Here is a 57,671-nt window from a genome sequence, read left to right as displayed (position 1 = left end):
ATTGAAGTCTTTTTATACTTGAGTAAGAAGTTTGCTTACTACTTTTCTTTATCGTGTACCGAACATTCAGTTATTTAATTTTGTTCAACTTTCTGAAAAATAAATTAAACAAAACTTCAAACGAAGAGGCCATTGAAAAAATCAGATGTCCTAATTATCGGTACTGGCATGGGGGCTTTAACCTCAGCCGTATTACTTGCAAATAAAGGATTAAAAGTTCGGATTATCGAGCAAAATTGGCAACCAGGTGGTTGTACCACTTCATATTGGCGAAAAGGCTATGTTTTTGAGGCTGGAGCAACCACTTTAGTAGGGTTAGGAGAGGGCATGCCCCTACAATATGTACTAGATACGATAGGCCTAAATATTCCGGCTAGGAAGCTAGAGTTACCCATGCAGGTCCACTTAAAGTCGGGAGAAGCAGTAAACAGGTATGAAGATTTAAATCGTTGGGTAGATGAGGCCGAGCGAGTTTTTGGTTATAAAGGGCAGCGGCAGTTTTGGAATGAGTGTTTTGCCATAAGTGATTTTGTTTGGAAGAATTCTTTAGCTCAATTGGCATTTCCGCCCTCTAAGCCAAAAGATTTAATTCAGGCTATCAAGTCAGTTTCATGGAGTCAAGTAGCAAACTTGAAGTATTCCTTTATTTCTGTCGAAGCCTTACTAAGGAAGTACAATCTTCACAAGAATGAATCTTTTGTTCAGTTTGTGAACGAGCAGCTTTTAATTACAGCACAAAATCATATGGAGGAGGTGAATGCTCTTTTTGGTGCCACTGCATTATGCTATACCTGCTATCCTAATTATTATATCGATGGAGGACTACTAAATCTAGTTACTCCACTTGTAGAATATTTGGAGAGCAAGGAAGGGGAGGTAGTTTATCGGCAAGCCGTTACAAGCATTCGAAAGTCTAATAATAAATACTTGATAAGCACTTCTAAAGAGGAATATGAATCCGAATATTTAATTTCTGGAATTCCTATTAATAATACAATAGACCTTTTTGAAGATGAAAAGGTCATAAAGTTGTCATCTAAATTAATGCAATCTAAGGAGTTGAATAGTGCATTTCAGATGGGGATAGGGTTCGTTCCACATAAAAACTTCGACTGTCTACATCATCAAATTCATTTGCCTGATTTACTTCCAGAAACGGGGTCAGCATCTTTTTTTATAAGTCTAAGCCATGCAGAAGATAATTCGAGAGCGGACGAGCCAGGCCATATGGTTATGTCAATAAGTACTCATTCACCAGACCCTGAAAATCACATTATTGATAACCAAAAAGTAGAAGAGGCAATAATTAAGGAACTGGTTAAAAACGACTTTCTTTTAGAGGAGAATATTCGCTTTATGCATTCTTCAAGTCCAAAGTCTTGGGTAAAATGGACAGGCAGAAAATGGGGATTTGTTGGTGGGTATCCACAGTATCTTAAAATTAAGCCGTGGCAAATGCTAGATGCTCGATTAGATGGTCATAAGGCTTACCAAGTAGGAGATACCGTTTACCCTGGTCAAGGAATTCCGGGGGTAACGCTGTCAGGAATTATTGCCGTTGAGAAGATGATGTTGGATTGGGAGAGTAACCTTAGGTAAAAAATCTTTACGAATTGTAGTATGTCTAGTATATTTAACGATGTTTGGAAATAAAGTAACTTTTAAGAGTTTAAGCGCATATCCTATGAAGGTTCAAGTAACTCGTATTTTTTTGGCTTTGATCTGTATTACTATATTCTCATGTAGTAGTGATAATGGGGTTAATCCTCCCGGAGGAGGAAATAGTATAGATCGCATATTTATAGCAGATATAAATGGAGAATCTTTTGCTCCAAACTCTATAACGACTTCTGTTTCAGGGGGATTTATAACAATCTTAGGAGTTATGAATTCGGTTCAAAGTAATATTGAGTTTGAACTGAAGATACCAGAAGATGTAACACCAAATGTTTACAGATATGATGGTACAACTTGGGATGCTTTTTTAGATGTAAACAATTCAAGCTTAGGACAGAATACGTATGTTCCGTTAGAAGCTGAAGGAGATTTAAATATTGTTGTGCACAATAAAACAGACAAGTACATAGAAGCTACATTTGAGTTTAGTGCGAAAAACACAGCAGACGAGACTCTACCTTTAGCAGAAGTAGCAAACGGAACCTTAAAGCTATTCTATTAAGATTAGTTAAAATATTGTAATAGTGAAGAGGGTGTCATTTTGTGACACCTTTTTTTATGGCTGTAGATATTGATCCAGCATTACCTTAATCTAAGGTTTTGGTTTCATTACACTCTACTTTATGAACTGCTGCTCTTTCCTTCTCTCTCAAATCGGCTCCACTTATTGTTCAAATCTAGATTAAAAGGAGGGAAAACCATTAGGTTTAGGTTTAATGAGCCTTGAAGCTACTTCTGCCATCTGAAAAGTATTTGATTGCTGTTTTTAGAAGCAATAGCTGGCTCTGTTTTGGTTTTCTGACAACTCCTCTATGAGTTATGACATCTTGTGACATTCGTTTACTGCACCATGACAAACACACATCTAATTCCACGTTCATTTGAGTAAGAATTCGCTGAAAGGTCAAAACCAGTGAATTTGAAAATAGATCAAAACTCAATCCGATGAGAATCGGAATAAAACAACAAACATGAAAAATCAAATTACAAAAGTACTTGTTGGCCTAATACTATTGGCTAGCGGATTCTTAGCTACTGCAAATGAAAAGGAAAGAGAAATTACACTAAAGACTGCTAAGTCTAAGTCTGTAGTACTTCAAATGAACAATGTAAAAATTGGGACGGAAGTCACATTATGGAACCAAAGTGGAAAGCTGCTTTTTAAGGATCAGGTAGATAATGATACCTACTCTAAAATTTTCAATCTAGACCTGCTTGAAAAAGGAGAGCTAGTGCTAGAAGTAGATAACTCTGAGACTTTAGAGGTTCGCTCTATTAATGTTTCAGAAGGCAGCGCAGAGTTTATTTCATCTAGCGAAAAGGTCTATGCAAAGCCCGTTGTGAGGGTTTCTGAAAATATGATGAAAATTTTCTTACGAGATGATCACAGCGGTTATAAAATGAATATGAAAGATCAGTTTGGTAAGTCGGTGTACAGACAAAGTATTGATAAGTCTAATAGGGGACTGCAACGATACGATGTTTCCAAGTTATCGAAAGGCAAATATGAGATTCAGTTTACTGCAGACGGCAGGAGCTTTTTTCATACAATCATAATTGAGTAAAAGTGCAATCTTACTTAATTGGAGGAATGGCCCCGGTTCTGAAAAGAATCGGGGTTTATTTTTTTTGAGTGACGATTGTTCAATCAAAATGTTTCATTGTATTGATTATGTGACAGTTGTGTTCGGATTTGTACAAATTGAGAAGTTAACGAGTGTTAACGAATTAGTTAAGTTTTTGGTAATGAGTGTTTTATTAATTTCGGCATGCTGATTGGCTATTAAATGGCACAATCGGTTTGGTCACCGGTTAATACAAAACTCGAAATTTAAACAACAAGGTCATGAACTCAATAGTATTAAACAAATGGAACAGCATCAGGACAAAAGTCATATTAACGATTGGTGTTTTGGTAGCTATAGGTGCAACGGCTTTTGCCCATGAAATTGATGGCGCAAAATTGACAAAAGAAGAGGCTCGTCAGCTGATAGATTTAGTTAAGGAAGAGCTAGATGTAAAAGAAGGTACTAAGTCCTTCCTTTTAGATGAAGATGGTTTGCTCGAAGAGGTTTCAACGCTTTCAATCATTAAAATTTACGATGCTAATGATGAGCTATTATTAGAGGCTCCAATTACAAAACTTCGTCAGTATAAAAACAAACATCTACGAAGATTACTAAATGCAAGTGATTTTCTTACTGCATATGGAAATTCTAAATACTATCGATTAGATATTTAAAGTAAAGGTTAGAAATGGAAATCTTAGGGCTGCTGAAAGGTAGCCCTTTTTATTTCTTCTATATGAGCGTACCGAGAAGGAATAAAAAAAGCGAATTCCAAAAAAGGAATTCGCTTTAGCTCTGAGTGCTTTTAAGTACTTCAGATGTTTAGGTTATTCAATGATAAACAACTTTGTGGAACATAACAATACCCTAATTAGAGGTCTTGTAGCAATTATTCTCATTTAAGAGATGGTAATCTTTAAAGTGTATTTGAATAACTATTTTCTGTATGTATAAAAAGATAATATTTTTTAGCAGTGCTCTTCGAACACATCTGCTAAGTGATTACCTATTACTTCAGCAGTTCTGCCTTCAATATGATGTCTCTCTACCATGTGAACTAATTCACCATCCTTGAAAAGAACAACAGAAGGAGAAGAAGGAGGGTAAGGCAAATGATACTCTCTCACTTTTGCAGTGGCCTCTACATCTCCACCAGCGAAAACAGTCATTAAGTTATCAGGTTTTTTATCGGCTAGTTTTAAGCCCATTTTAACACCTGGTCTTGCAGTTCCTGCTGCACAGCCGCATACTGAATTGATCACAATAAGGGTTGTGCCTTTATGGTCTTTAAAATGTTGGTCTACTGCGTCAGCTGTTTTTAACTCGCTAAAACCCGCTTCAGTTAGTTCCTGTCTAAATGGAACTAGTAAATGCTCTGGATACATATTTTATAAGTTTTATGTTTTAAGTTCTAAAGTCTTGGTTCTGCGCTTTAAGTTCTCATGATTGCTGAACATAAAACGTTGAACCTTAAACTAATCTACATGAAGCCAAGCTCTAGTTTAGCCTCTTCAGACATCATGTCCATAGTAAACGGTGGGTCGAAGGTAAGTTCTAACTCTACTTCATTTACTCCATCAATTGCCTTTACTTTTTCCTTCACTTCATCTGGAAGTACTTCTGCTGCTGGGCAAGAAGGAGAGGTGAGGGTCATTAGAATGTAAACATTATTTACTGGGTATACATTGATTTCATAAATCAATCCAAGCTCATATACGTCTACAGGAATTTCAGGGTCATAAACAGTCTTAATTGCTGCTACAACCTCTTCTCTAAGTCCTTCTTTTACACCGTTTTCCATTTTCTATTCATTCAAGTTACAAATTGAAACTCCAGCCGCTGAAATTACAAATTAGCGAGAGCATTTTTTATTGGAGTATCTCCGCTTCTCATAGGAATTACTTCTTTGAAAGAAGACTTTAGGTCTAAAAGACCGAACAGAACCTCGGCAACGTCTTCTATAGGATTCTCCCCATGCTCTTGGACTTTTAATTCTACTTCTCCAGTACCCGCATTTTCAGTGAGCGAACCCGGTTGAAGAATGGTATAGTCTAAGTCCGTATTCTTAATCAGCCATTGGTCAGCATAATGCTTGGCTATCATATAATCATATAAGTCTGCCGAAGTATCCCAGGCAGTTGGCTGAAGAGAATAAATTGTACTTAACATCACATATCTCTTAATTCCAGCCATTTCTGCCGCTTGCATAGATTTAATGGCTCCGTGCAAGTCTACATTCAGAAGATCTTTTCCTCTAGATCCAGATACGAAATAAACCGCTTCTACATCCGATGGTATTTCATTAGATAAATCTTCAGCACTTTTTTCAAGATCTAATGCTATCTGAGAGTAGTTGTTGGCCTCAAAGAGTTTCTCGTCTTTTCTAGTGGTACCAACTACTTGGTGATCAGCCTCGAGTAATTTTGAAGTTAATTTTTGTCCAACTCTTCCTGATGCACCTATTACTAATACTTTCATGTTCTATTTTTTATGGTTCTAGGAATAGATGAAAGATTATGTGGGCCTTGCTTAGTTTGCTTTTGCAGTGTAAGCTAAGCCGTAAATCTTCATCTGTTTAATCATAGCTCCAAGACCATTTGAACGCTGAGTACCAATAAACCTATTCAAACCTACTTTATCGATAAAGAATAGGTCTGCATCAACAATTTCCTGAGGGGTACGGTCAGAAAGAATTCTAACCAATATACTTACTAAGCCCTTTGTGATGGCTGTATTGCTGTCTGCCTTAAAATGGATTTTATCTCCATTGGGTTTGGCGTCTAGCCAAACTTTAGACTGACAGCCTTTAACTATATTATCGTCTGTTTTTTGCTCTTCTTCTAGAGGCTCTAGGGTTTCTCCTAGTTCCATCACATAACCAATAGTCATTTCCATGTCTCCATCGAGCATGGAAAACTCTTCAATTATTTCATTCTGAACTTCTTGAATACTTTGACTCATGGTTTCAGTTTCTTGATGATGTCTTTTAATGCCTCAACGAAAATGTCTATCTCCGCTATGGTGTTATAAACAGAAAAAGAGGCCCTAGTAGTTCCTTCAATGCTGAATCTATCCATTAGAGGTTGTGTGCAGTGGTGTCCTGTTCTTACGGCAACTCCTTTAGCATCCATCCACATCCCTAAATCGAAATGATGAATGCCGTCTACCACAAAGGAGATTACACTTACCTTATTTTGCGCTTGACCTATAATTCTTACTCCCTCAATTTCATTCAATTGAGCAGTAGCATAGGAGAGAAGCTCTTCCTCATAGGCTGCAATGTTCTCTTTTCCTAGGTCATTTATGAAGTCAATAGCTGCTTTAAAAGCCACAACATCGGCTATGTTGGGGGTTCCAGCTTCAAACTTATAAGGGATGTCATTGAAGGTGGTCTTATCAAAAGAAACATCTTTGATCATTTCTCCACCACCTTGGTATGGAGGCATCTTTTCTAGCAGTGAACGCTTACCGTAAAGAATACCAACTCCTGTTGGGCCGTACATTTTATGAGCCGATAGTGCATAGAAGTCTGCATCTAAAGCCTGAACATCTATTGTAAGATGTGATGAGGCTTGTGCCCCATCTATCAATACTTTCGCACCTGCTTCATGAGACATCTTTATAATTTCATGGACAGGGTTGATTGTACCTAGAGAATTAGAAGCATGGTTTACAGCTACCAGTTTGGTTTTATTGGAGAGCATATTACTGAACTCTGCAATATCTAGGTCTCCATTATCTAACACTGGGATAGCTCTAACTCTTGCCCCTTTTTCTTCAGCAATTAACTGCCAAGGAACAATGTTAGAATGATGCTCTAACCCAGAAACGATGATTTCATCGCCTTCATTTAGATATTTTCTTCCCCAAGAAGAGGCTACCAGATTTATAGACTCCGTAGTTCCTTTAGTGAAGATAATCTCTTCAACCTCGTTGGAATTGATGAAAGCCTGTACTGCTTTCCGAGTATCCTCAAAAGCGGTAGTAGACCTTTCTGCCAAAGTATGGATGCCTCGGTGTATATTAGCATTATCTGCAGCATAGTGATGCTCCAAAGCGTTAATTACACTTTGCGGCTTCTGATTGGTTGCGGCATTATCCAAATAAACCAATTGCTTACCATTCACCTTTTGGTGAAGGATAGGGAATTGGCTTCTTATGGCTTCTATATCTAGTGTGTTTGATACTACTGAAGTATCGGACATATTATTTCTCTAATCTGCTAGTAATAATCGCCTCGACATAGGCTTGAATAGGCTCTAACTCGAGGTTTTCGATAACATCGCTGGCAAAAGCATGAAGCAACATTGCCATAGCTCTGTCTTTTTTAATACCTCTGGCCATTAGGTAGAAGAGTGCATCTTTATCTAATTGGCCTGTGGTACATCCGTGTGAACACTTCACATCATCAGCCCAAATTTCTAGCTGAGGTTTGGTGTTTACCGTTGCATCATCTGTTAAAAGAATGTTTTTGTTCGACTGGAAAGCATTTGTTTTCTGGGCGTCTTTACGAACGAAAATCTTTCCGTTAAATACTCCTCTAGACTTATCGTCCATAATGCCTTTGTAAAGCTCATTTGAATAAGCATTTGGCATCATGTGGTCTACAATAGTGTGGTTGTCTACATGAGTTTTACCGTTAAGAAGGTAAAGTCCATTCATATAGGCCTCACAGCCCTCAGCCTCAAGTTTTATATCCAGATTATTTCTAACCATTGCACCGTTTAGGGCCACAGTGTTAGAAGTGAATGTACTGTCTTTGTCTTGAGAAACGTGAATATTGGAAATGTGATAAGATGTATCCGTATCGTTTTCAATCTTGTAGAATTTGGCATTTGCACCAGTAGCTACGCTGATCTCATTTACAATATTGCTAAAGCCTGGTTCGGCACCTAAAGTGTCAACTTTTTCAATTACCGTAACCTTGGCATTCGCCCCAACCTCAATGAGGTTTTTGGCATGAATGTCTGAAGATTTTGTATTGATGTATTGAACGAAAACAGGCTTTGAAACTTCACTATTTGCGGAAATCTCTAAAACAGTTCCTTCATTAGCTAAAAGGCTATTCATAGCTACGAAGGCATCTTCTGTACTCTTTGAAAGCTTATCGAAAAGCTTGCCAGCAAGCTGATTGTTTTCTTGAATAGCTGCAGAAAGAGGGGAGAAGCTAATTCCGCTTTCTGTTACTTCGTCAGAAAATTCTGAGTTGAACTCTCCGTTAATGAAAGTCAGGTAGTAAGCGTCTAATCCTTCAATTCTTAATTTCTCAACATCTTCTTTCGAAACTGAAACACGCTCAGTGTTCATTTCGAAGCTTATGTTTTTCTCTAAGGCTTTTGTAAGGTTGGTGAATTTGTACTCCTCTGCTTTTGCATGAGGTAGTCCGTTTTCTACCAAGTGATTCAGTGCCTTCTGACGAACATCTGCAATAGTAGAATTGCTGGTTAGTTCTTGCTTAGAGGCCTCAAATCGCTCAGAGAGTTTGTCTATGATTGATTGTCCTGCGAATTTCTTCATCTTAAACTGCCGCTTCAGCTTCTTCTTTAATCCAGTCGTAACCTTTTTCTTCTAGCTCTAGTGCCAACTCTTTGCCGCCAGACTTTACAATTCTTCCTTTATAAAGAACATGTACATAGTCTGGAACTATATAGTCTAGCAATCTTTGATAGTGAGTTACTACAATGGTGGCATTGTCTTTAGATTTCAATGCATTTACACCGTTAGAAACAATTCTTAAAGCGTCAATATCAAGTCCTGAGTCGGTTTCATCTAGAATAGCCAACTTTGGTTCCAACATTGCCATTTGGAAGATCTCATTTCTTTTCTTCTCACCACCAGAGAAGCCTTCATTAAGAGATCTGCTTAAAAGAGATTGGTCAATTTCTACGAGCTTCATTTTCTCTTTCATCAACTTTAAGAAAGAAACCGCATCAAGGGCTTTTTCGCCTTTGTGCTCTCTTACCTGATTGATAGCCGTTTTCATGAAATTGGTAGTGCTTACTCCTGGAATTTCAACAGGGTACTGAAAAGCCAAGAAAACACCTTCTCTTGCTCTTTCGTCAGCATCCATGTCTAAAAGATCTTTACCATCGAAGTTCACTTCTCCTCCAGTTACTTCGTAGTCTTCTCTTCCTGCTAAAACTGAGGCTAATGTACTTTTACCAGAGCCGTTTGGCCCCATAATGGCGTGTACTTCACCTGGTTTAACTTCAAGGTTGATACCTCTAAGGATTTCCTTCTCCTCAATTCTAGCTTGTAGGTTTTTTATTGATAACATATATCAGTTCTACGTTTAAGGTTCAAAGTTCAAAGTTTTCTAGTCCGTAAAATTCGGCTTCTTCTTCTACTTTATACTTAGCTCCTGTTAACTCTGTTTTATTCAAATATTTAATTAACCCATTAATCATTTTTGAAATGTTTTCTACCCTTTTCAAAAATTGATCAAGTTGGTTTTTAGTTATATAGTTACGATCGAAAGATCTGTATAACTGCGACTTTGTTTCTCCATTTGAGCCATGCGCCACAGTTAAAAACTGTCTGAACTCTTTATTTCCTTTTCTATCAAAGCCTTCAGCAATATTGTCCATTACTGAGCCCGATGACCTGTTCAATTGATCTTTTAAAGGATAGTCTCGAATGGAGTCGTTTGAAAGAATTGATTTGTAAACATCATTGGCCAGCATTCTTGCTTCCTGCCAAACATTTAAATCTTCAAACCTTTCAACTTTTGCCATTCTCAACATTAAACTTTAAACATTGAACTTTGAACAAGTTGTTTCTAATTATCCAACTGAACCTTCAAGGGTCAGGGCAAGAAGCTTTTGGGCTTCTACGGCAAACTCCATAGGTAGCTTATTCAATACTTCTTTAGCGTATCCATTTACGATTAACGCTACAGCAGATTCTTCATCTATTCCTCTTTGTTGGCAATAGAAGATTTGATCTTCTCCAATTTTGGAGGTGGTGGCCTCATGTTCAACTTGTGCTGAACTATTCTCAATGTCTATATAAGGGAAGGTATGAGCTCCACACTTATCACCCATTAATAATGAGTCGCACTGTGAGAAGTTTCTAGCGTTAGTTGCACGCTTCATCACTTGAACCTGTCCACGGTAACTATTTTGCGAGTACCCTGCTGAGATTCCTTTAGAAACGATTCTAGACTTGGTGTTTTTGCCAATATGAATCATTTTGGTTCCTGTATCTGCTTGCTGATAATTGTTAGTTACCGCCACAGAGTAGAATTCTCCTTGTGAGTTATCTCCTTTAAGAATACATGAAGGATACTTCCAGGTAACTGCAGAACCGGTTTCAACCTGAGTCCATGAAATTTTGGAGTTATCACCTTCGCAAATACCTCTTTTGGTTACGAAGTTGTAGATTCCGCCTTTACCATTCTTATCACCAGGGTACCAGTTTTGAACGGTAGAATATTTTACTTCCGCGTCTTTGGCGGCCTTAATTTCAACTACGGCAGCGTGAAGCTGATTCTCATCTCTTTGAGGTGCTGTACACCCTTCAAGATAACTTACATATGAGCCTTCTTCCGCAACTATCAAAGTTCTTTCGAACTGGCCTGTGTTGGCGGCATTAATTCTAAAGTATGTAGATAGTTCCATCGGGCATCTAACTCCTTTAGGAATGTAGCAGAAAGATCCATCTGAGAATACCGCAGAGTTCAGCGCAGCAAAGTAATTGTCACTTTGAGGAACCACAGTTCCTAAATGCTTTTTAATCAACTCTGGGTGCTCTTGAACTGCCTCAGAGAACGAACAGAATATAATGCCTAGCTCTGAAAGGGTTTCTTTAAAGGTAGTAGCAACCGATACAGAATCTATAACAGCATCAACAGCAACTCCAGTGAGTCTTTTTTGCTCTGTTAAAGAAATTCCTAGCCTTTCGAATGTAGCCAGTAATTCTGGGTCTACCTCATCTAAAGACTTTGGTTTCTTTTTCTGCTTTGGAGCAGAATAGTATATAAGGTCTTGGTAGTCTACCTTGGGGTAATTCACATTAGCCCACTCGGGCTCTTCCATTTTCTGCCACATTCTGAAGGCCTTTAGCCTCCATTCAAGTAGCCATTGTGGCTCCTCTTTTTTGGCGGAAATAAAGTGAATAATATCTTCATTTAACCCTTTTGGAGCTTCATCGGCCTCTAAGTCTACGGTCCATCCGAACTCGTACTCTTTTGAGGTAAACTCTTCAAGAATTTGATTATCGTCACTCATACAATCTTATTTAGACTGGTTTTAGCTGCAAAGGTACAACCTATTGATAGAAGTAATGGTTTCATGACAGAGAAATTTCAATCCTTTATGGATACTGTCAATAGTTCAAACCTCTAATCTCCTAACTCTATACTTCTGCTAAGTGTTTCCTCTAGGATAACAAAGGTTTCAGTTCTTTCAATACCATCAACTTTTTGAATTTTATCGTGAAGGATGTCCTTAAGATGATCTGTGCTTTTGGCATAAATTCTAACCAACATACTATAGTTGCCGGTGGTGTAGTGTATAGAAGTAATCTCCTTAATCTTTTTAAGCTGGTTAGCCACTTTTTCGTACAAGGAGCTTTTAGCTAAGAAGACTCCAAGAAAACTGCTTACCGAATAGCCTAGCTTATTGAGGTTAATGTCTAGCGAAGCACCTTTTACTACTCCCATTTTCTCTAGTTTATTCATCCGAACATGGACTGTTCCACTAGAAACGAATGCCTGTTTGGCTATTTCTGTATAGGGTTTTTTAGCGTTATGCTGAAGCAGAGACAGTATTTTAAGGTCTACGTTATCGATTTCGTAATTATCAGCCATTTGAAGTTGTCTAAATTATTGAATTATCAAATATAGGTTGTATTTATTAATTATTATGTAAATAATGATTCTAATTATTAATGATATTTCAATAATAATCAAAAACGCTATACATTTGTAACATATCCAAACGGAATAAATGAGAGCTGGAAAAGCTTTTACACTGTAGGGTGACGAAACAGGCAGCCGTGCCCTCCTTTCTCGAGGGTGGAGATTCTGAAATAAAGCCAATCGGCCTAATCACTCCGTGGAGGTTCGAATCCTTCTCCTACAGCTTTAGGTTCTTGATATGAGAATTCGGTTAATAGAGTTTAGGGTTGAAGATTATAAGATGCTCGATTAAAGACCTTAAGTCTAGAATTTCTGCAGGTAGCAGACGAGCATCTTTACACTGTAGGGTGACGAAACAGGCTCCCGATAGCAATCGGGAGTGCCCTCCTTTCTCGAGGGTGGAGATTCTGAAACAAAGCCAATCGGCCTAATCACTCCGTGGAGGTTCGAATCCTTCTCCTACAGCATTTAAAGGATTCCAGAAATGGAGTCCTTTTTTTATGATCATCGTTTCTGAATTTTGTCCTCTTAGAGTCTTTGACATCCCTATAGGACGCAGTTGTATGGCGGCCTGATCTTAATATTGAAGCATTTAGCACAACATGTACTTTGGAAGATAGGTACTCACCACAGACAAGCCCCCTTACTTCGGTAGACAAGTGAAGACTAGTGGGTAGAAAAAGAGTGAGCAGAGTATATGGATGCCTAAATTGACTTTTAAGAGTCGGTCATTTGTTTTCTAGTCCTTTGTGTTTTTCTTTATTCCATCAATTTTTTTGCCTCATGAAGAAGTCCAGTCTATTATTCTACTTGTTGATAAGCCTTTGTTTCGTTTCGTGTAAAACTGAAAATTCAGTAAGCAATGAAGTTTGGTTAAAAGGTAAACTGATTAACTGGGGAAATGCCTCCAAGGTGCTTAGTGCCCAGAATCTTGAAGCTGACTTTGGTTTAGGGAAGGATATCATCATAAAAACCAATCAGGATAATGAGTTTGACATAAGGTTCGAATTGAATGAGCCTACTTATTACTCTTTAGGTAGGAATAAACTCTACCTCAGTCCTGGAGATGAGCTTCAACTGGAGGTAGATTATAAAGATCCAGAAGTAGCAGTATTTAATGGAACCAATGCTGCTTGGCAGGTTTATTTGGCAGGTGTGGCATTCCCTAAAAGTGGCTCTTATTTGGAAGGAGGGAGGAACCTCAAGAGTGAAGATGTAGCAGAGACTGTAGCTCTTGCCCAATCCAAAACAGAGGAAAGAAAAGAACAACTCCAAGCATTACAGACTTCAAGTGAATTTAAGGCACTTGAAGAAATGCGATTGAAGCTCGACTATCTTAATACTTTGCTTTCAATGCCAGTTTACGGTTCGTTTAAAGACTATTGGGAGTACTCTGAAGTGAAGAAAGCCGAGATCTTAGCTCGAATAAAAGATGATTTGAATGTGATGAGCCAAGGTCTTATGAAAAATGAGTATATGAAGCACCCAAACTTCAGAGACATGCTTCATGAATTGGTTGCTGCCAACTTGAAGGAAGTCGGAATTTTCACCCATTTAGAGTTTACACCCTTTATGGCGGAGTATGACGAGATGGGAGCTTTTGTGACTCAATTGGAGCTAAATGGCCTGACGAATGAAATGCAGGTTCAGGCCAAAGAGTTTCTTGCGGCTGATCACGCTCTTGACTATAAGGAAATGGTTAATGCTAAACTTAAAGAGTATGCCGCTTTAAAAGCAGGTGAGCCAGCTTTCGATGTATTATTCAAAAATGCTTTGGGTGAAGAAAAGCCACTTTCCGACTTTAAAGGTCAGCTCACTTATGTAGACCTTTGGGCTACTTGGTGCGGGCCGTGCATTGCAGAACTTCCAGCATTTGAGCAGTTAAAAGAAGATTATAAAGACAAGCCTGTGCACTTTGTTCCTGTATCTATAGATACTGATTTGGAGGCATGGCAAAAGTATTTGGAGAAGCACGATTTACCGAAAGACAAAGAATATTTAATCAACAGATTGGACTTGTCTGATTATAAGGTAATTACCATTCCTCGTTATTTGTTGCTAGACAAAGACTTTAATATTGTAACTGTTTTTGCTACTGTTCCTTCAGACCCAGAGACACGAAAAATAATAGATCAATACCTTGAAATTTCCGAGTAATTACCTGCTTAGGAATCGTTTGCCATTGCAATTCTTTTATATTTGGCTTTAGCCAATTTTAGAATAAGATGAGTGAACGCGTTTGGGTGAAAAGATATCCGGAAGGTATACCTGCGGAGATGTCTTCGGAAAGACCTGAAAACCTGGTTAAACTTTACCAAGAATCCTTTAAGAGTTTCGGCAGTAAAGAGGCATTTGAAAATATGGGTAAGTCCATTACTTACCATGAACTAGATCAGATGTCCGACTTTTTTGCTGCTTACTTGCAAAATAAGCTAGGTATGAAGAAGGGCGATAGAATCGCTATTCAAATGCCCAACTGTTTACAATATCCGATTGTATTGATAGGAGCGCTCAAAGCTGGCTGTATAGTAGTAAACACAAATCCATTATATACTCACCGAGAAATGGAGCATCAATACCATGATGCTGAAGTAAAGGCTGTAGTGATAGTGGCTAATTTTGCTCATAGTTTAGAAGAGGCCTTAAAAAAGGTTAAGGTAGAGCATGTAATTGTGACCGAACTAGGAGATATGCTTGGAGGTCTCAAGGGTACTTTGGTCAACTTTGTGGTGAAGTATGTAAAAAAGATGGTACCATCTTTCAATATTCCTCAAGCCATTAAATTTAAAACGGTATTGAAAGAAGGAGCCAGAATGAAGTACACTAAGGTGGATATTTCTGGTGAAGACACTGCATTTTTACAGTATACCGGAGGAACTACTGGGGTGTCTAAAGGAGCTATTTTATCTCACAATAATGTAGTGGCTCACACTTTTATCACTAAAGAATGGTTTAAGCCTTTTATGAACCCAAAAGAAGGCGATATCATGATTACTGCGATTCCACTATACCACATATTTGCCCTTAATGTGAATGGCACGCTCATGATGCACACAGGTGCAAAAAATGTGCTTATTACCAACCCAAGAGATATGCCGGGCTTTATTAAGGAGCTCAAAAAACATCCTTTTACACTTTTTACAGGGGTTAATACGCTTTTCAATGGCTTGCTCAATCAACCGAATATCAATGAGGTAGACTGGAGTCATCTAAAAGGGGCCATTGGTGGCGGAATGGCGGTTCAGGATTTTGTAGCTAAGAAATGGAAGGAAGTAACTCAATCTCCTTTAGTGGAGGGCTATGGTCTGAGTGAAACATCGCCTGTTGTTAGCTGTAATCCGCTTGATGGAACACATAAAATAGGAACAATAGGTTTGCCGGTGCCATCTACCGAATTGGCTATTTTCGATGAGTCGGGCAATAAGTTGCCTCAAGGCGAAGTCGGAGAAATTTGTGTGAAGGGTCCTCAGGTAATGAGTGGCTATTGGAATCAATCAAATGAAGGCGTTTTCTTTGATGGAGACTGGTTCCGAACTGGTGATATTGGCTTGATGGATGAAGAAGGGTTCTTTAAAATTGTTGATCGTAAGAAAGATATGATCAACGTATCTGGCTTCAATGTTTATCCAAACGAGGTTGAAAATGTGATTGTTGAGCACCCAAAAGTGCTCGAGGTTGCCGTTATTGGTATTCCTGACCCTCGTTCAACAGAATGTGTTAAAGCCTTTATTGTAAAGAAAGATAAGAGCTTAACAGAAGAAGAGATTGATGGATTCTGCCATGAAGAATTGACAGGTTATAAGAGACCAAAGCACTACGAATTCGTTGATGAATTACCGAAGTCTAATGTTGGTAAAATTATCAGAAGGGCACTGAGAGAAAGAGAAGAAACTAAAACTAATTGATCACAGATCAACCCCTCCGTAAAAAGGAGGGGAGTGATCAGGTTACCCAATAAATCTTACTTTTTAGAATGCAGGCCCATTCGGTTTCCCTCTGAATCTAGAAATAGAGCGAAGTATCCGTTCTCTTCATCAATTAGGGTTTTTGAGAGCAAGATTTCGCCCCCAAATTGTTCCACTTTTTTCAATATTGGCTCTAGGTCTTCACCTCCATTGAGGTGAACTAGAACTCCACTGGAAGCTGGTTCGTAGCCTTCGCCTTTCGTTAATACTACCGATGCTGACTGGCCATCGCTTGGGAAGATTCCCATTTCCGTTCCCTGCATATCTATGGATTGGATTTCAATATCTAAAATGGATTCGTAGAACTTTACTGCTCGGTTATTATTAGTTACAGGTATTTCTACAATTGAGACTAGATTGTTCATTGTTTCTGAATTTGCGGTTTTCGGATTAGAGATAGTGGTACTATTGATCAAGCAGAAAAGGCTGCTAATGGTTACTAAGAGGATAGATTCTCTCCAAAGGTTTTTCATAGCTTTATCGATGTAAATATGAGGCATAGTTACACTGAATAGAATATCCGCAATTGTAAAAATGCGACAGACTCAGTCTTTTGAGTACAATACTGAGGAAAGCATCATTTGATCATCAGAAAGATACTCTTTGGGGTTTACGCCAGTGAAATCTTTAAAGTCTTTAATAAAGTGTGCCTGATCGTAATACTCACTTTCATAAGCTATTTGGGTAAGTGTTTGGCCTTTCGGGTTTAGCATTAATTTGAGTGCTGCTTGCAGGCGTATAACCCTTCCCAATTGCTTTGGACTAATTCCGACAGATTTAGAGAAGCTTCGTTCTAGCTTTCTTCTTTTGCTGAGCTCTTCCTTCAAAATGGAGTGAATAGATGCTTTTCCCTGAGTATTATAAAGGGCGTCTGTGGTAGATTTGAGAATTTCATCCTGAATACTTGAAGAGGCCAGCAAGTCTAATAGAAACTTCTCCACAGCCGCTATTCTTTCTTGGATAGATGAAGCATTTTCAACTTCTTTTATAAGTATTGACACCACATCGGACTGAAATATTTGAGAAAGAGGGGTGTCTTTATCCGCTAAATCTTTAATGGGAGTTTGAATGAAGTTAGCAAAGCCATAGGGGTAAAACCGGACTGCAAATGAATTGACATAGCCCGTAGGCTGAACAAAGTATGGCGCTGTTATTTGCCCAATAATAAAGGCTTTTGGTTGAAGGGTAAACTCTGTTTCTGAAGTAAATCGCTTGATGTCGTCTCCTAGAATAAAACACATTTCAATACAGCCATCGGGAAGAATGCGCTGTTTTGGAGCTTGTGATCCATCAGGAACCTCTAGTGTCCAGTAACATTTTACTATGGATTCTAAATCGGGGTGAGGATCATAGGTCTGGTGGTTCATTTCAGCTTGTTTAAAAAATAGGTGGCTAGGTTCCTAATTCTTAAAGCTAATTAATGGATTTGAACATAGAACAACTAATAGAGTCTAATGGCAAGAATTAATTCTAGGCTTTACCTTTTAGTGTGAATACAATACGGATGTTGCTTGAAGAATTTACATCTTCTCCGTTTCGGGTTCCTGGGTTCCATTTACCCGAATTAAGTAGTACTCTAACAGCTTCCTCATCGCAACCATATCCGAGTCCTCTTATGACTCTCACATTTTTAATTTCTCCAGTGTGTTTAACATTGAATGAAAGGAAAACGGATCCTTGAATTCCTTCGCTGTATGCCTCGTGTGGATATTTTAAGTTGTTTTTAAGATGTTGATTCCAGCGTGTTGCTCCACCCGGGTAGCTAGGAGAGGCATTATAAACCAAGTCTAAATCTTCAGGTTCATAGAGTTTCTTTTCAGATTGGTCGTAGCTAACCAATTTGTAAGGTTTGTGCCAAGTGGATACCGTATTTCTACAACTCACTGTAAAAACAAAAGCAAGCCCGAAAATCAGACTTGCTTTAACCTTGAATGTTTTTTGACCTAAGAGGCTCAACGTGAAATCTTGATTTTTTTAGTTCGACTGATTGTCCAAGGTTTCTATAATAACTTCCGTTGTTTCATGGCTTAAAGTTGCCGGGCCTGAGCTTCCTTCAGGTAGTTTAAATACAATGCGTAGTTGCATTCTAGAATTTACAGCTCGTCCTCTTTGCTTACCTGGGTTCCATTTATCAGACTCTAAAAGTACTCTCAATGCTTCTTCATCGCACCCATGGCCAATTCCTCTCACTACTTGCATATCGCGTAGTTCACCAGTTTTGTCTACTACAAAGGAAAGGAAGACTGCTCCCTCAACTCCTTCAGCTTTCGCTTTTTCTGGGTACTTTAAGGTTTTGCTCAGATGTTTATACCACTCTGTCATTCCGCCTGGATAGGTAGGTTGCTCTTCCACACGGATAAAAACCTCATCTAAGGAGCTAACTTCAGAGACTTCTACAATTGCTTCAGATATCTCTTGGTTTGGCTCAATGAATAATTCTGACTTATCGCACGCATATAGGGCTATGCAAAGCAATAAGAGTAAAGGTAGTTTTTTCATAAGGGTTGATTTAACTATTGGTTTAATTTTAAAACTAATGTATTAGTTTGTTTCGTAAAATCAAAATGATGGAGCCACAAGCTAGAGGGCCTTTGTTGTAAGTGTGGTTTTCCAGTAAGCGACTTGTAGAATATCTTTATGATAGGCCATCCACGTACTATAATCACTCCTTTATTCTTTCATAGCTCTCACAACTTGTTAATTGTCAGTGGTGTCTAATGTGGTATGGGAATGGAATTGAAAATAGCTATAGGGAGAATACTGATTATACTCTTTTCAATTGGTGTTCTAGTGTTCTCTTGCGAAGAACAGAGGCCAGAGATTATTGGCTGCTGGACCAATGTTTATGAGGAAGGTCAAGACGTGTATAAGCCATGTAACATGCAAGCTTTTGCGCCCGGCCATTTCAGGCAGGTTTATGACTTTCGGTCAGATGGCACTGTCAATTATTTAGTCTTACACCCTGCAGACGCCCATTTTATGAGAGAAGCAAAGTGGGTTTATAAAAAGGGAGACAGTCAGGTCTATATCATTGATTCTACAACGGATCAATTGTTACTTAAACTCAGCATTTCTATACATAGTGACGATGCAATAAGCATAACAGAAATGTCTCAATGATTCCTTATTAGGCTTATAAATAAACCCAAGTTTTGATGAATTTTCTACTTCCTCTTACCTTTTCTGAACGGTTTTCTGCCACCTCTTGGATTGCTGCCCCGCGACTTGGGATTATACTCTGGCCCTGGGCCTAGATCTGCCGGAGGTTGAATTTTACGCACTTCTTGTTCCATCATCTGCTCAATGCGGGAGAACTTATACATGTCTTCTTCATTAATGAAGGTAACAGCTTCTCCTTCAGTGGCTGCTCTGGCAGTTCTACCAATTCTGTGGATATAATCTTCAGGGTCGTTTGGTGCATCATAGTTGATCACCATGTCAATATTGTCTACATCAATACCTCTAGAGATTACATCGGTTGCCACTAGTATTGGCAGCTTCTTGTTCTTAAACTCTCTTAGAATTTCTTCCCTAGTGTTTTGCTCAAGGTCACTGGAAATATCTTTGGCGTTCATTCCTTCTCTCTGAAGAGCCTTAGCTATTTCACGTACTTTGATTTTTCTAGAAGCAAAAATGATGAGGCTTGGAACATCATTATATCGAAGAAGGTGTTTGATAGTCTCAATTTTCTGATGGTCATGCGCTAAGACAGCTACTTGAGTAACTCGCTCCGCAGGCTTAGAAATTGAGATGTTTACTTCAATCGGATCTTTAAGAATCTCCTTGGCCAGATTTCTGATCTTAGGTGGCATTGTTGCTGAGAAGAGTAAATTCTGCCTTTCCTTGGGGAGGAAAGAAATGATCTTCTTAATGTCGTCCATAAAGCCCATGTCCAACATTCTATCGGCTTCATCTAAAACTAGATTCTTTAAGCTTTTTACATTTACATAGCCCAGGTTGAGGTGAGAGATAAGCTTACCTGGAGTTCCCACAATAATATGTGCTCCTTCAGAAAGTGCTTTCTTTTCTTGGGTGAATGTATCACCGCTTCCTCCACCATATATGGCTATTGAACTTACACCTGTAAAGTAGCTCAAGCCTTGAAGTTGCTGGTCTATCTGAATAGCCAGTTCTCGCGTAGGGCAGATGATGATTGAATTAACATGATCGTCTTCCACACCTTCTGCACATATTTTATGCATTAGCGGAAGTAGAAACGCTGCTGTTTTTCCTGTCCCTGTTTGGGCGCAGCCTATAATGTCTTTTCCTTCAATAATTGAAGGAATTGCTTGCTCCTGAATTGGAGTTGGGTTTTCGAAACCGATGGCCTCTAGGCCGGCTAAAACATCAGGATGTAATTGAAGTTCTGAAAAGGTCAAAGCTGTGAACTATATTCGTGAAAGTCTTGTATAGCTTATTGTTAAGCGAAATATACGAAGCTCTAATAGCTAATCAATATAAGAATACAAAAATGAAAAAGGCTGTTTTTAAAACCAATATTAATTGTGGGGGCTGCGTAGCTACGGTAACACCCTTTTTAGAAAAGGCAAATACAGTAAAAAACTGGGAAGTTGATACTGATTCGAAAGAAAAGAAACTCACTGTTGCTGGCGAAAATCTTGACAAATCTGAAGTTATTAGCCTTGTGAAGGAAGCCGGATTCGAAATTAAAGAGAAGAAGAGCCTATTTGGTTTTTAACCATCTACCATTTAAGGTAGACGGATTTACCTTTTCTTCCAGAAATAAGGGGAGAGTAACATCAGAACCGTAAAGAGTTCCAGTCGGCCTAAAAGCATTAAGAAGCCCAATAACCACTTGCCGCCCATAGGCATTGCTGAGAAGTTATCTACTGGCCCAACATCGCCAATACCTGGTCCAACATTTCCTAATGAAGTAGCTACAGCACCAAAAGCGGTATCGAAGTCAACATTCATTGATGAGAGCAGGGTAACACCTACAAGAAATACCAAGATATAGATCATAATAAAGGCGAGAACATTGTATACGATGTTTTGCTCCATGGCCTTTCCGCTGATTCTTACCGGAATTACCGCAGACGGATGTAGCTGCCTTTTAAGTTCTAAGAAAGAGTTTTTGAATAATACCACATGGCGAATAACCTTTACACCTCCTGCGGTAGACCCGGCAGAGCCTCCAACAAATAACAGAATAAAGAAGAGTACAGAAAGGAATGGAGCCCAGCTGGTATAGTCAGCTGAAACAAATCCGGTTGTGGTGATTATGGAGACTACTTGGAACAACGCATCTCTGAACGAAGCCTCAAAACTACTCTCCGTTACCACCAATAGTGTAATAGTAACAATGAGGGTAATTACTAGAGTGAAAAGTGTGTATACCACGAATTCTTCGTTTCGAATTACCTTGGTAAAATTCCTCTTTAGGGCGAAATAGGTTAGGGTAAAGCTAGTTCCGGCAAGGAACATAAAGACAATTACAATGTATTGAATAGCAGGTGATTGACCTGCTAAGCTGGCGTTCATGGTTGAGAACCCACCAGTAGCCATAGTAGTTAAACTATGGTTCATGGCATCGTAAGGCGTCATTCCAGCAAAATAGAGCAGTATGGCTTCCGTAACCGTAAGGCCAAAGTAGATGAACCAGAGTCTTTTGGCTGTTTCTTGGATTCTAGGCTGCAGCTTATCAGGAGTAATTCCTGGTGCTTCTGCCACAAATAACTGCATGCCACCAATTCCTAAGAATGGTAGAATAGCCAGAGCAAGCACTATGATACCCATTCCTCCAATCCATTGGGTAAGGCTGCGCCAAAAGAGTATGCCTTTAGAAACGGCTTCTATATCTGTTAATATAGAGGCACCTGTAGTGGTATAACCCGATACAGTTTCGAAAAAGGCATTAGTAAAAGATGGAATGGCTCCGCTAATAAGATAGGGGAGTGCTCCAAAGAATGACATGAAGATCCAGCCAGCGGTAACAATCAGGTAACCGTCTTTCTTTTTTAGGTCTTTGTTCTTGTTGTTTCTGGTGAGGAATCTGAGCAGAAAGCCAACAGATACCGTTATTCCACTAGAAATAGCAATAGAGAGCCACTCGGTTTCCCAGAAGTACAGAGAAACAGGTAGGCAGAGTAGCATAAAACCTCCGTTGATCAGAAGTAGAATGCCGAGTATGTTACCGATTACCTTGTAGTTAAACATTCAGGCTGCAAGTTACTAGGTAAAGTAAGATTCTACCTTTTTAATACATTCTGGTTTAGACAAAACTACCACTCTATCTTTTGCCTGAAACCTGAAGTTGCCCGGAGTTGTGAGCCCTTTGCCATCTCTAATTACCCCACCAATAATAGCCGATTTAGGGAATTGAAGGTTGCGCAACTGATGCTGAGTAATTTTTGAGTTTTCTTGTACTTCAAATTCAAGTATTTCTGCGTTTACACCGTGAATACTCGTTATGGAGACAATTTCTCCCTGTCTAACATGGCGGAATATAAAGTTTGCCGCAATGAGTTTCTTATTAATCATGGTATCTACACCAATACTTTGCGAAAGGTGAATGTAGTCCATGTTTTCTACCATTGCGATGGTTTTCTTTACTCCAAGCTTTTTGGCAACCAAGCATGAGATAATATTGGTTTCAGAGTCACCAGTAACGGCAATAAAAGCATCCATTTCATTGATGCTTTCCTCTTCCAATAACTCCACGTTTCTTCCATCGCCATTAATTACCATGGCATCTGGTAGTTCATCGGCCAACTCAAAACACTTTTGAGAGTCCTTCTCAATGAGCTTTACATTGTATTTATTACTCAGGATTTTGGCAGCGTGGAAACCAACCCTAGAACCACCTAAAATCATTAGGCTTTTAACACCTTCTTTCTTTTTGCCAGACAGAAAGAGGAGTTTTTCTACACTCTCTGGTTGAGCAACAAAGTAAACATGGTCTCCTTCTTGAAAAGTAGTATCTCCATAAGGAATAATGGTTTCATCTTCGCGAAGAATGGCCACAGTCATAAAGGACTGATCGGGATTAATTTTGGCCACCTCAATCATGGATTTACCAATCAGAGGGCTTTTTGCTTCGATATTCACTCCAATCAGTTGGAGTAGTCCTTTCTCAAAGTCGAAGCTATCGGTAATGGCTACCTCTTTCAGTAACCTTTTAATTTCTCTTGCTGCTAAAGATTCAGGAGAGATGATATCATCAATACCCAAATGCTTGAGGTTCAGCTTATCTTTTTTGTATAAGAACTCTGTATTGGAAATTCTGGCTATGGTACGTTTTGCACCTAAGTGTTTGGCAATTATAGCCGTGGTAATGTTCACTTCCTCAGAAGAGGTAACGGCAATTAATAGGTCTGCTTCGCTCACACCCGCTTCCTCTAGCACGGTATAGGAGGTTGCTGTACCTTTAATTGTGGCTGCATCTACCTGATTTGCAGCCATTTTTAGCTTGTCTGCCGCCTGGTCAATTAATACAATATCTTGACCTTCTTGGCACAACAATTTCGCCAAATGAAACCCCACATTTCCAACACCCGCAATGATTACTCTCATCTTTTCACTCTTTGGAGGCCGCCAATTTAAACAAATTCATGAATGAGCGATACACCAATACGTTGTTTGCACAGAAAACGATTACTTCGCTCTACTTTCGGCAGGCCACCCTGAACGTAGGTGCAAATCTCGTTGAGGGAAAGGAATTTCAACTCCGTGTTCTTTAAATCTCTCGAAAATCTCATAATACAGCTGGCTTTTCAAAACAGTTGGCTTGTTAATGTAGGTACTCGTCCAAATCATTAGGTCGAAGTTGAGAGAGCTATCGGCATATTCTACAAAAAGAACATCTGGAGCAGGCCTCTTAAGTACATCTGAATTTTTTTCTGCTACGCTCAATAATATCTTTTTGATTTTTGCTGGGTCTTCATTGTAGCTAACGCCTACAGGAACATGAAAACGAATGCTTCTATCATTATGGCTCCAATTAATTACCCTTTGATTGATAAACTCAGAATTAGGAACAATAATTGAAATATTGTCATTAGTGTTTACCGTTGTAGCTCTGGCCGAAACTTTAATAACGTCTCCCTGCACACTACCAACTTCAATTCTATCGCCCACTTTTATGGGTCTTTCAAAGAGTATAATTAATCCCGAAATGAAATTGTTTGCAATATTCTGCAAACCAAAACCAATACCTACACCTAGTGCCCCTGCTAACACATTGAGCGAACCTAGATTTATACCCACATTTTGGATAATAATAAAGGCACCTATAATGATGACCACATATTGAATAATTGTACCAATTGACTGGCTTACCCCAATATCTGTAGAGTACTTAGAGAGTACCTGTTTTACAAATATGCTCTTCAGTTTGCTGGTAAAATATACAAGTAAGGTGAACAAGAAGGCAAAACGAATAAGATCGAAGAGCTTTACTTGGTTTTCATCTTTTCCGAAAATGGTTTTGTTCCAGTTAGAGTTACTGTCTACACCAATACTTGCCAATAGTATGGCAACTCCAATAATAAGAATGGTATACTTAGTGGTATTACCAATTGAGAGAATGGTTTTTCTATCTTCTACTCTGTGAGTAAGTATTCTATTAATAAGAACAGAACGGCATAGGTTGCCTAGCAAATTCAAGAGAATAAGGTAGACAATAGGTACAATAATGTGCGTTGCAGTGATTTCTTCTCCTAAGAGAGAAAACTTGTCGCTGAGTACAGGTACGTTCTCGTTGATGTAGTTGATCAGCTTCTCCAATACAGCTATTGGAGGATCAGCTGAAGTATCTTGAATCATGCTTTAATATAAACACTTTTAAATTTTCACGGCAGTAAAATTGAAGAGTCGCCATAGCTTAAAAAGCGATAGTCATTTGAAAGTGCATGTTTATACACCTTTTTCCAGTTTTCTCCTATGAAGGCCCAAACCAAAAGCATAAGAGTGCTGCCAGGCTGGTGAAAGTTGGTGATCAGGCCGTTGCAAACTCTGAACTGATAGCCAGGCATAATGAATATTTCAGTTTTACCTGTTAAAATGGAAGTATTGTTCTCATCCATCCAGTTTAACATGAATGCAAAGACTTCTTTTCTTGAAGGAAGGTTTTCCTCTGTTTCATACGGCTCTAATTTCTGAATAGAAAAATCTTCGTTTCCATTCATTAGTCTTACGCCAAACCAGTACAAACTTTCTAGAGTACGCATAGATGTAGTACCAACTGCCACTACACGCTCGGTTTTGGAGAGGAGCTCTACAGTACTTCTATTTACCTCTACCTGCTCTGAATGCATATTGTGCTCTCTGGCATCACTGGCCTTTATTGGCTGGAAGGTGCCCGCACTAACATGTAACGTAAGGTAGTTAAGGTTTACTCCTTTTTGCTCGAGATCAGACAAAACTTGATCGGTGAAATGAAGCCCTGCTGTTGGAGCCGCTACAGCTCCTTCTTGCTTAGAATATACTGTCTGGTAACGTTCCTTATCTTCGGGCTCATCTGTTCTATTCAGGTAGGGCGGTAGCGGTACTTTACCACTTAATTCTACTATTTCGGCAAAGGAAAGAGATTTATCTGACCAGCTGAACTCTATTTGTTTTTGCTCTCGGTCAACGATTTTTGCGCGTATTTCAACGCTGGAACCATTGTTTTCAAACTTTCGAGCGAGTATAGTATCGTCTTTCCATTTCTTGAAGTTACCTACCATACACTCCCAAACCACAGCACCTGTTTCTTCCATCATCAAACTAATGATGTGCGTAGGGCTTACTGGGTTAAGTAAGAAAATTTCTATTTGGGCTCCAGTTTCTTTCTGGAAGAAGAGTCTGGCAGGAATAACCTTGGTGTTGTTGAAAAAGAGAGAGGTGTTGGCATCTAAGATTTCGGGCAGGTTTTTGAATTCTGTATCAGAGATATTGCCACCACTGTAAGTTAAGAGCTTCGATTGATCTCTTTGAGCCAATGGATACTTCGCGATTTTTTCATCAGGTAGCGAATAGTTTATCGCCTTTAAATCTGGAGCAGGAGGGATAGCCATATTTGGGCGCAAGTTAATTTATCAAAAATTAATGCGCCTTATGTAACCTTTAAAAAGCCTTAAAATCCTTGGATTGGACACTTTTGCGCACACTGTTGACCGAAAACGTACACAAATGAACAGCTTAATAATCCTGTATGATTGTAATTCATTGACTTTCAGTTGATAATAAATTTTGGCATACGGATTGGATAATTGTTGGCAGGTCAAAAACAAGGTCAAAACAATAGGTCAAATTTTTCCGCTTTCGGGCGGAGCTCAAAATATCAAACAACATGAAAAAGTTAAAAAATAGAATCTCAGCCGTAATGGCACTTATGCTTGCCGGAACCATTCTTGCCTCTGCAAGCACTCCAATTCCTAACAATCCTGTAAACGAAAAAGCCAACGATAAGAAAGTAGAAGAAGCGTTGGTTTATGATGAGGCTTATCTGGAAGAAATTGATGCTTATGTGGAGCAATATCTGGCGGAAAACATAGTGCAATTCCAAGAAGTAGACTTCGTTAAAGTTTATGATAGTAACCAAGAGTTACTAGTAGAAGGAGAGAAGAGCAGTCTTGGAGAAGATCAATTAAGACTTTTGAGACAAGCAGACTTGCTGTCAGAACTGAATGGCACTGCTTACTATCAGATAAATAATTAATTAGTAGTTTTAGTTTAAGGTTGATTAAGGCGATTTCATACGGAGATCGCCTTGTCTGTTTTATAGGTCTGCCAAGCCAACAAGCATAAACCTTACTTCATCTCCAGCCTTCATTTGAGCCACAATAGAAAGGTCTTCGGTCACTACATTGGCAATTCTGGGATAACCTCCTGTAGTTTGTGCATCTGCGGCTAAAATAATAGGTTCGCCAGCGCTAGTTACTTGAACTGTACCTTCCACTATTCCAGACGAAATTTCTTCTCTTAAAGGTTTATAATCCTTTATCGCTCCTTTTAGTCTGTATCCCATTCGGTTGGAATCGGCACTTACCTCAAATACTTTATCAAAGAAAGATTGAATCTGATCTATGCTGAACTGTTCAAACTCTGGCCCAGTAACCACTCTTAAAATATAGCTGGAGGTATATATGGGTCTAGCCGTTTTAGGGTAAGTTCTCTGTTCTATAAAATTAGAGGTACGTATCTCAATAGACTGATTTGATTGAAGCTGTTCTGGTATTCCGTCTACTTTTAAAAGATTAGATATGGTACTAAAGCTACTGAGCCACTCTGTTCCGCTCCATTCGCCCCGAGCTGCTAGGTATGTTCTGCATCCCGATTCCACTCTATGAAAACTCAGCCTGTCTCTTGACTTGATATCAATGGTCTGATACATTGGCATGGGCTTGTCATTGAGTTTAGCATTCATGTCAGCTCCTGTTATAGCAATTTGCCCAACACCCTCAAATTCCAGTTCTGCACCACAAAGGGTCATTTCTATGGTGGGTGTAGCATGCGGATTATCTAGCAATTCATTAGCTATTTTATGTGCTTCTTTGTCCATGGCACCGCTAAATGGAATGCCAGCATCTTGGTGGCCAACTCTGCCTAGGTCTTGAAGAGAACTGAATAAACCAGGTTTCAATATTTTTATTTTGAATAGGTTATCCATGTTTTGCCTCGGTATGGTATATACCAGTTTCTTCTTTTAATAGAATCAGTTTAAACTCATCTTCTGAAATTGCTCTGAATTTCACCTTGTCTCCTGCAAAGAGGAGATTAGGCTCTTCTCTTGTTGTATCGAACATTTGCACTGGGGTTTGCCCAATTATTTGCCAACCACCAGGGGCATTTACCGGGTATATTCCGGTTTGATGCCCTGCTAAACCAACAGAACCTTGCGGAACAGATTTTCTTGGCGTTTTCTTACGTGGACAGGCTAGTTGATCGGGTAGGGTGCCCAAATATGCGAATCCGGCAACAAAGCCAAGCATATAAACCCTAAACTCTTGGGCCTTATGAAGAGCTATGATTTCTTTCGGGTCGAGCCCTGTGATTTCAGAAACCTCATGCATGTCTGGTGCAAAATCACCTTCATAGCAAACAGGAATTGTAAATTCTCTAACATAAACCGATTGATTGGTAGGGGGCTGTGAAGCCAATTCTTTAATTAATTCAGTGGCTTCGTTTATAGTGAATCGACTTCGGTCTATACCTACTGTTAAGCTGCAGTAGGCAGGAGTGAGGAAGGTAAACTTAGCACTAGCCTTTAAAGTATGGTAAAGGTTAATCACTTGCTGATTGATTTCAGGGTCAATCTTTTTCTCAAATGAAACGAGTAAGGCTTTATCTCCAAAAGGTTGAATGTGCATTAAAAGTGTCTTTTACTGATGCCTGCTACGCTTAGTTTTTCTGTTATTTTCTCTAGTATAGCTATTGCCGAAGGGTTGTCCCCGTGAATGCAAAAGCTCTGGGCTTCAATGGTTATTTCTTTCCCCTCGGCACTCAATGCTTTCTGGTTCTGGGCAATAGAAACAACCTGATCTGCTGCTATTTCGGCATTGTTATGAACAGCACCTTCTAGATTTCTAGCCCTTAATTTTCCATTTGCCTCATACTGTCTATCAGCAAAAGCCTCGGCCACAAACTTCATGTTTTCATATTCTGCCACTTGTTTAACCAAGCTTCCTGCTAGCCCCATCACTTTTAAATTAACATCAATTTGTTTTATAGCACTAACAACTGTTTGAGCCACCATTTCGTTTTGAGCCATTTCATTATATAAGGCACCATGAGGTTTTACATAAGCCAAGTTAAGCCCTTTGCTTTCCACTAAACCTTTCAGCGCAGCAACTTGATACTTTATAGATGAGGAGAGTTCGTTCGAGGTCATGGGGATCACTCTTCGACCAAAACCTTGTAAGTCTGGGTAGCCAGGGTGAGCACCAATTTGCACCTTATGTTGAATAGCCAAGTCTATGGTACGTTCAATGTGATAGGGATCTCCTGCATGCATTCCACAGGCAATGTTACAAGAGGTGATATGTGGGAATATAGCTTCGTCATTTCCGACAATGAAGTTGCCATAGCTTTCGCCCATATCGCAATTGATATCCACAAAACTCATTGGGTTAAGTTAAGAAAAGAAAAGTTAGCCCAGCGAACTGAAGCTAACTTTGTCCTTAACCATAAATGAAAAGAGCCATTCCCGAAAACGAGAAGGGCTCAATTGCAATTAGTTGTATTTTGTAGATTCTGTTAGTCAGAAAAACGAGGTGTTTAATCTCTACTACTTATGATTTAAATAATTGATTAATAGGGTTGTATGACTACCCTGGACTACTGAATTTGATAACTATAGCTTAGACTGAACCCATAACCTGTGTATGAAGGGTTGGAGTCTAGCATATTATAGTTTGTTTGATGAAAGTTTCCATAGCCCAAGCGAACCTTGTTTTTATTTCTCGTGACGTATTCGAAACCTAATTGTGAAGAATGATTGAAAGAGAATTTACTTCCGTTATATGGGAACTCTTTAAAACCTTGAAATAAGCCAATTCCATATTCTATATATGGTTTGAATCTCTTTTTCCCGAAAAGGTACCACCTGTAATAGGTCATTAGCCCTAACCCTAATCCAAATCGATCATCTGTTCCTATGTGTGGAGAGTTATCACTCCACTGCTGTAAGTTAAATGAGGCAGATACAGCAAACCATGGTGCTGGTTGATGCTCAATACCTGCATTTTGATGCCAAACATTTTTTAGACCCCAAGCATACTCTTTATTCATTCCTGCCCTAAAGGAATAGTAATTGACATTGTTATGCTTCTTGAACAAAAACTCCTCGAGAGAATATGATATAGCAGCCAAGCCTAAAACCCCGACTAGAGTTTCTTTGTCTGTAAGTGTAGTCGGTAGAGCAGGATCGAATCCTGGAAAATGAAACCAATCTTTTTGCGACTGCGCCTGAATGTTGGTTACAGTTAAGAGTGTGATTATACTTATGAATGTGATTCTCATTTATTAATAATTCATGTGAGAAATAATGGGGTAATGGTCGGATATATAAGGCACACCGTAGTCCTTTACTACCGTTTTATAAGAGAGTGCGTTGGCATTTTTAAAGAAGATGAAATCTATATTTCTATTCATGTACCACCTTCCAAATGCATTGAATGACTGATTGTCGTCACTTTTTTCAGCAAAGCGCTGAGCACTTAGGAATTCATTGGTGATAGGGGCAAGTCGTTTGTTGCCAATTAGCATGTTGAAGTCTCCGGTAATGAATACGGGTGCACCAGCTTCTACAATTTCTGAAACTTTTTTAACGAGAAGTTCACTCGATTTTTGCTGTGCTACTTTCCCTATGTGGTCAAAGTGAGTGTTAAACACATATAAGATTTTACCTGTGTATTTATCATAGAGCTTTGCCCAAGTTACTATTCTAATATTGTTAGAATCCCAACCCAGTGATTGGACTTCTGGTGTTTCACTAAGCCAAAAAGTTTCAGATTGTAGTAAATCGAATTGTGCCTTTTTATAGAATATGCTTTTGTACTCACCGTAGTAACTACTCTCGTTTTTTTCACCAACATGAGCATAATCATCTAAGTTTTCAGCCAGAAAGTTCACCTGGTGCTCTTGTCCTTCCTGAATTCCTAAAAGGCTAGGTTCAAACTCTTTGAGCATATCAATGCACGCCCATTGACGATTACTCCATTTGTTTTCTCCATCGGCTTCTTCGTCATAACGCAGATTAAACGACATTAGGCTTAGGTCGTATTCACCGTTGTAATTAGGGATTTCCGTTTGTTTACAACTGATGATTGCACACAAAATGCATGTGCTAAGAAGTGTTCTTATCATTTATATTATTTGTTAAATAGTGTTCTTAGAAAGAAGGAGGTGAGCTAATAAGAAAGAGATAATTATTGCTCAACAAATGGGCCTGATAGCGGGATTATATGGCAGCAGTCATGACCAACCGTAAAGTCTTGTTGAAGTACTATCTCATTATTCTTAATACCGAAGAATCTGAGAATGGTGCCAGTTTTCTTGATTTCTGAAAGCCTAACATCTGAAACCACTACATACTGCCCTTCATCCAAATGATCATTTAAAGAACTTTCTTGGTAAAGGTTTCCGTTGTCAAGATTTTTGACATAGTAGTTGTCCAAGACCACTGGTTTTCCATCTAACATGGCTTTATAGCTGAGGTAGCGGAGTTCTTCCGTACAAACCAAATCTTGATTGCACGGTGCAGAGAGCATACTTATTTCGTCTTCACCACAAGAGCTGAATGCCAATAATGTCAGTAAGAAAAGAATGTAGCGTTTCATTTAGTCTATCGTTCAAAAAAGTAGACAACAGTGAAACGCCATAGGTTGGAATTAGCTTTTTATATAACCATGTTTTTCGAACCAAATATAGGCTCGGTCTATAGCATCTCGCATGGTTAATTCTGGAGTATAATCTAATTCTACTTTAGCTTTTGTTCCATCTAGGTGTTGGCCTCCGGCTAACACAGCAATGGCAGTAGAGCTTAGTTTTGGTGGGTTTCCTTTAAATAAAGCATAGCGTGTTTCTTCTAATTTGTTAACAAATTTCGCCATGTTAAGAGGAACCGTTTTTGTAAGCTGAGGAACACCCGCACGTTCACAGATAGTAGCCACAAGGGTATCCATATTTACATTCTCTCCTGTAATGAGGTAGCGCTCGCCAGCTTGGCCTTTTTCTAAGGCATACAAGAGTCCTCTGCCAGCATCTCTGGCTGAAACTACATTGCGTTCGCCTTTGAGATATGCCTTCAAATTCTGATTGGCAATGTCTACAATTAGCCTTCCTGTAGTTGGGGCGAAATCGTACTCGCCAAAGGTCATGGAAGGAATTCCGATTACCAAAGGCAGACCATCTTTAGCTGCAGATCTGGCCATGTCGTCCATGAGCCATTTTACTTGAACGTAAGGAGCGGTGTTATCTGGTGCCTTGGTAAATGATGCCTCTTCATTTGCTAACCCTTCTAATGTTTTAGGAAGTGCCACCGCACCACCAACATAGAGTGCCTTTTCGATTTTAGCTTTTTCTAGGGCATCGAAAAAATAGTTCATCTGAAGTCTGGCCGTTTTCATTTCTTCTGAAAGCGGCCTAGGAATAGTAGGGTAGTAGGCGGCACAATTAGCCACAGCATCTAACCCTTCAAATGCTTTTACTAAACTTCCTCTATCGTTCAAATCAGCGACTCTCGATTCATAACGCAAATCTATGACCTTGTCTAAATCTGCGTTTTGTCGGTGTATAAGAACGATTTCGTATTGTCTTATCTGTGCTTCTATGGCCATGTGGTGACCCAACATGCCTGTTCCGCCTATGATTCCTATCTTCATTAATGTTGATTTAACTAATTGTTCAACAAGCCGGGGAGGCTTTGGTTCAATTAGTCTTCATCGTCCTCATCATCTTCAGAGTCGCCATACGGATCTGAGTCGTCCTCATCATCCATATCATCGTCATTATGCTTTTCAGCATACTCGATTTTGATGTCGTCCTTAAGGTTGCCATCCTCATCGTAATCATCGTCATCTTCAATGATTTGTTGGGCTTCCTCAATGGTCATTCTTACCAAATAATACTTTTCTTCAGTTTCAAAAGGAAGAGCTGAAACGCGTTTACCTTCCTTATTGGTAAAGTGGATTAGATTGTCTTCAAAACCTTCAGGGTACTCGAGCTTTATTTGCTCTTGAATTCCTTGATCTAGTTTTTCAAAGTCTTTAATTACTCTGGGTTTTGACTGACTTGTTTGACTCATAGCAGTTAGATTTTGAAGGCAATTTCAATCTTCTTCTGAAAAAATCAACTAGTCGGAAATAAATTCTGTTTAAATTTTTAATAACCAGCCCCTAAAAGATCTATTTCTGACTGAAAACCAATGAATTGCCTCGGGTAAATCATAACATAAGGATCCCAAAAAGGATTGGCATTTGGAGTGTCGCTGAGCGAATTGATGATTTTGTTCTCTATGGAACGACAGTTTAGCTTCTCATAGAAACCAGGAACTCCAGTTTGAAATAGGCCAACAGCGAACTCGCCACTATCTATTCTTTTAAAAGCAGCTTGAACTAGCAAGGCTCCTAAACCCTGTCCTTTTCTTTGGGGGTGAACACAAACAGCTCCAAGACCCATTACAGTTATCCTCTGGTTGTCTACCTTTATTTCCCTTGGAAAGGATTCTGCATAGCCAATTAAGCTTTCTGCTTCATATATGAAATGACAAGTTTTGTTGGGGTTTCTCTTAATGAAATCCTCAATTCTACTAGCCTTGGTAAATCCCTTTGGTTTTGTATCGGGCCAAGTAAGGTCAGTCAGTACATTGACCTCTTCTATGGCACTTGTTTCTACTAAATTAACAGGTATGGAAACTACGGCATAATTCATTTTACTTCTCTTGCTTTCACGTTTAAAGAGGCATCGCTCTTATGCTTGTTAATAGCCAATTCAATGAGTAAACTCAAGAGTTCTGAGTATCCTATACCAGTGGCTTCCCACATTTTCGGATACATACTGATGTTTGTGAAACCAGGAAGTGTATTGATTTCGTTGATCAGAATTTCTCCATCTACAGTTACAAAAAAGTCAACTCTGGCTAGGCCTTGACAGCCCATGGTTTGGTAAGCTTTTACAGCAACAGACCTTACCTCGCTGATTTGCTCTTCGGTAATAGAAGCAGGTATTTGGGTTTTTGAAGCATTAGAATCAACATACTTAGACTCGAAATCATAAAAGTCGGTGTTGGTTACAATTTCACCTGGAAGAGAGGCTTTCGGTTCTTCATTTCCCAGTACAGAGCATTCAACTTCTTTGCCTACGATTAATTGTTCTATTAGAACTTTGTGATCATAGGTGAGCGCCATTTTTATTTTCTCATCATACTCTGCTTTGGTCTTTACCTTATAGACACCCACAGAAGAGCCTAAATTAGCTGGCTTTATGAAAACTGGTATTGAGAGTTCACTTTCTACTTGTTCGAAAGAAGGAATGCGATTGTCTGTAGCCATAAGATAAGGAGCTATGTTGATACCCGCATCTCTCAACAGTCGTTTGGTCACATCTTTATCCATACAACTAGAAGCAGCCAATACATCACAACCCACAAAGGCCAGGTCTACCATTTTAAAGTAGCCTTGAATAGTTCCATCCTCACCAAAAACACCATGAAGCACAGGGAAGGCCACATCTAACGTCTCAACGACTGAACCATTTTTAAGAGAAATGAGCTGAGCTTTCGGGCTGCCAGGAACTAAAGTGACAGGTTCACCAGCAGCATCTTCATCAAGATTACTTTCATCTATTAACCACCAATGGCCGGCAGTATCGATTTTAATGACGCTTAGGTTGAAGGCACTTCTATCTAAGTGTTTAAGAATACTTTTCGCTGAAAGTATAGAGATTTCGTGCTCTGTAGATTTGCCGCCAAAAATGATGGCGAGGTTCAGTTTCGACATGTAATTAAAATAAAACTCAATAATAAGTGATTCTAGAATCTCAATTACAAAAACTGAAGCAATGGTTTAAAAAGTCTTTAGGAAACCCTCTTATTTCCTAGAGGGTATACCCTGAAATTTTTCACCCTTTAGGGCAGGGGTCGATACTGGAAAATTCTCAGGATCAACTTTTAAATCGATGTTATTACTGCTTTAAGCCTATTGAAGAATTGAAATTCAAGTAAACTAAGAACGTTGAAATTTCACATTTTGATAGAACAATATCTCAAAACTTCTTACCACTTTTGCAGCACTTTATATGCGGTTGTAGAACTGTTGGAATGTATTGCCGAAGAGCAGTGGATTGACTGGGTTGATGCACTTGCCAAAGATGACTACCTAGTCATTGATAATTTTCTCAATGATGAGATTTATGCCGATTTAAGGCGCTTTTTCCTTAGCAAATTGGGGCATGATGAGTTCGATCCGGCAGGAATCGGGGCTTTGTCTGACCATCATTTAGATAAGAGTAGAAGGGGAGATCATGTTTACTGGTTGGATTCTAATGTGGACACTCATTTATCGCCCGTTTTCGAAATCATCAGAGATTTAATAGCCAAGCTCAACCGCTATTGCTACTTAGGTATTGCCGATTTTGAGTCGCACTTGGCTTATTACCCTGTGGGTACTTTCTATGAGAAACATGTAGATCAGTTTAAGGATCGGAGTAACCGCCTTATTTCTATGATCATTTACCTGAATGAAGGCTGGAAAAAAGGTGATGGAGGAGAACTGAAGCTTTATTTAGACGATGAAGAGAGGTTGGTTGAGCCGATTGCTAAGCGTATTGTGCTCTTTAAAAGCGATGTGCTTCCACACGAAGTGCTAAAAACCAATGTAGGGAGGTATAGCTTAACCGGCTGGTTGCTGAAAAAACCTGCAGAACTCGGGTTTTTGTTAGGCTAATTTACAAGCCGCGTTTTATCACCAACTACCTTTGACAAACTTCTTTTCGTGCTTATTCATAGGTCAATGCTCCTGAGATGTCTCAGGCTTAAGTTTGTCAAAGGTCTTTCCAATGACCAGCGGTTGGTATTTACCTATTTTTTCATCCTAAGTACAGCGAAGGATCTAGTGTTCATTAAAGCTGTCAGTCTTTCTATGCATCAACAGTTTTGGTTTAGAGCCAATCATGGTGTCCTCACCAGGATTAACCATATGAATCGGTTAGGACACCGATTCCGGCTGTCTGTTTTTATTCAGAATTACTATCTTCCACGATGAAGTCGAAATTCTGGAATTACATTTTTTGGCTGGTCATCGCTGCGGCTTTTATTGGTCCAGGAACGGTGACCACAGCTGCTTCTGCCGGAGCTAACTATCAGCTTCAGCTTCTTTGGGCGCTTTTATTTTCGACCTTGGCCTGCATTGTAGTGCAAGAAGCTTCTGCCAGAATCACTATTGTTTCAGGAAAAAGCTTAGGACAAGCTATTAAGGATAGGTTTTCTAATTCTTCCTTTGTTTGGTTCATAGGTATTTCCATTTTTCTCGGTTGCCTTGCTTACGAAGCTGGGAATATTCTAGGAGCAATATCGGGGCTAGCATTGCTCAACTTTGGGATTCCTCAATGGGTTTTTACAGCCATAATCGCGGGTGTCTCATTTCTACTTCTATATTTTGAAAAGACTAAATCAGTCCCTCAAATTCTAGGTGCGTTGGTAGCCATAATGGGGCTCGGGTTGTTCTATGCTGCATTCAATGTAGATGTTAAGTGGAACGAATTGCTAACAGGCCTGTTTGTACCGCAATTACCAGAAGGTTCAACCTTAATAGTTTTAGGATTAATAGGAACTACAATCGTACCTTACAATATCTTCTTAGGTTCAGGTCTGGCCGAAGGAAAAGAACTCAAGTCTGTAAGGTCTGGATTGATTTTTTCCATTCTTCTTGGTGGATTTATCTCAATGGCTGTTGTGGTTGTAGGAACAAGTGTAAATGGTCAGTTTTCATTTGAAAACCTCTTCAATCAACTCATATCCGACCATGGTAAAGTAATGGGTTATGCTTTTGCTTTTGGTCTTTTTGGGGCAGGTTTTACATCTACCATAACTGCTGCTTTGGCTGGAGCTTTAACTATTCGAAGTGTTCACCCAAAAGGTAATTCATGGTCAGATCAGTCGCTTAAATTTAGAAGGTTTTGGATGGCTATTATCCTCATAGGTTTTGGCTTTGGAGTTTCGGGGATTAAGCCAATTCCTGTAATTATTGCAGCTCAGGCCGCTAACGGCCTTATTCTACCAGTACTTACTTTTGCGCTTTGTATTCTTTGCAACAGCAAACTACTTTTATCTCATAAGAATGGAATGTGGTTAAATTTAGCCATGATGGTTACCCTATTTGCAACCTCAATTTTAGGGCTTATTAATGTTTCAAAGGCGTTTCATGCCATTGTCGGAATTGACTTTAGCTTTACAGGTGTCAACCAGTGGATCATCGTAACCCTTTCAATAGCTGTTGTTACTTTCACCGTTTTTCAAATTCAAAAGGAAAGAAGAGTTAACATTTAGTTCATGTTAAAATCAAATAAAACGCTGGTCATACAGGCTTGTCGGTTTTAACTTTGCAGCATGCAAAAAAGATATTGGCTATTTGGATTGATGTTGTGGGCAGTAATGGCCTGTGGTGGGGATGGAGATACAACACCAACCCCTGATGACGATGATGATACTCCAGAACCTAGCACCTATGAAAACTGCTTGGTTAATGTTTCGAACGAGACACTGGAAGTAGTTACTTGGAATATTGAGAACTTCCCTGTCTTATCTGGTACTGCAGAAAAAGTGGAAGAGATTATTGAAGACTTTGATGCAGATGTTATCGCTCTTCAGGAAATTAAGTCATTGGATGATTTTGATGTGTTAGTAGATGCCTTAGATGGATGGTCTGGTCATGTAGAGCATATTAGTGGAAGCTCGCAGAGATTAGCTTATCTATATAAGGACAGTGAAATTACTGTTACCCAGCAACCTACTAACCTATATGGCGACCTTAACAATTCTGACTACAACACTGCCTTTACTTCTGTGAGAAGACCTTTGTATATGCAAATTCAACACAGCAGTGGCATGGTGGTAGATTTAATTAACGTCCATATGAAGTGCTGTAGTGGTTCGGAAGATAGAAGAGAAAGAGCTTCTGAGCTGGTTAAAGAATATATAGATCAGAACCTTGCTACAAGCAATGTGATTTTCCTAGGCGATTTCAATGATGAAATTACGGATAGAGGAAGTGATAATGTGTTTAAAAACTTCATTGACGATTCTGACAACTTCTTATTTACTACCATGGAGATTGCTGAAGGCCCATCTTCAGGTTGGTCTTTCCCTTCTTGGCCGAGTATGATCGATCAAATTGTGATCTCGAATGAGTTGTTCGATAACAACGTTTCAACCCAAGTGTTAAAGCTTGAAGAGTGTTTAACCAACTATGCAGATGCGGTTTCAGATCATAGACCTGTATTGTTGAAATTGTCTACTAACTAATTGCAAACCGTTTAAACGGTTCGATAATAAGCGATATTGAAACTAGCCCATGGTTTAAACTATGAGCTAGTTTTGTTTAGTGCCATTCGAACGATTGCGAGAAAGGCAGTTAGCTAATGCTTCTTTACTTCATCATATCTTCAAAAACCTTCTGAACATATTCAGTAATGGTGGTGAGATAGGCAAAATTTACGGTTTCATAAGTGTCGGTAGAACGATGATAGTGCGGAGTGGTGTCACCATTTTTATACTCTTCGGTAATACCTGTTGCCGCAAATCCTAATTGTCTGAATGACCTATGATCGGTGGAGGTTACATCCGAAATCTGGATGGGGAAGGTATAATTGTATTCACCAGCCACTTTTGAATATTGGTCTCTTATTTGGTCTGTCGGAACTTCTAATTCTATACCTCTGTCGCCATCTTCATCCCAACCTAATTGGTCGATGGTGTGAACAGAAACTACATTCACCTTATTTTCTAGAAGCTGTTTTGCATAGGCCTTGCTGCCTTTAAATCTTCTTTCTTCTTGATCAAAGAATACAATCTGTAGATTGTATTTCCTAACTTCTAAAGTAGAAATATATTCTGCTACAGCATAGACTAAAGCTACTCCAGTAGCATTGTCATTGGCTCCCGGGCTATTTTTTACAGAGTCGAAATGAGCCCCGATTATTATCCACTGATTTGTTTTGGAAGTAGCCATTATTGAACCCGTAACGTTACGAGCCCTTTTTTTATAATTTATTATCTCGGATTTATCACAGAAAAATGATATTTTATATTTGAGGTATTCAGCACTAACTTTCCTTGCTCTATTAGAGTGTCTATCCTTTAAAAGTGTGTTTTTAGTTATTGGGCTGTGTCCGGATAGTTTTGATATAATTTCCTTTTGTTGAGCTGAACGGTTATTTGTTTGAGTATAGCTAAAGGATATGGTTAAAACTAGAAGGCTAAAGGTTAAGATTGGTTTCATTATTTTTCTAAAATACAATCATTTTTGACAGGAATTTCTTCCAACTAGAAGATTAGAAAAAATAATGAATTTAACCTTGGGGTTTGATAGGAGGGGATTGTGCAGAAGCCATTTTTTTAGGTAGTCGAGATTATAATAGATATTACTAGTTGTGCCCGGGTAGAAAAAAATACTGTTTTTTACATAATGCAGCTTCCTACCTCGGGACTTTTTACCAACTATATAGTTTATTTAAGAGAATATTCTCCCTCCAAACGTATAGTTACCTCAACATTTTTGTCAGTATCATTTCTGAAATACCATCCATGCGGCCCCTCAAAAGGTGCTAAGAGGCTACCTGCCATATTGTTCGAATAGCCCAAGGTATAGCTTTCATAATATGTTTGTTGAGGCTTAACTTGCTGTTTAACCTCTCCATGAAAGTCAATATAGACTAAACCATCATTTGTCAACCATTCATACTTTATTTTGCCATGTTTTACCATGTCAAATTTGTATTCAATACCTTTTTTCGGTGGGATAGAAATAGTTATTTCATCTTTTCGGAAAGGTAGCTTTTCGGCTGGGGCTGGAAGATTTACTTCCTCTGGAATGGGTATGTTCTTACCGGAACCGACTTTTTCTAACTTGACCACGGGCAAAGTTTCCCTATTAGTAGAAAAAACGATGTCTTCACTATTCTTGTCAGATACATATAGTTTATCAAATCCTATGAGTTTACCAGCGCCTGTAGGGTCTAAACCATATTCAGCTGGCATAACAGCAACAATTAGAACTAGTGCTCCGATTGCTGCTGATAATATAATTGCACGAATTAATTGTTTTTTATTTAAAATTTGTTGTTGCATTTTTTTAAAGATTAAGAGATGAAAAAGCCAGTTAATTGAAAACCTAGAAGTAGAAAGCCAGCGGACATTAAAATAGTGTTAGTAAGGGTAGCAAAACGCATAAAGCTGTTTTGTTTTCTCCATATGCTCACTAGGATTAATACCAAAGCAAGAGCCAGAAACTGACCAATCTCTACACCAATATTGAAGCCGATTAAATTTGTTAACAGACCTGTACGGTCAAATTGAAATTCCTGCAATTTACTTGCAAGACCTAAGCCATGAAACAAACCAAAAATTAGCACTGCGGCTTTAGTGTTAGGCTGTTTGCTAAAAAACCGTTGAAAACCTCCTAGATTATCAAAACCTTTGTAAATAATGGATATAGCAATTATAGCGTCTATTAAGTAGGCGTTTATGGCCATATTGGTCATCACTCCTACCAAAAGAGTGATGCTGTGGCCAATTGTGAACATACTGACATAGAGTAAAATCTCTTTAGTCCGATATAAAAAGAAAATTACACCTACTAAAAAAAGTAAATGATCATAGCCAGTAACCATGTGCTTAGCACCGATGTATAAAAACGGAATGAATGCTACTCCGCTATTTCCTGTTAGAAAGTTCTGTGTGTTTTCATCAACCCCATGAGCATATGCATTGCTTGTAATAAATGAAAGCAATGCTAATAGTACCAATAAGGTAGTTTTTTTGTTAAGAAGAACAGCTTTAATCAACGTCTGATTTTTAAGTGAATTAATGTGCATGACCGTGTTCTTTAATCTGTCTGAGGCTATCTGTTTTTCTTTCACTTCCCATATTGCTACTATCTTCAATTGGTGTTATTTCTTTTGAAGGATTGTTTTCTTTTGCAGATTTATTGTTACATGCACTTAAAGCTGAAATACTGATTATTGTTATAATTATTATTTTTTTCATAATTTTTATAGATAAGTTAATTTTCTTCTGAATTTATTTTTGCTGATAACACGGCATAGGCATTTTTAAACACCCATTTCTTTTCTTCTGGATGAGAAAACCCAGGAAAACCAACCGCTACTTCTCCATCGTGCTGACTACCCAACACAACTGGCACTAATTCAAATACATATTGATTGTTGCTGATTTCTTGTAAAATCAAAAAGGGATTACCTTGATACATAACAATTGCCTCTTCTGGCGCTGTTAAAGCAAGAGTGCTATCTGTTTCTATCCTGGCTTTCACATACATTCCAGGCAACAATCCTTCTGCGTTGTTTTTAGCAATATGGCTATGCACCGGAACCACTCTATCTTTTTCACTTGCGGTTCCTACCAGAAAAACACTTGCTTTTCGGTTTAATCTTAGTTCGCTATTAGCACCAAAATGAATGGCTTGCCCTTCTTTCACTCGAGCAATCTCTTTTTCATAAACATCGAGCACCAGATGCAATGCTTCTCTATTCACAATTTCGAACACTACATCTTTCGGATTTACATAGTTTCCTAAATTGAAATTACTCGTTTTGATGTGACCGTTAATAGGAGACCTCAGCACCGCTTTGCTACTTATGTCTCCTTTATCTACCGATTCAACGCTAATTCCTACCAAGTTTAAACTCGCTCTTAGCCCTTCTACTTTTGCCTTTTTTGCTTGGTAATCAGCACTAACCTGTTCAAAGGTTTTAACTGCATTCACTTCGTTACTTCGTAATGCTTGCTGGCGTTTATATTCTGATTCTAAATAGGTTAAGCGAGCTTTACTTTCTAAATAATCTCGCTGTATCTGTATAAATTCAGGGTTTTGCAATTCTGCCAAAACCTCGCCTTTTTTAACTTTTTGCCCAGGCAATAAAGCTGGCGTGAGTAAATATCCACCCAGCGGTGCTGATAAAGTGGCGGTTCCTGTAGGTTCTGGTTCTACTGTACCATTTACGCGAATTACTTCGCTTACACTCTTCAGTTGTAATTGCCCCGTTCCGATTTCAGCCAACTGATACTGCGCTTCTGTAAAAATGAGTTGGTTCTTATTTACAGGAGCTGATTCAGTAGAAACGGGCTCATTTGTTTCTGATGTATTACTACAGGCTGATAATAACAGAGTTAAGACCACTATTACCAACCAATGATTTTGATTAAATTTCATTCATTCTATGTTTTTGGAATTAGAAATTGCCCAAAAGGCGTTCTATGGCTATCACTACTTGGTTATACTCCCAAGTGCTTTGCACATATTCTTGACGTATTGAAAGCGCTAGATTTAAATTGATAAAGTGCTGACTATAAGAAGTTTCACCATTTTTAAAACTTGCTTCTGAGTTCGCAATAATTAAATCGGCTTGCGGATTCGCTTCACTCTCGTAATAAGCAAGCGTTTGCTGTAATCGTCTGTACTGTTCTTGCAATGACAAAAACTCACCATTCAACTGATTTTTAACGAGTTGCATATTCGACTTAGCGATTTGAACCTTAATATTTGCCGACTTCACCTTAGATGCTTGTCCGCTTGGTAATAACGGAATTGCCAATCCCACCTGAAAAAAGCTAAACCGATCGCTCTTTGTAAAATTGTAATCTTGCCCGTCTATAGTTTGTTGGCCATTGTACGTTTGGCTGTTATAACCCAGCATTAAATCAGGAAACCATTGGTGTTTCGCTAACTTCACCTTTTGCTCGCTCACTGCTATAGCTTGCTGCAGGTAGGCTAACTCTGGATTGTTTTGTAAGCCTAGCGTGTCGAACATGTTTGCAGGCAAAAGCAACTTTTTCAACTGCTTTTCTGTAGGAACCACAGCCTCTTCGGTTTGCAATAATACTTGCAATTCGGTTTGTGCAATTCTTAACTCTGCTTGCATCTGCATCAATTTATTTTTGGCTTGCATAGCTTGCGTTTTTGCAGCAACCATTTCTAACCGTGCTGATTCTCCTGTTTCAAAACGTTGTTTACTGAAGCTGCTCAAACTAGAATACAAACTATCTTGTTGTTTCAACAAATTAATTTGCTCAAGAACAAACACGTATCGCAAATAGGCCATTTTCACCTGTTGAACTAGGTTTTGTTCTACTCGTTTACTTGCTTGTTCGCTCTCCACTACCTGAGCTTTTGCAACCCGCACCTTTTGCACATAAACCGTTGGGAATTCTATCCGTTGAATAACATTCACCATGTTGTCTTCTATGGTAGGATTACTCACTACACCTTGCATGTAGTTGACTTCTAACCTTGGAATTGCCCAGACTCCATTTTTCTTAGCTATTGCATCTTCTACAACTAACTTAGCTAGCCGCATTTGCTCGTTTCGCTGCTTCGCATAATCGATGGCTTCTTGTAAACTTAGGCGTTTAGGGCCCTGAGATTGTGCTTGAGAATTTAAGCCTGAGCAGAATACTACTAAAAGAATCACCATCGGTAGAGTTTTTACCTTTTTGAAACTCCATGGTTTATTCTCGTTCAGCAAAATGTAGAGTACTGGCAAAACCACTAAGGTGAGCAAAGTAGCTGTTAACAAACCTCCAATTACCACGGTAGCTAAGGGGCGTTGTACTTCCGCACCTGCGGTTGTCGAAATTGCCATGGGCAAAAATCCCAACGAAGCCACTGCTGCGGTCATCAACACCGGACGTAACCGTAGTTTGGTTCCCTTCAATACCCGCTGGTAGATGTCGGTCACGCCTTCTTTTTCCAATCGGTTAAATTCGGCAATGAGTACAATTCCGTTTAATACTGCCACACCAAAAAGAGCAATGAAACCCACACCAGCCGATATACTAAAAGGCATGTCGCGCAACAATAATGCAAAGACACCCCCAATTGCCGATAAGGGAATTGCTGTAAAAATGAGAAGGCCTTGTTTGATAGAGCCAAAAGTGAAATACAACAAAACAAAAATCAGCAGCAAAGCCAATGGCACCACAATGGCCAAACGTTGCGTTGCACGTTGTAAATTCTCGAACTGGCCGCCATAGGTTACATAATATCCTGCGGGCATGTCCATTTTTGTTTTTACAATTTGCTGTATATCAGCAACTACACTTTTAACATCACGTGTTCGAACATTAAAACCAATAGTTACCCTTCGTTTGGCATTATCTCGTTGTATTTGCACGGGGCCTGGCGCATACGTAACCGAAGCCACTTCGTGCAAGGGAATGGGCGCCCCATTAGGATTCTCTACAAACAAGTTTTGCACATCTGAAATATCGGTTCGGTAGGTTTTATCTAACCGAACCACCATATCGAATCGCTTCTCTCCTTCGTAAACCAATCCACTAGATTGGCCTGCAAAGGCAATGGCAATAGCTTGATTGATGTCTTGCACATTCATGCCATACATCGCTATTTTATCTCTGTTCAATTCAATCTGGATTTGTGGTAAACCCGTAATCTCTTCGATGTACAGATCTTCTGCTCCAGGTACCGATTGGATTAAACTGCCCACCTCTTTGGCCAAACTTGCCAAGGTGTTAAGGTCTTCGCCATAGATTTTAAGTACCACATCTTGTTTGGCACCGGTAAGCAACTCGTTAAATCGCATTTGAATAGGTTGCTGAAAACCAAAAGTGGCATTAGGAATAACCGCTAATGCTTCTTCCATTTTACTAACCAACTCTTCTCTTGTGCTGGCACTTACCCACTCGTTTTTGGGTTTCAAGATGATCATCATATCCCCAGCTTCTATGGGCATAGGATCGGTAGGGATTTCGCCAGACCCGATTTTATTGACCACTTGTTTCACCTCTGGGAATTCGCGCAAAATGATTTCTTGTGCTTTTTGAGACACCTCGATCGACTGTTGCAAGGAGCTTCCCACTGGTACTCTCGTTTCTACGGCAAAATCACCTTCATCGAGTTGTGGTATAAATTCTCCGCCTAGACCATTAAAAACGAATAAGGCAATAACAAAAAGTGCTACAGCAGATAGAGCCACTGCGCTTTTCATTCTAATAGCAGCCTTGATGATAGGGCGATAAGCTTTCTGAATCCCATCCATCATTTTATCTGAGAAGTTTCGCTTGTGGGTGGTCTTTTTGCTCAGTGCCAAAGCCGATAACATAGGAACGTAAGTCAACGAAAGCAAGAAAGCGCCCAGAATAGCGAAGGATACCGTTTGGGCCATTGGCGTGAACATTTTCCCTTCTACGCCAACCAACGCCCAAAGTGGTAGATAAACAATTAGGATAATGATTTCCCCAAAAGCGGCAGAGGTTCTAATTTTACTGGCAGATTCAAATACTTCATGGTCCATTTGAGCAGCAGTAAGCCGCTTAACCCCTGCATATTTCTTTTTGGCCACATGGATTCCGTGCAATACGGCTTCTACAATAATTACGGCTCCATCTACAATTAAACCAAAATCAATAGCTCCTAGACTCATCAAATTGCCAGACACACCAAATAGGCGCATCATACCAATAGCAAAAAGCATAGCTAAGGGAATTACCGATGCTACGATAAGGCCCCCTCGCAAATTCCCTAAGAAAAGTATGAGAATAAAGATGACGATTAAAGCTCCTTCTACTAGGTTGGTGGTAACCGTACCAATCGCCCTATCTACCAAACTTTTACGATCTAAAAAAGGCTCAATGGTAACACCTTCTGGCAAGTTGGTTTTAATTTGCTCGATCTTCTCTTTTACGTTATTGATTACCGCAGAAGAATTGGCCCCTTTTAGCATCATCACAATACCTGTAACTGTTTCCCCTTGTGCGTTTTGTGTGGCGGCACCATAACGTACCCCATGGCCAAATTGAACGGTGGCAACATCCCTCACTAATAATGGATTGCCATTAATATTGGAACGGATTACGATTTTCTCAATCTCCTCAATGCTCTTGATTAACCCTTCACTGCGAATAAAGTAGGCATTGGGATTTTTATCAATGTAAGCACCACCTGTATTTTGATTATTGGCCTTTAAGGCATCGAAAACCTCGTTGATACTGATATTGAAACTTCTGATTTTATCGGGGTCTATAGCGATTTCGTACTGCTTTACATAACCGCCAAAACCACTTACTTCAGCAACGCCTTCTGTACCCAGCAACTGCCTTTTAATCAGCCAGTCTTGAATAGTACGCAATTCTGTTGCATCGTATTGATCTTCGTAACCCGGCTTGGCTTTTACCACATATTGGTAAATCTCACCTAGACCAGTAGTTACTGGTGCCATTTCAGGTTGTCCAACTCCATCTGGAATTTCATTTCCTGCCAGGCTCAAACGTTCTTGCACCTGTTGGCGAGCCCAATACAAATCGGTACTTTCTTTAAAAACGATGGTAACAATAGAAAGTCCGAAACGAGAAAACGACCGCATTTCTTTAATCTCCGGAATCGAAACCATGGTCTGTTCTACCGGAAAAGTAACTAAACGCTCTACTTCTTGTGCGGCCAAAGTAGGCGATACCGTGATTACCATAACTTGATTGTCGGTAATATCAGGAACAGCATCTATTGGCAATTTCGTCAATGAATAGCTTCCCCAACCGATCAACGCTAGCGTAAGTAATCCGATAATAAGTTTATTCTTAATCGAATACTTTATAATTTTATCTAACATGATTGTTGTTTACATGAAACACCTAAAAACTTTGTTTTCAGAGAATTGAAAACACAGATCAGCTATTCTTTCTTGACTAAAATTTAGGCACGTATGTACCCAAACAACCATCATCTTCCGCAACAAGTCGCAGCCTATTTTAAGGCTCAATTGCAAAAGACAACACCAATAAGTCGAAATTGAATAGCTTTAAGAGAGTAAGCGTACTGGGGGACCTCGTAGTGCTGTACTTGAAGTGTACGGTGGTCTAGCCTTTAAAACAGCAGATTGACCACAAGGAACAGTTAAAGTATGATCAATTGTTTGAGAGACTGTGTTCCTTATGTTTAGGAAAAGAGGGAGTTTATTGGATTTACTCTTTGATTGACGTTCTAGTTTAGATATTTCATGTTGATGGGTAGAATGAGAATGTTGTTCAACAAGGTGGTTTAAAATATGAAGCCAATGGTCAGTTTGATGACTGTGCTGAAGAACATTCAATTGAGTTGGGAAAGTCTTTTCTATAGATACTTCATGATCATTCAGACTTTCATGATGAGTGTGGGGAAGAGCATTGAGAGTGGTAAAAAGCCCAAAAAGGCTCAATAGTATAGCTCCAATGATTTTCTTTTTTCTCATCAATTTCAAAGGTATTATAATTCTCTGAATGATTGGAAAGAAATTTTGAGCATTTTTTTAAAAATGCTCAAAATTCTATTTGTATTAAAAAAATCCTTTTCTAGCTTTGGCACCATAATGTTAAGCACAAAAAGAAATAACGCATGGTGGTGGCACGTAACTGAATCTCGGTAACGTGGACTAGTGCTATTTCTAAAAATATATAAGAAGCTCGCAGTTCATGCGGGCTTTTTTTGTTTATACACCTCAGAGTCTCCTTCAAGGGACTCTGAGGGAGGGACAGAAAATCCCATCAGAGTCTCTCGAGGAGGACGATAGGACGACTGAAGAATCTAAAAACTTGAAAAGTTGAAGAGAATGAACAAGATTAAACTCAATACTACCTACAAAAAGCTGCTGGCCGATACGGTAACGCCAGTGAGTATTTATCTGAAACTTCGCGATAAATATCAGAATGCTATTTTGCTAGAAAGCTCTGATTATCACGGAGATGACAATAGCTTTTCATACATCTGCTGCGAGCCAATTGCCAAATTAATGGTGAAGGACTCTAAGTTCGAAATGAACTTGCCGGGCTATGCTGAAGAAGGTAAAGTAGAAGGGGAACAAGTTGCGGCAAAGCTGTCTGAGTTTGCTGCTTCTTTCGAGTCTGATTCAAGTGAGTTTAAGTTCATTAACAACGGATTGTTTGGTTACATCGGGTTCGATGCGGTTCAGTATTTTGAGCAAATTCCGGTGACAGAGGGTAAGGAGGATGAATACCAAATTCCAGATTTGCTCTATCATGTCTATCGATATGTTATCGCTATCGACCATTTTAAAAATGAGTTATATCTGTTCGAACATTCACCAGAAGGTACCGAACCAAAAGGTATTCAGTCTATCGAGACTTTGGTGAATAACAAGAACTATCCGTCTTATGAGTTTGCCCCTCAGTCTGAAGAGGTTTCTAATTATACTGATGATGAATTCCTATCGATTCTTGACGAAGGCATGAAGCATTGTTTCCGTGGCGATGTGTTTCAAATTGTACTTTCTAGAAGGTTTCAAAGCAGGTTTAAAGGGGATGAATTCAACGTTTACCGTGCGTTGAGATCTGTGAATCCTTCACCATACTTATTCTATTTCGACTTTGGAAGCTTTAAAATCTTTGGTTCATCGCCCGAAGCTCAGTTAGTGATTAAAGATCGAAAGGCAACGATCCACCCAATTGCAGGGACTTTTAAGCGAACAGGAAACGATGAGGCAGATGCTGAATTAGCTAAAAAGCTACATGCCGACCCTAAAGAAAATTCGGAGCACGTTATGCTTGTTGATTTAGCCAGAAATGATCTTAGCAGAGCAGGATCAAATGTTGAAGTTGAGACCTACAAGGAGATTCAATACTACTCACATGTAATCCATTTGGTATCTAAAGTAACAGGAACCCTTTCTGATGACATGGAGTCGACACAAATGGTAGCTAGCACTTTCCCTGCAGGTACATTGAGCGGAGCGCCAAAAGTTAGAGCCATGCAATTGATTAGTGCGAATGAAAAAACCAGACGTGGTTACTATGGTGGAGCCATCGGTTTTATGGGCTTCAATGGAGATTTCAACCATGCCATTATGATCCGTTCATTCCTTACCAAGGATAATACTTTGTTCTATCAGGCAGGAGCTGGGGTAGTTGCTAAGTCAAACAGAGAATCAGAACTACAAGAAGTAAACAATAAGCTTGCGGCCTTGAGAAAGGCCATTGAGCTGGCTAGGGAGATAAGATAGAAAACGGTTGAACAGAAAACAGAAAACGGTCTATTATTTACTGATTTCCAATTTCGGATTTCTGATCACTGAAGCAGACAAATAATGAAAATACTCATACTAGATAACTACGATTCATTCACCTATAACCTGGTGCATTACCTGAGGGAGCTTGGGTATGGAGCGGAGATGGATGTTTTTCGCAATGATCAGATTGCCCTAGAGGCTGTTGATCAGTACGATAAAGTACTACTATCTCCTGGTCCGGGAATACCAGAGGAAGCAGGCATTCTTCTGCCATTGATCAAACAATACGGTAGTAAGAAAAGCATACTGGGCGTTTGCTTGGGACACCAAGCCATTGCTGAGTCTTATGGTGCTAAGCTTTACAATATGCCGCAGGTATTACATGGGGTATCGAGCCAGGTGCAGATAATGGAAAAAGGTGATAGACTCTTTAAGGATATTCCCGAAAACTATACCATCTGTCATTATCACAGTTGGAATGTAGATAAAGCCAATTTGGGCGAAGAGATTAAGGTGACTGCCGAAGATGAATTCGGAGAAATCATGGCCATCAGTCATAAGGAATATGATGTGAAAGGCGTACAGTTTCATCCGGAGTCTATTATGACTGAATACGGACATAAATTATTAGAGAATTGGGTAAATAGTTAGAAGAAAACGGAAATCAGAAAACAGTTAAACGGTAAACACATGAGCAAGAATTTTAAGGATTTAGAAATATGGAAAAGGGGAAGATTGTTGAGGAATGAAATTTCAAAACTGACTAAAACCTTTCCATCAGAAGAGAAATACAAACTGGTAGATCAAATGATACGAGCTTCAAGGTCTGTTACTGCAAATATTGCTGAAGGATACGGTAGATATCATTATCAAGAGAATATTCAGTTTTGCCGGCATTCGAGAGGTTCCTTGACGGAACTTCAGGATCACCTAACGGTGGCTCTGGACGAAGAATACATCAGTGCAGAAGTAGAGAATGAATTCGATAACAAAATTGAAGAATGCATCAGAATGCTTAATGGTTATATCAGGTTCCTGACCAACTCTAAGCAAAGCAACTGATTTCTGTTTTCCGATTAACCGAATTAAAATGAAAGAAATACTAAATCAACTCATAGAATACAAGTCGCTAGATAAGCAGACGGCAAAGGAGATACTCATCAATCTGGCACAGGGTAAATACAACCAAAGTCAGGTGGCGGCATTTCTAACTGTTTACCTGATGCGAAGCATTACTGTAGAGGAACTTGAGGGTTTCCGCGATGCTATGCTCGATTTGTGCGTTCCTGTTGAAATCATAGAATACGATGCCATTGACCTTTGTGGAACAGGTGGAGATGGAAAGAACACTTTCAATATTTCCACCTTGTCGTCATTTATTGTGGCTGGGGCCGGGCAGAATGTAGCCAAGCATGGTAATAATGGAGTCTCATCGGTTTCGGGTTCTTCGAATCTCATGGCGCACTTTGGCTATGAGTTCACAAACGACATTGGCAAGCTGAGAAAGAGTTTGGATGAATGCGGATTGTGTTTCTTACACGCGCCATTGTTTCACCCAGCCATGAAGAATGTGGCACCAATTCGGAGAGATTTAGGGGTGAAAACCTTCTTCAATATGTTGGGGCCTATGGTGAACCCCTCTTTTCCGAAAAAGCAGTTGGTTGGCGTTTTCAATTTAGAGTTGGCTAGGCTTTATGGTTACTTATATCAGAAAACTGACAAACACTTTGTCATTTTACATGCCTTGGATGGTTATGATGAAATATCACTGACCGGAGCATTCAAAAAGATCACCAACGACAAAGAAGAAATTGTAAGTCCAGAGGAAATTGGGCTTCAAACTATACAGCCTGAAGCTATTTTTGGTGGGGACACGGTAGAAGAGTCTGCCAAAATATTTGAAAGAATATTAAAAGGGGAGGGCACCAAGCCTCAAAATGAAGTGGTTATTGCCAATGCCGCTATGGCTATTCAGTGTGGAAAAGGAGTTTCTAGTGATGATGCACTAGGCATGGCTCGAGAATCGCTCGAAAGCGGAAAAGCATTGAAAACATTCAGAAAAATTTTAGAATTATAAATCGAACGTCACTGCGAGTCCCGAAGCATCGGGGCGAAGCAGTCTCTCGATTCAAGGAGATTGCTTCGTCCCAAACTTTTGCTCAGGCAAAGTTTGCTTCCCGCAATGACGAAATGGAAATATGGATATACTAGAAAAAATCATCGCGCATAAGCACAAGGAAGTAGAGGAAAGAAGATCGCTTTACACTGAAAAGCTGTTGGAGAAAAGTATCTACTTTGATGGTCAACCGATTTCTCTGAAAAAGTACTTACTGAGAGAAGATAAGTCGGGCATTATTGCTGAGTTCAAGCGTCAATCGCCCTCTAAAGGCGTAATTAATGCTCATGCTCCTGTAGAAAGAACCACTATTGGATATATGCAGGCTGGTGCTTCGGCCTTATCGGTTCTAACAGACTCTGAATTCTTTGGAGGAAGCAGCGAAGACTTGAGCACCGCCAGAAAATTCAACTTTTGTCCAGTACTTAGAAAAGATTTTATCATCGATGAGTATCAGATTGTTGAAGCGAAATCTATCGGTGCCGATGCCATTTTGCTCATTGCAGCGGCACTAGAGCCTAAGAGATTGAAGGAGTTGGCTGCTTTTGCTAAGAGCTTTGGTCTAGAAGTGTTAATGGAGGTTCACAACCAGGAGGAGTTGGAAAACAACCTGAATGAACATCTGGATGTAGTGGGAGTGAATAACAGGAACCTGAAAACCTTCGAAGTATCCATTGATATAAGCAAGCAATTGGCTCCAATGATCCCGAATGATTTCGTGAAAATCTCAGAAAGTGGTATTAGTGATCCTGCTACTATCACTGATCTTAGAACGCATGGATTCCAAGGCTTTTTGATTGGCGAAACATTTATGAAAACAGGTAGGCCGGAAAGAGCTGCAGCGGAATTTATCGAGAAACTAGGTAAATAGAAATCTATCAACAAGGTCCCCTGTTTTCCGATTAACCGATTAACCATTTAACTAGTAACGATTAACCAATAACGATCAAACGTTTAACGAATGACCAAAATGAAACTGAAAGTATGTGGAATGAGGCAAAGCGAAAACATCCAACAACTGTTGGAGTTGGAGCCTGATTTCATGGGTTTTATTTTCTTCGAGCGTTCTAAGCGATTTGCACCTGATCTGGATAAAGAACTGTTGCTAGGGTTTCCTGAAACCACAAAAAAAGTGGGTGTTTTCGTCAATGCACCAATTCAACAGGTAAAGGAAAAAGTTAGGCAGTACAAACTCGATTATGTTCAGTTGCATGGTGACGAGTCGGTTGAGTATGTGGGAGAGCTTTTCGCCATTGGCATCAAGGTAATCAAGGTGCTTTCAGTGGGTGAGGAGTTTGATTTCGACCAACTGAAACCATATAAGGGACTGGTAGACTTCTTCCTTTTCGATACAAAAGGGAAGGAAAGAGGAGGTAATGGTGTGGTATTCAATTGGGAGGTTTTAAATGACTATCCCTATGACGTGCCATACTTCTTAAGTGGAGGAATCGATCTGGAAAATGCGAAAGATATAGCCGGCTTGAAAGTTCAACCTTATGCGATAGATGTGAACTCTAAGTTTGAGTTGGAACCAGGCTTGAAGGATATAGAGCAAGTGAAAATGCTCAAGGAGATTTTAAAATAGAACGTCACTGCGAGGCACGAAGCAGTCTCCTCAAATGGATAAGGAGATTGCCACGGTCGTCCCGAATCATCGGGACTCCCTCGCAATGACGAAAGGAAATAGATTATGAAAATAAAAGTAGACGAACGAGGGTATTACGGTAATTTCGGAGGGGCATACATCCCTGAAATGCTATACCCGAATGTGGAAGAGTTAAGAGATAACTACGAAGCCATAACTTCAGATCCGGACTTCAAGAAGCAGTTCGATCAGTTATTGAAAGACTATGTAGGCAGGCCAACACCACTCTATCTGGCGGAAAGGCTTTCTGAGCATTATGGCGCGAAAATCTACCTCAAACGAGAAGATCTTTGCCACACAGGTGCTCATAAAGTGAATAATACCATCGGGCAAATTCTACTCGCTCAACGATTGGGCAAGAAGAAGATCATTGCCGAAACAGGAGCTGGTCAACATGGTGTTGCTACGACAACGGTTTGTGCGCTGATGGGTGTTGAGTGCATCGTATATATGGGTGAAGTAGATATGGCGCGTCAAAAGCCAAATGTTGAGCGCATGCGTATTCTGGGAGCGGAGGTTCGTCCTGCAAGCAGTGGAAGCAAAACACTCAAAGATGCCACCAATGAAGCCATGCGTCATTGGATCAACAACCCAACCGACACACACTACATCATCGGTTCTGTGGTTGGACCGCACCCATATCCTGAAATGGTTGCCAGATTTCAGTCAGTAATCAGTGCAGAAATCAGAACCCAGTTGAAGGAAAAAGAAGGCACAGAACTACCGAATTATGTAGTCGCTTGTGTAGGCGGTGGTAGCAATGCTGCAGGCGCTTTCTACAACTATTATGACGATGAAGCGGTAGCCTTAGTAGCCGTTGAAGCAGCTGGTTTGGGTAATACCACTGGTAAAAGTGCTGCTACAACCACGCTTGGTAAACCGGGCATTTTACACGGAAGTAAAACGCTTCTAATGCAGACAGAAGATGGTCAGGTAGTTGAACCTTATTCAATTTCTGCCGGTCTGGATTATCCTGGAATTGGTCCTGTGCATGCGCATCTTTTCGAAACAGGTAGAGGAACATTCTACAGTGTGACCGATGAAGAAGCCATGAAAGCAGGTATTCAACTCAGCCGACTGGAAGGAATTATTCCAGCCATTGAGACCTCTCATGCCTTTGCAGCGCTAAAACAGATGAACCTAAAATCAGACGACATTGTAGTCATCAATCTATCTGGAAGGGGCGATAAAGACTTGGAAACATATATTAAATGGGGGAAGTATTGAACGAGTACTGAGTATTGAGTACAAAGTATTGAGACAGCCGAGTGAATTTATTTGGTTTTGTGAACGCCATTGGCTCCTTCTCTTTTTGGAGAAGGCGGGGGATGAGGCCAGATGAAAAATATTCACAAAACAAATGAATGAACAGAGTTAGAATATACTAATTATAGAACGTCACCCTGAACTTGTTTCAGGGTCTGCTAATTCGAAGATGCTGAAACAAGTTCAGCATGACGAATCGAAGAGAGATAGTGAGCAAAGTAGAAATGAACAGAATAGAAAAACTTTTTCAGACCAAGTCTAGCCGAGTACTGAACGTATATTTTACGGCTGGGTATCCTAAGCTAGATGATACGGTGAGCATACTCAAGGCTTTGGAGACATCTGGTGCAGACCTAATAGAAATCGGTATTCCGTTTTCTGATCCTGTAGCCGATGGGCCAACCATTCAGGCTAGTAATGACGTAGCGCTGAGCAATGGGATGACCCTAAAACTCCTAATGGAGCAATTGAAAGACGTTCGCCAAGAAGTGAGTGTACCGATTGTATTGATGGGTTACATCAACCCAATTGTGCAGTATGGAATAGAGCGGTTTTGTGCTGACTGTGCTGAGTGTGGAGTAGACGGTCTAATTTTACCCGATTTACCAATGCATGAGTATCTGGAAGTGTACAAGCCGGTCTTCGAAAAGAATGGCCTGCTAAATACTTTCCTTATTACGCCTCAAACTTCAGAAGCTCGAATTAGAGAGATAGATAATAATACTAGTGGATTCATCTATATGGTTTCATCTGCCAGTACCACTGGTGCCAAAACCGGGATTTCAGAAGCTCAGGAAGCGTACTTCAAAAGAGTAAATGAAATGGGATTGAAAAATCCACGTTTAATTGGCTTCGGCATTTCCAATAAAGAAACCTTCGACAAAGCCTGTGAAAATGCCAATGGAGCAATTATCGGTAGTGCTTTTATTAAGGTACTGGGGCAGGAAGGGGATATGGAATCCAACATTAAGACATTTATAGACCAAGTAATAAACTAGTCGATAGTCTACAGTCCATGGTCGATAGCTGCCATGGACTATTGACCATTGACCATTGACTAATATCATGATTATACAATTCGAACAAGACATAAAAGAGAGCCAAAAAGAAGCGATTATTAATCGAATCAAAGGCCTCAAATACAAACCAGCCGAAGTGAAAACCCAGATGGGAGAGTACCTAATTGGTATAGGTAAAAAGAACTTCGATATCCGTTCCATTGGTTCTATGGACGGAATAAAAGACATCCACATTGTTTCTGATGACTACAAACTCGTTTCGAAAAAGTGGAAGGTAAATGCTACCACAATCGATCTTGGTGACGGTATAGTCATTGAAGATGGCGGTTTCCAAATCATGGCTGGACCTTGTTCTATTGAAGGCGAAGACCAGATTAGGAAAACTATTGCTCACTTGAAGGAAAATGGTGTATCCATAATGCGTGGAGGGGTGTTCAAGCCGAGAAGTTCTCCTTATGCCTTCCGTGGAATGGGAATCGAGGGACTGGAGCTTTGGTATCAACTAGCGAAAGAAGCCGGAATCAAAATTGTCACAGAGGTGATGCAGGTTTCCCAAATTGAAGAAATGGACCCGTATGTCGATATCTATCAGGTGGGAGCGAGGAATACCCAGAACTTCAACCTACTAGATGAGCTCGGCAAAAACACTGATAAGCCAGTAATGATTAAGCGCGGTATTTCAGGAACTATCGATGAGTTGTTGTATTCTGCTGAATATGTGTTTTCAGCTGGTAACGAACGTCTTTTGCTTTGCGAAAGAGGTATCAGAACCTATGAAAAGGCAACGCGTAACACTATGGATTTGAATGCTATTGCTGTACTCAAGGAAAAAACGCATCTGCCAGTTATTGCCGATCCATCTCACGGTATAGGTCTTCGCGACTTTGTGGAGCCAATTGCTTTAGCCAGTATTATGGCCGGAGCAGATGGTGTTATCTACGAAACCCATGAAAAACCAGAAGAGGCTTATTCAGACGGTCAGCAGACTTTGAATTTCCCTGAGTCAGCCAAGCTGATTGACAGAATGAAGAAGACTTTTGAGTTAAGGGAGAGTTTTTAGAGGTAGTTTTGGGTATTGAGTAGAGCGTATTGAGACTCAAAAAGTAAAGTCACTCCCGCGCCTCGAGACCTTGGGGGCGGGAATTTCTAAGGTCTATTGCTCAACCATTATACCTTGAGTCAATCTAGGATACTCAATTTTTACAATAGATCACCTTTGACAAACTTCTGTTGGTGACATTTGAGTTTCCTCGACTCCTGACTACCATCAAAGTGCAAGTTTGTCAAAGATTTACTTGCGCATTCTGCTCCTTAATCAACTCTAAATATTCTTCGGCAATAAACTCTTCAGGGGTAAAGCTTTTCACTCTTTTCTTAGATTGCTCCTGTCGGGTGATGCTTCGGGCAAATCGCCTGATGCCGTCAAGATCGTTAAGAATTAGTCCTGGAACTTCAACTTTCTTCCCGTCATCACCTTTGGCCACCATGGTGAAGTAAGAAGAGTTGCAGTGTTTTCGCACTCCGGTTTGGATGTTCTCCGATTCAACCCTAACACCAACCACCATAGATGTGCGTCCTGTGTAATTGATAGATGCCTTTAGTGTAACTAATTCACCAACTTCTATAGGGTTCAGGAAATCCACACGGTTAACTGAAGCTGTTACACAATACTCCCCAGAGTGCTTGGATGCGCAAGCAAAAGCCACCTGGTCCATTAGGTTGAGAATATAGCCTCCGTGAATTTTGCCACTAAAGTTGGAGTGGGATGGAAGCATTAGCTGAGTAAGCGTGATTTGCGAGTCGGAGATGGATTTAAATGACATGGACTTTATCGAAGTTTGAAAGTCAAATATAACCAGTTTGAACCGTCATTGCGAGGCGCAAAATGAACGCAGTGTAATTTTGCAACGCGGCAATCTGTCAATTCGGAGCGCTGGCTTTTTAATTGGGGAGATTGCCATGTCACAAGTTTGACGGAGGTCAAACTTTCTCCTCGCAATGTCGGTCTCTTAACTGAAGGATTACTCTCCTTGGAGCTGCTAGGATTGAGGTCTATACCTCGTAAAGTTCTAGAGGTAAGTCGTCAGGGTCACTGAAGAATGTGAACCTTTTGCCTGTGTATTCATCCATACGGATTGGCTCGGTGATTACTCCTTTTAATTTCAAGCTATCAACAGCTTCTTCAATATCCTCAACTTCAAAAGCTAGGTGTCTAAGTCCTTGGGCTTCGGGTCGGGATGGTCTTTCCGGTGGATTAGGAAAGGAAAATAATTCAATGATGTATTCTCCATTTAGTGCCAGATCAAGCTTGTAAGATTGTCTTTCTTCTCGGTAGACTTCTCTTATAATCTCCAAACCAAGTATCTCAGTGTAGAATTGTTTCGACTTTGAGTAGTTGCTACAGATGATGGCTATATGATGAACTTTATTGATTTTCAATAGAAAGTGTTTTTGGCAAAGTTAAGTCAGAAGCGATCAAGAGAGCTATGAGCCTTAATTTTCTTTTAATACTCCTGATGAAAAAGCGACCAACATCAAAGCCAGAGAAGTAAATGAATCAGGAATAGAACTGCAAGGCCAAATCTATTTGGTCAATCCTTCAGCAAGCTCAGGATAAATGTGTCTAAAATCTACTATCTAGAGTCTAACGTCTAGTCTAAGGCCTAAACCTAATTCTCACCTTAACCTGAGAACTTACTGGTGTTTGATTTGCTCCTTGTGTTCGGGCTTGCCATTGCGGTCCCTCTTTGATAAGTCGGATGGCTTCTTCATCGCAGCCAAAGCCGAGGCCTTTAATAATCTCGAAGTTGGTCAGTGATCCATCAGCTTCAACGGTAAATTCAACAGTTACTCTTCCTTTGATGTTT

Annotated in this window: 61 protein-coding genes (2 of these 61 cut by a window edge); 21 read left to right on the top strand and 40 right to left on the bottom strand. The window is 39.7% G+C overall.

The genetic code is table 11. The annotated features are described in order from the left end of the window. On the bottom strand, positions 1–2 hold a 2-nt sliver of the coding sequence (locus AWW68_RS16710) for a 6-pyruvoyl trahydropterin synthase family protein (RefSeq protein ID WP_068223573.1). The gene continues 406 nt to the left of window position 1, outside the view; only 2 of the gene's 408 nt are visible here; only part of the start codon is in view: it crosses the left edge, with 2 bases visible at positions 1–2; its stop codon lies off the left edge, out of view. Positions 3–132: 130 nt separating this feature from the next. On the opposite strand from AWW68_RS16710, the gene AWW68_RS16705 reads away from it, so the two are divergent. The 4 genes from AWW68_RS16705 to AWW68_RS16690 all read left to right on the top strand — a co-directional run bounded on the left by AWW68_RS16705 (position 133) and on the right by AWW68_RS16690 (position 3,919). Continuing rightward, positions 133–1,599, top strand: coding sequence for a phytoene desaturase family protein (locus AWW68_RS16705; protein ID WP_157717691.1), 1,467 nt, complete (start codon positions 133–135; stop codon positions 1,597–1,599). An 85-nt stretch (positions 1,600–1,684) separates the two neighbouring features. Beyond that, entirely contained in the window at positions 1,685–2,179 is a 495-nt protein-coding gene (locus AWW68_RS16700) for a hypothetical protein (protein ID WP_157717690.1), read from the top strand. 469 nt (positions 2,180–2,648) lie between these two features. Beyond that, entirely contained in the window at positions 2,649–3,242 is a 594-nt protein-coding gene (locus AWW68_RS16695; RefSeq protein ID WP_068223564.1) for a hypothetical protein, read from the top strand. 281 nt (positions 3,243–3,523) lie between these two features. Continuing rightward, entirely contained in the window at positions 3,524–3,919 is a 396-nt protein-coding gene (locus tag AWW68_RS16690; RefSeq protein ID WP_068223561.1) for a hypothetical protein, read from the top strand. Positions 3,920–4,213: 294 nt separating this feature from the next. Here the strand turns inward: AWW68_RS16690 and AWW68_RS16685 are convergent, their stop codons facing one another. From AWW68_RS16685 to AWW68_RS16640, 10 genes are all read right to left on the bottom strand, one after another. After that, positions 4,214–4,630, bottom strand: a complete 417-nt coding sequence (locus AWW68_RS16685) for a BrxA/BrxB family bacilliredoxin (RefSeq protein WP_068223559.1) — start codon at positions 4,628–4,630, stop codon at positions 4,214–4,216. Between the two features lie 95 nt (positions 4,631–4,725). After that, positions 4,726–5,046, bottom strand: a complete 321-nt coding sequence (locus AWW68_RS16680; protein WP_068223556.1) for an SUF system Fe-S cluster assembly protein — start codon at positions 5,044–5,046, stop codon at positions 4,726–4,728. A 44-nt stretch (positions 5,047–5,090) separates the two neighbouring features. Further along, a complete protein-coding gene (locus AWW68_RS16675; protein ID WP_068223553.1) occupies positions 5,091–5,723 on the bottom strand; it encodes an NAD(P)H-binding protein in 633 nt (210 codons plus the stop codon). Positions 5,724–5,774: 51 nt separating this feature from the next. Continuing rightward, entirely contained in the window at positions 5,775–6,206 is a 432-nt protein-coding gene (locus tag AWW68_RS16670) for a SufE family protein (protein ID WP_068223550.1), read from the bottom strand. Then, positions 6,203–7,450, bottom strand: coding sequence for a cysteine desulfurase (locus tag AWW68_RS16665; protein WP_068223547.1), 1,248 nt, complete (start codon positions 7,448–7,450; stop codon positions 6,203–6,205). Before AWW68_RS16665 ends, AWW68_RS16670 begins: the two co-directional genes overlap by 4 nt. 1 nt (position 7,451) lies before the next feature. After that, complete coding sequence (sufD, locus tag AWW68_RS16660) at positions 7,452–8,762, bottom strand: Fe-S cluster assembly protein SufD (protein ID WP_068223544.1); 1,311 nt, start codon at positions 8,760–8,762, stop codon at positions 7,452–7,454. Position 8,763: 1 nt separating this feature from the next. After that, entirely contained in the window at positions 8,764–9,522 is a 759-nt protein-coding gene (sufC, locus tag AWW68_RS16655; RefSeq protein WP_068223541.1) for a Fe-S cluster assembly ATPase SufC, read from the bottom strand. Positions 9,523–9,544: 22 nt separating this feature from the next. Then, positions 9,545–9,979, bottom strand: a complete 435-nt coding sequence (locus AWW68_RS16650; RefSeq protein ID WP_068224238.1) for a four helix bundle protein — start codon at positions 9,977–9,979, stop codon at positions 9,545–9,547. Between the two features lie 48 nt (positions 9,980–10,027). After that, the gene (sufB, locus tag AWW68_RS16645) at positions 10,028–11,473 is read right to left on the bottom strand and encodes a Fe-S cluster assembly protein SufB (RefSeq protein WP_068223538.1); all 1,446 of its coding nucleotides are present in this window, start codon (positions 11,471–11,473) and stop codon (positions 10,028–10,030) included. A gap of 113 nt (positions 11,474–11,586) precedes the next feature. Beyond that, positions 11,587–12,054: an Lrp/AsnC ligand binding domain-containing protein gene (locus AWW68_RS16640; protein WP_068223535.1), complete on the bottom strand. Its 468-nt coding sequence runs from the start codon at positions 12,052–12,054 to the stop codon at positions 11,587–11,589. A gap of 834 nt (positions 12,055–12,888) precedes the next feature. On the opposite strand from AWW68_RS16640, the gene AWW68_RS16635 reads away from it, so the two are divergent. Both AWW68_RS16635 and AWW68_RS16630 read left to right on the top strand, forming a co-directional pair. Continuing rightward, entirely contained in the window at positions 12,889–14,262 is a 1,374-nt protein-coding gene (locus AWW68_RS16635) for a TlpA family protein disulfide reductase (RefSeq protein ID WP_068223532.1), read from the top strand. 68 nt (positions 14,263–14,330) lie between these two features. Next, entirely contained in the window at positions 14,331–16,010 is a 1,680-nt protein-coding gene (locus AWW68_RS16630; protein WP_068223529.1) for an AMP-binding protein, read from the top strand. Between the two features lie 56 nt (positions 16,011–16,066). On the opposite strand, the gene AWW68_RS16625 is transcribed toward AWW68_RS16630, so the two are convergent. The 4 genes from AWW68_RS16625 to AWW68_RS16610 all read right to left on the bottom strand — a co-directional run bounded on the left by AWW68_RS16625 (position 16,067) and on the right by AWW68_RS16610 (position 18,569). Beyond that, on the bottom strand, positions 16,067–16,543 hold the full coding sequence (locus AWW68_RS16625; protein WP_157717711.1) for a VOC family protein: 477 nt from the start codon (positions 16,541–16,543) through the stop codon (positions 16,067–16,069). A 72-nt stretch (positions 16,544–16,615) separates the two neighbouring features. Beyond that, complete coding sequence (locus AWW68_RS16620; protein ID WP_068223526.1) at positions 16,616–17,437, bottom strand: AraC family transcriptional regulator; 822 nt, start codon at positions 17,435–17,437, stop codon at positions 16,616–16,618. Positions 17,438–17,540: 103 nt separating this feature from the next. After that, positions 17,541–17,909 (bottom strand): energy transducer TonB, encoded by a 369-nt coding sequence (locus tag AWW68_RS16615; RefSeq protein WP_221406010.1) that lies wholly within the window; start codon positions 17,907–17,909, stop codon positions 17,541–17,543. Positions 17,910–18,044: 135 nt separating this feature from the next. Then, positions 18,045–18,569 carry an energy transducer TonB gene (locus AWW68_RS16610; protein ID WP_068223522.1) on the bottom strand — a complete coding sequence of 175 codons (525 nt, stop codon included), beginning with the start codon at positions 18,567–18,569 and terminating at the stop codon, positions 18,045–18,047. Between the two features lie 231 nt (positions 18,570–18,800). Between AWW68_RS16610 and AWW68_RS16605 the strand changes: the two genes are divergently transcribed. Next, entirely contained in the window at positions 18,801–19,190 is a 390-nt protein-coding gene (locus tag AWW68_RS16605; protein WP_157717689.1) for a hypothetical protein, read from the top strand. Between the two features lie 44 nt (positions 19,191–19,234). Here AWW68_RS16605 and AWW68_RS16600 read toward each other — a convergent pair whose 3' ends face one another. Further along, positions 19,235–20,449, bottom strand: coding sequence for a DEAD/DEAH box helicase (locus AWW68_RS16600; RefSeq protein ID WP_068223516.1), 1,215 nt, complete (start codon positions 20,447–20,449; stop codon positions 19,235–19,237). Positions 20,450–20,541: 92 nt separating this feature from the next. Here AWW68_RS16600 and AWW68_RS16595 point away from each other — a divergent pair, with 92 nt between their 5' ends. Further along, positions 20,542–20,769: a heavy-metal-associated domain-containing protein gene (locus tag AWW68_RS16595; RefSeq protein ID WP_068224233.1), complete on the top strand. Its 228-nt coding sequence runs from the start codon at positions 20,542–20,544 to the stop codon at positions 20,767–20,769. Positions 20,770–20,795: 26 nt separating this feature from the next. On the opposite strand, the gene AWW68_RS16590 is transcribed toward AWW68_RS16595, so the two are convergent. The 4 genes from AWW68_RS16590 to AWW68_RS16575 all read right to left on the bottom strand — a co-directional run bounded on the left by AWW68_RS16590 (position 20,796) and on the right by AWW68_RS16575 (position 26,086). Then, on the bottom strand, positions 20,796–22,247 hold the full coding sequence (locus AWW68_RS16590; protein WP_068223513.1) for a TrkH family potassium uptake protein: 1,452 nt from the start codon (positions 22,245–22,247) through the stop codon (positions 20,796–20,798). A gap of 15 nt (positions 22,248–22,262) precedes the next feature. Further along, positions 22,263–23,603, bottom strand: a complete 1,341-nt coding sequence (trkA, locus tag AWW68_RS16585; protein WP_068223509.1) for a Trk system potassium transporter TrkA — start codon at positions 23,601–23,603, stop codon at positions 22,263–22,265. Between the two features lie 81 nt (positions 23,604–23,684). After that, complete coding sequence (locus tag AWW68_RS20400; protein WP_394364989.1) at positions 23,685–24,512, bottom strand: mechanosensitive ion channel family protein; 828 nt, start codon at positions 24,510–24,512, stop codon at positions 23,685–23,687. Between the two features lie 368 nt (positions 24,513–24,880). Continuing rightward, positions 24,881–26,086: an S-adenosylmethionine:tRNA ribosyltransferase-isomerase gene (locus AWW68_RS16575; RefSeq protein ID WP_068223500.1), complete on the bottom strand. Its 1,206-nt coding sequence runs from the start codon at positions 26,084–26,086 to the stop codon at positions 24,881–24,883. A gap of 275 nt (positions 26,087–26,361) precedes the next feature. Between AWW68_RS16575 and AWW68_RS16570 the strand changes: the two genes are divergently transcribed. Further along, the gene (locus AWW68_RS16570) at positions 26,362–26,730 is read left to right on the top strand and encodes a hypothetical protein (protein WP_068223496.1); all 369 of its coding nucleotides are present in this window, start codon (positions 26,362–26,364) and stop codon (positions 26,728–26,730) included. Between the two features lie 60 nt (positions 26,731–26,790). Here the strand turns inward: AWW68_RS16570 and AWW68_RS16565 are convergent, their stop codons facing one another. From AWW68_RS16565 to ddlA, 10 genes are all read right to left on the bottom strand, one after another. Then, a complete protein-coding gene (locus AWW68_RS16565; RefSeq protein ID WP_068223494.1) occupies positions 26,791–27,681 on the bottom strand; it encodes a 5-oxoprolinase subunit C family protein in 891 nt (296 codons plus the stop codon). After that, entirely contained in the window at positions 27,674–28,381 is a 708-nt protein-coding gene (gene pxpB, locus AWW68_RS16560) for a 5-oxoprolinase subunit PxpB (protein WP_068223491.1), read from the bottom strand. The genes AWW68_RS16565 and pxpB overlap by 8 nt, the downstream gene beginning before the upstream one ends. Further along, positions 28,381–29,136: a 5-oxoprolinase subunit PxpA gene (locus AWW68_RS16555; RefSeq protein WP_068223488.1), complete on the bottom strand. Its 756-nt coding sequence runs from the start codon at positions 29,134–29,136 to the stop codon at positions 28,381–28,383. The genes pxpB and AWW68_RS16555 overlap by 1 nt, the downstream gene beginning before the upstream one ends. A 212-nt stretch (positions 29,137–29,348) precedes the next feature. Then, on the bottom strand, positions 29,349–30,032 hold the full coding sequence (locus AWW68_RS16550; RefSeq protein ID WP_068223485.1) for a hypothetical protein: 684 nt from the start codon (positions 30,030–30,032) through the stop codon (positions 29,349–29,351). A 3-nt stretch (positions 30,033–30,035) separates the two neighbouring features. Next, positions 30,036–30,878 (bottom strand): endonuclease/exonuclease/phosphatase family protein, encoded by an 843-nt coding sequence (locus AWW68_RS16545; RefSeq protein ID WP_084375723.1) that lies wholly within the window; start codon positions 30,876–30,878, stop codon positions 30,036–30,038. 62 nt (positions 30,879–30,940) lie between these two features. Then, positions 30,941–31,351, bottom strand: coding sequence for a hypothetical protein (locus AWW68_RS16540; RefSeq protein WP_068223478.1), 411 nt, complete (start codon positions 31,349–31,351; stop codon positions 30,941–30,943). A 51-nt stretch (positions 31,352–31,402) separates the two neighbouring features. Next, positions 31,403–32,395, bottom strand: coding sequence for an NAD-dependent epimerase/dehydratase family protein (locus tag AWW68_RS16535; RefSeq protein ID WP_068223473.1), 993 nt, complete (start codon positions 32,393–32,395; stop codon positions 31,403–31,405). A gap of 50 nt (positions 32,396–32,445) precedes the next feature. After that, positions 32,446–32,817 carry a hypothetical protein gene (locus tag AWW68_RS16530; protein ID WP_068223471.1) on the bottom strand — a complete coding sequence of 124 codons (372 nt, stop codon included), beginning with the start codon at positions 32,815–32,817 and terminating at the stop codon, positions 32,446–32,448. Between the two features lie 77 nt (positions 32,818–32,894). Then, positions 32,895–33,443, bottom strand: a complete 549-nt coding sequence (locus AWW68_RS16525; protein WP_068223467.1) for a GNAT family N-acetyltransferase — start codon at positions 33,441–33,443, stop codon at positions 32,895–32,897. After that, the gene (ddlA, locus tag AWW68_RS16520) at positions 33,440–34,510 is read right to left on the bottom strand and encodes a D-alanine--D-alanine ligase (RefSeq protein ID WP_068223465.1); all 1,071 of its coding nucleotides are present in this window, start codon (positions 34,508–34,510) and stop codon (positions 33,440–33,442) included. The genes AWW68_RS16525 and ddlA overlap by 4 nt, the downstream gene beginning before the upstream one ends. Positions 34,511–34,744: 234 nt before the next feature. Here ddlA and AWW68_RS16515 point away from each other — a divergent pair, with 234 nt between their 5' ends. From AWW68_RS16515 to AWW68_RS16500, 3 genes are all read left to right on the top strand, one after another. Further along, positions 34,745–35,455, top strand: a complete 711-nt coding sequence (locus tag AWW68_RS16515; RefSeq protein ID WP_221406009.1) for a 2OG-Fe(II) oxygenase — start codon at positions 34,745–34,747, stop codon at positions 35,453–35,455. Positions 35,456–35,769: 314 nt separating this feature from the next. Further along, entirely contained in the window at positions 35,770–37,056 is a 1,287-nt protein-coding gene (locus AWW68_RS16505) for an Nramp family divalent metal transporter (protein ID WP_068223456.1), read from the top strand. A 60-nt stretch (positions 37,057–37,116) separates the two neighbouring features. After that, entirely contained in the window at positions 37,117–38,031 is a 915-nt protein-coding gene (locus AWW68_RS16500) for an endonuclease/exonuclease/phosphatase family protein (protein WP_068223453.1), read from the top strand. A 124-nt stretch (positions 38,032–38,155) separates the two neighbouring features. Here the strand turns inward: AWW68_RS16500 and AWW68_RS16495 are convergent, their stop codons facing one another. The 7 genes from AWW68_RS16495 to AWW68_RS20285 form a co-directional block, all read right to left on the bottom strand. Next, positions 38,156–39,007: a M28 family metallopeptidase gene (locus tag AWW68_RS16495; RefSeq protein ID WP_084375722.1), complete on the bottom strand. Its 852-nt coding sequence runs from the start codon at positions 39,005–39,007 to the stop codon at positions 38,156–38,158. Between the two features lie 227 nt (positions 39,008–39,234). Next, positions 39,235–39,855: a hypothetical protein gene (locus AWW68_RS16490; RefSeq protein WP_068223448.1), complete on the bottom strand. Its 621-nt coding sequence runs from the start codon at positions 39,853–39,855 to the stop codon at positions 39,235–39,237. Between the two features lie 11 nt (positions 39,856–39,866). Continuing rightward, entirely contained in the window at positions 39,867–40,601 is a 735-nt protein-coding gene (locus AWW68_RS16485) for a HupE/UreJ family protein (protein ID WP_084375750.1), read from the bottom strand. Further along, positions 40,591–40,773: a hypothetical protein gene (locus tag AWW68_RS20170; protein WP_157717688.1), complete on the bottom strand. Its 183-nt coding sequence runs from the start codon at positions 40,771–40,773 to the stop codon at positions 40,591–40,593. Before AWW68_RS20170 ends, AWW68_RS16485 begins: the two co-directional genes overlap by 11 nt. A 16-nt stretch (positions 40,774–40,789) precedes the next feature. Beyond that, positions 40,790–41,959, bottom strand: coding sequence for an efflux RND transporter periplasmic adaptor subunit (locus AWW68_RS16480; protein ID WP_068223445.1), 1,170 nt, complete (start codon positions 41,957–41,959; stop codon positions 40,790–40,792). A 19-nt stretch (positions 41,960–41,978) separates the two neighbouring features. Next, positions 41,979–46,370: a CusA/CzcA family heavy metal efflux RND transporter gene (locus AWW68_RS16475; protein WP_068223439.1), complete on the bottom strand. Its 4,392-nt coding sequence runs from the start codon at positions 46,368–46,370 to the stop codon at positions 41,979–41,981. A 189-nt stretch (positions 46,371–46,559) separates the two neighbouring features. Next, positions 46,560–46,988 (bottom strand): hypothetical protein, encoded by a 429-nt coding sequence (locus AWW68_RS20285; protein WP_068223437.1) that lies wholly within the window; start codon positions 46,986–46,988, stop codon positions 46,560–46,562. Between the two features lie 357 nt (positions 46,989–47,345). On the opposite strand from AWW68_RS20285, the gene AWW68_RS16465 reads away from it, so the two are divergent. The 9 genes from AWW68_RS16465 (at position 47,346) to aroF (ending at position 55,864) form a co-directional block, all read left to right on the top strand. Continuing rightward, on the top strand, positions 47,346–48,752 hold the full coding sequence (locus AWW68_RS16465) for an anthranilate synthase component I family protein (RefSeq protein ID WP_068223434.1): 1,407 nt from the start codon (positions 47,346–47,348) through the stop codon (positions 48,750–48,752). A gap of 84 nt (positions 48,753–48,836) precedes the next feature. Next, the gene (locus tag AWW68_RS16460; protein WP_068223430.1) at positions 48,837–49,409 is read left to right on the top strand and encodes an anthranilate synthase component II; all 573 of its coding nucleotides are present in this window, start codon (positions 48,837–48,839) and stop codon (positions 49,407–49,409) included. Positions 49,410–49,448: 39 nt separating this feature from the next. Continuing rightward, positions 49,449–49,820 (top strand): four helix bundle protein, encoded by a 372-nt coding sequence (locus AWW68_RS16455; protein ID WP_068223428.1) that lies wholly within the window; start codon positions 49,449–49,451, stop codon positions 49,818–49,820. A gap of 28 nt (positions 49,821–49,848) precedes the next feature. Further along, positions 49,849–50,835 carry an anthranilate phosphoribosyltransferase gene (trpD, locus tag AWW68_RS16450; RefSeq protein WP_068223426.1) on the top strand — a complete coding sequence of 329 codons (987 nt, stop codon included), beginning with the start codon at positions 49,849–49,851 and terminating at the stop codon, positions 50,833–50,835. A gap of 121 nt (positions 50,836–50,956) precedes the next feature. Then, positions 50,957–51,745 (top strand): indole-3-glycerol phosphate synthase TrpC, encoded by a 789-nt coding sequence (gene trpC, locus AWW68_RS16445; protein ID WP_068223423.1) that lies wholly within the window; start codon positions 50,957–50,959, stop codon positions 51,743–51,745. A 90-nt stretch (positions 51,746–51,835) separates the two neighbouring features. Further along, positions 51,836–52,459, top strand: a complete 624-nt coding sequence (locus AWW68_RS16440; RefSeq protein WP_068223420.1) for a phosphoribosylanthranilate isomerase — start codon at positions 51,836–51,838, stop codon at positions 52,457–52,459. Positions 52,460–52,564: 105 nt separating this feature from the next. Then, entirely contained in the window at positions 52,565–53,746 is a 1,182-nt protein-coding gene (trpB, locus tag AWW68_RS16435; protein ID WP_068223418.1) for a tryptophan synthase subunit beta, read from the top strand. A 263-nt stretch (positions 53,747–54,009) separates the two neighbouring features. Continuing rightward, a complete protein-coding gene (gene trpA / locus AWW68_RS16430; protein WP_068224230.1) occupies positions 54,010–54,783 on the top strand; it encodes a tryptophan synthase subunit alpha in 774 nt (257 codons plus the stop codon). Between the two features lie 67 nt (positions 54,784–54,850). Then, complete coding sequence (gene aroF, locus AWW68_RS16425; protein ID WP_068223415.1) at positions 54,851–55,864, top strand: 3-deoxy-7-phosphoheptulonate synthase; 1,014 nt, start codon at positions 54,851–54,853, stop codon at positions 55,862–55,864. 223 nt (positions 55,865–56,087) lie between these two features. Here the strand turns inward: aroF and AWW68_RS16420 are convergent, their stop codons facing one another. From AWW68_RS16420 to AWW68_RS16410, 3 genes are all read right to left on the bottom strand, one after another. Beyond that, positions 56,088–56,627: an acyl-CoA thioesterase gene (locus AWW68_RS16420; protein WP_068223412.1), complete on the bottom strand. Its 540-nt coding sequence runs from the start codon at positions 56,625–56,627 to the stop codon at positions 56,088–56,090. Between the two features lie 229 nt (positions 56,628–56,856). Then, positions 56,857–57,243, bottom strand: coding sequence for an SMU1112c/YaeR family gloxylase I-like metalloprotein (gene gloA2, locus AWW68_RS16415; protein ID WP_068223409.1), 387 nt, complete (start codon positions 57,241–57,243; stop codon positions 56,857–56,859). Between the two features lie 217 nt (positions 57,244–57,460). Further along, on the bottom strand, positions 57,461–57,671 hold the final stretch of the coding sequence (locus AWW68_RS16410) for an energy transducer TonB (protein WP_068223407.1). Its footprint extends 1,172 nt past the window's final position; 211 of the gene's 1,383 nt are visible here — the last part of the coding sequence; its start codon lies beyond the right edge, outside the window — the gene reads right to left on this strand; its stop codon occupies positions 57,461–57,463.

It is taken from the genome of Roseivirga spongicola (assembly GCF_001592965.1).
Classification (GTDB): domain Bacteria; phylum Bacteroidota; class Bacteroidia; order Cytophagales; family Cyclobacteriaceae; genus Roseivirga; species Roseivirga spongicola.
The sequence above is the reverse complement of the archived record's forward strand: the minus strand, read 5'-3'. Positions and strand labels throughout refer to the sequence as shown.

Coding starts and splice junctions, on each gene's coding strand:
- AWW68_RS16700 (WP_157717690.1), top strand. CDS start 1,685: ATGAAGGTTCAAGTAACTCGTATTTTTTTGGCTTTGATCTGTATTACT.
- AWW68_RS16695 (WP_068223564.1), top strand. CDS start 2,649: ATGAAAAATCAAATTACAAAAGTACTTGTTGGCCTAATACTATTGGCT.
- AWW68_RS16690 (WP_068223561.1), top strand. CDS start 3,524: ATGAACTCAATAGTATTAAACAAATGGAACAGCATCAGGACAAAAGTC.
- AWW68_RS16685 (WP_068223559.1), bottom strand. CDS start 4,630: ATGTATCCAGAGCATTTACTAGTTCCATTTAGACAGGAACTAACTGAA.
- AWW68_RS16680 (WP_068223556.1), bottom strand. CDS start 5,046: ATGGAAAACGGTGTAAAAGAAGGACTTAGAGAAGAGGTTGTAGCAGCA.
- AWW68_RS16675 (WP_068223553.1), bottom strand. CDS start 5,723: ATGAAAGTATTAGTAATAGGTGCATCAGGAAGAGTTGGACAAAAATTA.
- AWW68_RS16670 (WP_068223550.1), bottom strand. CDS start 6,206: ATGAGTCAAAGTATTCAAGAAGTTCAGAATGAAATAATTGAAGAGTTT.
- AWW68_RS16665 (WP_068223547.1), bottom strand. CDS start 7,450: ATGTCCGATACTTCAGTAGTATCAAACACACTAGATATAGAAGCCATA.
- sufD (WP_068223544.1), bottom strand. CDS start 8,762: ATGAAGAAATTCGCAGGACAATCAATCATAGACAAACTCTCTGAGCGA.
- sufC (WP_068223541.1), bottom strand. CDS start 9,522: ATGTTATCAATAAAAAACCTACAAGCTAGAATTGAGGAGAAGGAAATC.
- AWW68_RS16650 (WP_068224238.1), bottom strand. CDS start 9,979: ATGGCAAAAGTTGAAAGGTTTGAAGATTTAAATGTTTGGCAGGAAGCA.
- sufB (WP_068223538.1), bottom strand. CDS start 11,473: ATGAGTGACGATAATCAAATTCTTGAAGAGTTTACCTCAAAAGAGTAC.
- AWW68_RS16640 (WP_068223535.1), bottom strand. CDS start 12,054: ATGGCTGATAATTACGAAATCGATAACGTAGACCTTAAAATACTGTCT.
- AWW68_RS16635 (WP_068223532.1), top strand. CDS start 12,889: ATGAAGAAGTCCAGTCTATTATTCTACTTGTTGATAAGCCTTTGTTTC.
- AWW68_RS16630 (WP_068223529.1), top strand. CDS start 14,331: ATGAGTGAACGCGTTTGGGTGAAAAGATATCCGGAAGGTATACCTGCG.
- AWW68_RS16625 (WP_157717711.1), bottom strand. CDS start 16,543: ATGAAAAACCTTTGGAGAGAATCTATCCTCTTAGTAACCATTAGCAGC.
- AWW68_RS16620 (WP_068223526.1), bottom strand. CDS start 17,437: ATGAACCACCAGACCTATGATCCTCACCCCGATTTAGAATCCATAGTA.
- AWW68_RS16610 (WP_068223522.1), bottom strand. CDS start 18,569: ATGAAAAAACTACCTTTACTCTTATTGCTTTGCATAGCCCTATATGCG.
- AWW68_RS16605 (WP_157717689.1), top strand. CDS start 18,801: ATGGAATTGAAAATAGCTATAGGGAGAATACTGATTATACTCTTTTCA.
- AWW68_RS16595 (WP_068224233.1), top strand. CDS start 20,542: ATGAAAAAGGCTGTTTTTAAAACCAATATTAATTGTGGGGGCTGCGTA.
- AWW68_RS16590 (WP_068223513.1), bottom strand. CDS start 22,247: ATGTTTAACTACAAGGTAATCGGTAACATACTCGGCATTCTACTTCTG.
- trkA (WP_068223509.1), bottom strand. CDS start 23,603: ATGAGAGTAATCATTGCGGGTGTTGGAAATGTGGGGTTTCATTTGGCG.
- AWW68_RS16575 (WP_068223500.1), bottom strand. CDS start 26,086: ATGGCTATCCCTCCTGCTCCAGATTTAAAGGCGATAAACTATTCGCTA.
- AWW68_RS16570 (WP_068223496.1), top strand. CDS start 26,362: ATGAAAAAGTTAAAAAATAGAATCTCAGCCGTAATGGCACTTATGCTT.
- AWW68_RS16565 (WP_068223494.1), bottom strand. CDS start 27,681: ATGGATAACCTATTCAAAATAAAAATATTGAAACCTGGTTTATTCAGT.
- pxpB (WP_068223491.1), bottom strand. CDS start 28,381: ATGCACATTCAACCTTTTGGAGATAAAGCCTTACTCGTTTCATTTGAG.
- AWW68_RS16555 (WP_068223488.1), bottom strand. CDS start 29,136: ATGAGTTTTGTGGATATCAATTGCGATATGGGCGAAAGCTATGGCAAC.
- AWW68_RS16550 (WP_068223485.1), bottom strand. CDS start 30,032: ATGAGAATCACATTCATAAGTATAATCACACTCTTAACTGTAACCAAC.
- AWW68_RS16545 (WP_084375723.1), bottom strand. CDS start 30,878: ATGATAAGAACACTTCTTAGCACATGCATTTTGTGTGCAATCATCAGT.
- AWW68_RS16540 (WP_068223478.1), bottom strand. CDS start 31,351: ATGAAACGCTACATTCTTTTCTTACTGACATTATTGGCATTCAGCTCT.
- AWW68_RS16535 (WP_068223473.1), bottom strand. CDS start 32,395: ATGAAGATAGGAATCATAGGCGGAACAGGCATGTTGGGTCACCACATG.
- AWW68_RS16530 (WP_068223471.1), bottom strand. CDS start 32,817: ATGAGTCAAACAAGTCAGTCAAAACCCAGAGTAATTAAAGACTTTGAA.
- AWW68_RS16525 (WP_068223467.1), bottom strand. CDS start 33,443: ATGAATTATGCCGTAGTTTCCATACCTGTTAATTTAGTAGAAACAAGT.
- ddlA (WP_068223465.1), bottom strand. CDS start 34,510: ATGTCGAAACTGAACCTCGCCATCATTTTTGGCGGCAAATCTACAGAG.
- AWW68_RS16505 (WP_068223456.1), top strand. CDS start 35,770: ATGAAGTCGAAATTCTGGAATTACATTTTTTGGCTGGTCATCGCTGCG.
- AWW68_RS16500 (WP_068223453.1), top strand. CDS start 37,117: ATGCAAAAAAGATATTGGCTATTTGGATTGATGTTGTGGGCAGTAATG.
- AWW68_RS16495 (WP_084375722.1), bottom strand. CDS start 39,007: ATGAAACCAATCTTAACCTTTAGCCTTCTAGTTTTAACCATATCCTTT.
- AWW68_RS16490 (WP_068223448.1), bottom strand. CDS start 39,855: ATGCAACAACAAATTTTAAATAAAAAACAATTAATTCGTGCAATTATA.
- AWW68_RS16485 (WP_084375750.1), bottom strand. CDS start 40,601: ATGCACATTAATTCACTTAAAAATCAGACGTTGATTAAAGCTGTTCTT.
- AWW68_RS20170 (WP_157717688.1), bottom strand. CDS start 40,773: ATGAAAAAAATAATAATTATAACAATAATCAGTATTTCAGCTTTAAGT.
- AWW68_RS16480 (WP_068223445.1), bottom strand. CDS start 41,959: ATGAAATTTAATCAAAATCATTGGTTGGTAATAGTGGTCTTAACTCTG.
- AWW68_RS16475 (WP_068223439.1), bottom strand. CDS start 46,370: ATGTTAGATAAAATTATAAAGTATTCGATTAAGAATAAACTTATTATC.
- AWW68_RS20285 (WP_068223437.1), bottom strand. CDS start 46,988: ATGAGAAAAAAGAAAATCATTGGAGCTATACTATTGAGCCTTTTTGGG.
- AWW68_RS16465 (WP_068223434.1), top strand. CDS start 47,346: ATGAACAAGATTAAACTCAATACTACCTACAAAAAGCTGCTGGCCGAT.
- AWW68_RS16460 (WP_068223430.1), top strand. CDS start 48,837: ATGAAAATACTCATACTAGATAACTACGATTCATTCACCTATAACCTG.
- AWW68_RS16455 (WP_068223428.1), top strand. CDS start 49,449: ATGAGCAAGAATTTTAAGGATTTAGAAATATGGAAAAGGGGAAGATTG.
- trpD (WP_068223426.1), top strand. CDS start 49,849: ATGAAAGAAATACTAAATCAACTCATAGAATACAAGTCGCTAGATAAG.
- trpC (WP_068223423.1), top strand. CDS start 50,957: ATGGATATACTAGAAAAAATCATCGCGCATAAGCACAAGGAAGTAGAG.
- AWW68_RS16440 (WP_068223420.1), top strand. CDS start 51,836: ATGACCAAAATGAAACTGAAAGTATGTGGAATGAGGCAAAGCGAAAAC.
- trpB (WP_068223418.1), top strand. CDS start 52,565: ATGAAAATAAAAGTAGACGAACGAGGGTATTACGGTAATTTCGGAGGG.
- trpA (WP_068224230.1), top strand. CDS start 54,010: ATGAACAGAATAGAAAAACTTTTTCAGACCAAGTCTAGCCGAGTACTG.
- aroF (WP_068223415.1), top strand. CDS start 54,851: ATGATTATACAATTCGAACAAGACATAAAAGAGAGCCAAAAAGAAGCG.
- AWW68_RS16420 (WP_068223412.1), bottom strand. CDS start 56,627: ATGTCATTTAAATCCATCTCCGACTCGCAAATCACGCTTACTCAGCTA.